At 45.1% G+C, this 57671-nt stretch carries 52 protein-coding genes, 1 tRNA gene, 1 riboswitch and 2 other annotated features (2 of these 56 cut by a window edge); of the genes, 47 read left to right on the top strand and 6 right to left on the bottom strand.

Annotation, left to right across the window (positions count from 1 at the left end):
- The 7 genes from AC4EG4_RS08275 to pheT form a co-directional block, all read left to right on the top strand.
- A protein-coding gene (locus AC4EG4_RS08275; protein ID WP_490987499.1) for a nuclease-related domain-containing protein crosses the window boundary here: on the top strand, positions 1 to 853 show its 3' portion. 107 nt of this gene lie to the left of the window's left edge; 853 of the gene's 960 nt are visible here — the last part of the coding sequence; the start codon falls outside the window, past its left edge; its stop codon occupies positions 851 to 853.
- Positions 854 to 1077: 224 nt separating this feature from the next.
- Positions 1078 to 1290, top strand: coding sequence for a helix-turn-helix transcriptional regulator (locus AC4EG4_RS08270; protein WP_490978790.1), 213 nt, complete (start codon positions 1078 to 1080; stop codon positions 1288 to 1290).
- Positions 1280 to 1780, top strand: coding sequence for a hypothetical protein (locus AC4EG4_RS08265; protein WP_490978789.1), 501 nt, complete (start codon positions 1280 to 1282; stop codon positions 1778 to 1780). The genes AC4EG4_RS08270 and AC4EG4_RS08265 overlap by 11 nt, the downstream gene beginning before the upstream one ends.
- Entirely contained in the window at positions 1777 to 2226 is a 450-nt protein-coding gene (locus tag AC4EG4_RS08260) for a small multi-drug export protein (RefSeq protein ID WP_490978788.1), read from the top strand. The genes AC4EG4_RS08265 and AC4EG4_RS08260 overlap by 4 nt, the downstream gene beginning before the upstream one ends.
- Before the next feature lie 126 nt (positions 2227 to 2352).
- Entirely contained in the window at positions 2353 to 3120 is a 768-nt protein-coding gene (locus AC4EG4_RS08255; RefSeq protein ID WP_490987498.1) for a TrmH family RNA methyltransferase, read from the top strand.
- A gap of 45 nt (positions 3121 to 3165) precedes the next feature.
- Positions 3166 to 3393, top strand: a binding site (T-box leader).
- A 38-nt stretch (positions 3394 to 3431) separates the two neighbouring features.
- A complete protein-coding gene (gene pheS / locus AC4EG4_RS08250; RefSeq protein WP_490978786.1) occupies positions 3432 to 4469 on the top strand; it encodes a phenylalanine--tRNA ligase subunit alpha in 1038 nt (345 codons plus the stop codon).
- Positions 4470 to 4483: 14 nt separating this feature from the next.
- A complete protein-coding gene (gene pheT / locus AC4EG4_RS08245; protein WP_490987497.1) occupies positions 4484 to 6883 on the top strand; it encodes a phenylalanine--tRNA ligase subunit beta in 2400 nt (799 codons plus the stop codon).
- A gap of 49 nt (positions 6884 to 6932) precedes the next feature.
- Here the strand turns inward: pheT and rnhC are convergent, their stop codons facing one another.
- Entirely contained in the window at positions 6933 to 7865 is a 933-nt protein-coding gene (gene rnhC, locus AC4EG4_RS08240; RefSeq protein ID WP_490987496.1) for a ribonuclease HIII, read from the bottom strand.
- A gap of 83 nt (positions 7866 to 7948) precedes the next feature.
- On the opposite strand from rnhC, the gene zapA reads away from it, so the two are divergent.
- The 36 genes from zapA to AC4EG4_RS08060 all read left to right on the top strand — a co-directional run bounded on the left by zapA (position 7949) and on the right by AC4EG4_RS08060 (position 48825).
- Complete coding sequence (zapA, locus tag AC4EG4_RS08235; RefSeq protein ID WP_065537053.1) at positions 7949 to 8209, top strand: cell division protein ZapA; 261 nt, start codon at positions 7949 to 7951, stop codon at positions 8207 to 8209.
- Positions 8210 to 8214: 5 nt separating this feature from the next.
- Positions 8215 to 8751: a CvpA family protein gene (locus AC4EG4_RS08230; protein WP_490978783.1), complete on the top strand. Its 537-nt coding sequence runs from the start codon at positions 8215 to 8217 to the stop codon at positions 8749 to 8751.
- A 56-nt stretch (positions 8752 to 8807) separates the two neighbouring features.
- Positions 8808 to 10517, top strand: coding sequence for a DNA polymerase/3'-5' exonuclease PolX (gene polX, locus AC4EG4_RS08225; protein ID WP_490987495.1), 1710 nt, complete (start codon positions 8808 to 8810; stop codon positions 10515 to 10517).
- Positions 10518 to 11024: 507 nt separating this feature from the next.
- Positions 11025 to 13385, top strand: coding sequence for an endonuclease MutS2 (locus AC4EG4_RS08220; protein WP_490987494.1), 2361 nt, complete (start codon positions 11025 to 11027; stop codon positions 13383 to 13385).
- A gap of 23 nt (positions 13386 to 13408) precedes the next feature.
- Complete coding sequence (locus AC4EG4_RS08215) at positions 13409 to 13822, top strand: DUF350 domain-containing protein (protein WP_490978780.1); 414 nt, start codon at positions 13409 to 13411, stop codon at positions 13820 to 13822.
- A gap of 256 nt (positions 13823 to 14078) precedes the next feature.
- On the top strand, positions 14079 to 15770 hold the full coding sequence (locus tag AC4EG4_RS08210) for an AMP-binding protein (RefSeq protein ID WP_490987493.1): 1692 nt from the start codon (positions 14079 to 14081) through the stop codon (positions 15768 to 15770).
- Between the two features lie 96 nt (positions 15771 to 15866).
- A complete protein-coding gene (fadR, locus tag AC4EG4_RS08205) occupies positions 15867 to 16451 on the top strand; it encodes a fatty acid metabolism transcriptional regulator FadR (RefSeq protein ID WP_490987492.1) in 585 nt (194 codons plus the stop codon).
- Positions 16452 to 16468: 17 nt separating this feature from the next.
- Positions 16469 to 17242, top strand: coding sequence for an enoyl-CoA hydratase (locus tag AC4EG4_RS08200; RefSeq protein ID WP_490987491.1), 774 nt, complete (start codon positions 16469 to 16471; stop codon positions 17240 to 17242).
- Between the two features lie 20 nt (positions 17243 to 17262).
- Positions 17263 to 18036 carry an electron transfer flavoprotein subunit beta/FixA family protein gene (locus AC4EG4_RS08195; RefSeq protein WP_490978776.1) on the top strand — a complete coding sequence of 258 codons (774 nt, stop codon included), beginning with the start codon at positions 17263 to 17265 and terminating at the stop codon, positions 18034 to 18036.
- A gap of 346 nt (positions 18037 to 18382) precedes the next feature.
- The gene (locus tag AC4EG4_RS08190; RefSeq protein ID WP_490987490.1) at positions 18383 to 19348 is read left to right on the top strand and encodes an electron transfer flavoprotein subunit alpha/FixB family protein; all 966 of its coding nucleotides are present in this window, start codon (positions 18383 to 18385) and stop codon (positions 19346 to 19348) included.
- A gap of 301 nt (positions 19349 to 19649) precedes the next feature.
- Positions 19650 to 19964, top strand: coding sequence for a thioredoxin (gene trxA, locus AC4EG4_RS08185; RefSeq protein ID WP_490978773.1), 315 nt, complete (start codon positions 19650 to 19652; stop codon positions 19962 to 19964).
- 56 nt (positions 19965 to 20020) lie between these two features.
- Positions 20021 to 21817 (top strand): excinuclease ABC subunit UvrC, encoded by a 1797-nt coding sequence (gene uvrC / locus AC4EG4_RS08180; protein ID WP_490978772.1) that lies wholly within the window; start codon positions 20021 to 20023, stop codon positions 21815 to 21817.
- Between the two features lie 37 nt (positions 21818 to 21854).
- Positions 21855 to 22029: riboswitch (Lysine riboswitch) on the top strand.
- Between the two features lie 140 nt (positions 22030 to 22169).
- Positions 22170 to 23396, top strand: coding sequence for an aspartate kinase (locus AC4EG4_RS08175; protein ID WP_490987489.1), 1227 nt, complete (start codon positions 22170 to 22172; stop codon positions 23394 to 23396).
- Positions 23397 to 23788: 392 nt separating this feature from the next.
- Entirely contained in the window at positions 23789 to 24400 is a 612-nt protein-coding gene (locus tag AC4EG4_RS08170; RefSeq protein ID WP_490978770.1) for a succinate dehydrogenase cytochrome b558 subunit, read from the top strand.
- Between the two features lie 45 nt (positions 24401 to 24445).
- Positions 24446 to 26194 carry a succinate dehydrogenase flavoprotein subunit gene (gene sdhA, locus AC4EG4_RS08165; RefSeq protein WP_490987488.1) on the top strand — a complete coding sequence of 583 codons (1749 nt, stop codon included), beginning with the start codon at positions 24446 to 24448 and terminating at the stop codon, positions 26192 to 26194.
- Positions 26195 to 26216: 22 nt separating this feature from the next.
- Complete coding sequence (gene sdhB, locus AC4EG4_RS08160) at positions 26217 to 26987, top strand: succinate dehydrogenase iron-sulfur subunit (RefSeq protein WP_490978768.1); 771 nt, start codon at positions 26217 to 26219, stop codon at positions 26985 to 26987.
- Positions 26988 to 27135: 148 nt separating this feature from the next.
- Positions 27136 to 27603 (top strand): acyl-CoA thioesterase, encoded by a 468-nt coding sequence (locus AC4EG4_RS08155; RefSeq protein ID WP_490978767.1) that lies wholly within the window; start codon positions 27136 to 27138, stop codon positions 27601 to 27603.
- 74 nt (positions 27604 to 27677) lie between these two features.
- Positions 27678 to 28130 (top strand): MarR family winged helix-turn-helix transcriptional regulator, encoded by a 453-nt coding sequence (locus tag AC4EG4_RS08150; protein WP_490978766.1) that lies wholly within the window; start codon positions 27678 to 27680, stop codon positions 28128 to 28130.
- Between the two features lie 16 nt (positions 28131 to 28146).
- On the top strand, positions 28147 to 28950 hold the full coding sequence (racE, locus tag AC4EG4_RS08145; protein WP_490978959.1) for a glutamate racemase: 804 nt from the start codon (positions 28147 to 28149) through the stop codon (positions 28948 to 28950).
- Positions 28951 to 29027: 77 nt separating this feature from the next.
- Positions 29028 to 29777 (top strand): ribonuclease PH, encoded by a 750-nt coding sequence (rph, locus tag AC4EG4_RS08140; protein ID WP_490978765.1) that lies wholly within the window; start codon positions 29028 to 29030, stop codon positions 29775 to 29777.
- Positions 29774 to 30379: an XTP/dITP diphosphatase gene (locus tag AC4EG4_RS08135; protein WP_490978764.1), complete on the top strand. Its 606-nt coding sequence runs from the start codon at positions 29774 to 29776 to the stop codon at positions 30377 to 30379. The genes rph and AC4EG4_RS08135 overlap by 4 nt, the downstream gene beginning before the upstream one ends.
- A gap of 143 nt (positions 30380 to 30522) precedes the next feature.
- Positions 30523 to 30596, top strand: a tRNA-Arg gene (locus tag AC4EG4_RS08130).
- Between the two features lie 137 nt (positions 30597 to 30733).
- Positions 30734 to 31033, top strand: a complete 300-nt coding sequence (locus tag AC4EG4_RS08125) for a TIGR04104 family putative zinc finger protein (protein WP_490978763.1) — start codon at positions 30734 to 30736, stop codon at positions 31031 to 31033.
- An 88-nt stretch (positions 31034 to 31121) separates the two neighbouring features.
- Positions 31122 to 32099 carry a tetratricopeptide repeat protein gene (locus AC4EG4_RS08120; RefSeq protein WP_490978762.1) on the top strand — a complete coding sequence of 326 codons (978 nt, stop codon included), beginning with the start codon at positions 31122 to 31124 and terminating at the stop codon, positions 32097 to 32099.
- A 102-nt stretch (positions 32100 to 32201) separates the two neighbouring features.
- Positions 32202 to 33488, top strand: coding sequence for a trigger factor (gene tig / locus AC4EG4_RS08115; RefSeq protein WP_490978761.1), 1287 nt, complete (start codon positions 32202 to 32204; stop codon positions 33486 to 33488).
- 176 nt (positions 33489 to 33664) lie between these two features.
- Positions 33665 to 34936 carry an ATP-dependent protease ATP-binding subunit ClpX gene (clpX, locus tag AC4EG4_RS08110; RefSeq protein WP_490978760.1) on the top strand — a complete coding sequence of 424 codons (1272 nt, stop codon included), beginning with the start codon at positions 33665 to 33667 and terminating at the stop codon, positions 34934 to 34936.
- A gap of 149 nt (positions 34937 to 35085) precedes the next feature.
- On the top strand, positions 35086 to 37413 hold the full coding sequence (gene lon / locus AC4EG4_RS08105) for an endopeptidase La (protein WP_490978759.1): 2328 nt from the start codon (positions 35086 to 35088) through the stop codon (positions 37411 to 37413).
- The gene (gene yihA / locus AC4EG4_RS08100; RefSeq protein WP_490978758.1) at positions 37410 to 37994 is read left to right on the top strand and encodes a ribosome biogenesis GTP-binding protein YihA/YsxC; all 585 of its coding nucleotides are present in this window, start codon (positions 37410 to 37412) and stop codon (positions 37992 to 37994) included. Before lon ends, yihA begins: the two co-directional genes overlap by 4 nt.
- Positions 37995 to 38497: 503 nt before the next feature.
- A complete protein-coding gene (hemA, locus tag AC4EG4_RS08095; RefSeq protein WP_490987487.1) occupies positions 38498 to 39871 on the top strand; it encodes a glutamyl-tRNA reductase in 1374 nt (457 codons plus the stop codon).
- A gap of 84 nt (positions 39872 to 39955) precedes the next feature.
- Positions 39956 to 40786 (top strand): cytochrome c biogenesis protein CcsA, encoded by an 831-nt coding sequence (gene ccsA, locus AC4EG4_RS08090; protein WP_490987486.1) that lies wholly within the window; start codon positions 39956 to 39958, stop codon positions 40784 to 40786.
- An 18-nt stretch (positions 40787 to 40804) separates the two neighbouring features.
- Positions 40805 to 41734, top strand: a complete 930-nt coding sequence (hemC, locus tag AC4EG4_RS08085) for a hydroxymethylbilane synthase (RefSeq protein ID WP_490987485.1) — start codon at positions 40805 to 40807, stop codon at positions 41732 to 41734.
- Complete coding sequence (locus tag AC4EG4_RS08080) at positions 41727 to 42428, top strand: uroporphyrinogen-III synthase (RefSeq protein ID WP_490987484.1); 702 nt, start codon at positions 41727 to 41729, stop codon at positions 42426 to 42428. Before hemC ends, AC4EG4_RS08080 begins: the two co-directional genes overlap by 8 nt.
- Positions 42425 to 43408, top strand: coding sequence for a porphobilinogen synthase (hemB, locus tag AC4EG4_RS08075; protein ID WP_490978753.1), 984 nt, complete (start codon positions 42425 to 42427; stop codon positions 43406 to 43408). The genes AC4EG4_RS08080 and hemB overlap by 4 nt, the downstream gene beginning before the upstream one ends.
- Positions 43405 to 44691, top strand: a complete 1287-nt coding sequence (gene hemL / locus AC4EG4_RS08070) for a glutamate-1-semialdehyde 2,1-aminomutase (RefSeq protein WP_490987483.1) — start codon at positions 43405 to 43407, stop codon at positions 44689 to 44691. The genes hemB and hemL overlap by 4 nt, the downstream gene beginning before the upstream one ends.
- 155 nt (positions 44692 to 44846) lie before the next feature.
- Positions 44847 to 45896 carry an AbrB family transcriptional regulator gene (locus AC4EG4_RS08065; protein WP_490987482.1) on the top strand — a complete coding sequence of 350 codons (1050 nt, stop codon included), beginning with the start codon at positions 44847 to 44849 and terminating at the stop codon, positions 45894 to 45896.
- 21 nt (positions 45897 to 45917) lie between these two features.
- Positions 45918 to 46140 (top strand) — a binding site (T-box leader).
- 51 nt (positions 46141 to 46191) lie between these two features.
- A complete protein-coding gene (locus AC4EG4_RS08060) occupies positions 46192 to 48825 on the top strand; it encodes a valine--tRNA ligase (protein ID WP_490987481.1) in 2634 nt (877 codons plus the stop codon).
- Positions 48826 to 49157: 332 nt separating this feature from the next.
- Here the strand turns inward: AC4EG4_RS08060 and AC4EG4_RS08055 are convergent, their stop codons facing one another.
- A complete protein-coding gene (locus tag AC4EG4_RS08055) occupies positions 49158 to 49955 on the bottom strand; it encodes an ATP-grasp domain-containing protein (protein ID WP_490987480.1) in 798 nt (265 codons plus the stop codon).
- Positions 49952 to 50815: an ATP-grasp domain-containing protein gene (locus tag AC4EG4_RS08050; protein ID WP_490987479.1), complete on the bottom strand. Its 864-nt coding sequence runs from the start codon at positions 50813 to 50815 to the stop codon at positions 49952 to 49954. Before AC4EG4_RS08050 ends, AC4EG4_RS08055 begins: the two co-directional genes overlap by 4 nt.
- Positions 50816 to 50886: 71 nt before the next feature.
- Between AC4EG4_RS08050 and AC4EG4_RS08045 the strand changes: the two genes are divergently transcribed.
- Positions 50887 to 52074, top strand: a complete 1188-nt coding sequence (locus AC4EG4_RS08045; protein WP_490987478.1) for a bifunctional folylpolyglutamate synthase/dihydrofolate synthase — start codon at positions 50887 to 50889, stop codon at positions 52072 to 52074.
- A 47-nt stretch (positions 52075 to 52121) separates the two neighbouring features.
- Positions 52122 to 53825 (top strand): diguanylate cyclase, encoded by a 1704-nt coding sequence (locus AC4EG4_RS08040; RefSeq protein WP_490987477.1) that lies wholly within the window; start codon positions 52122 to 52124, stop codon positions 53823 to 53825.
- 42 nt (positions 53826 to 53867) lie between these two features.
- On the opposite strand, the gene AC4EG4_RS08035 is transcribed toward AC4EG4_RS08040, so the two are convergent.
- Genes AC4EG4_RS08035 through AC4EG4_RS08025 form a run of 3 tightly spaced genes read right to left on the bottom strand, consistent with a single transcriptional unit; the run spans position 53868 to position 56678 of the window.
- Positions 53868 to 55667, bottom strand: a complete 1800-nt coding sequence (locus AC4EG4_RS08035; RefSeq protein ID WP_490987476.1) for a hypothetical protein — start codon at positions 55665 to 55667, stop codon at positions 53868 to 53870.
- A 56-nt stretch (positions 55668 to 55723) separates the two neighbouring features.
- Positions 55724 to 56254: a PulJ/GspJ family protein gene (locus AC4EG4_RS08030; RefSeq protein ID WP_490987475.1), complete on the bottom strand. Its 531-nt coding sequence runs from the start codon at positions 56252 to 56254 to the stop codon at positions 55724 to 55726.
- The gene (locus AC4EG4_RS08025; protein WP_490987474.1) at positions 56244 to 56678 is read right to left on the bottom strand and encodes a type IV pilus modification PilV family protein; all 435 of its coding nucleotides are present in this window, start codon (positions 56676 to 56678) and stop codon (positions 56244 to 56246) included. Before AC4EG4_RS08025 ends, AC4EG4_RS08030 begins: the two co-directional genes overlap by 11 nt.
- 315 nt (positions 56679 to 56993) lie before the next feature.
- On the opposite strand from AC4EG4_RS08025, the gene AC4EG4_RS08020 reads away from it, so the two are divergent.
- On the top strand, positions 56994 to 57392 hold the full coding sequence (locus AC4EG4_RS08020) for a hypothetical protein (RefSeq protein WP_490987473.1): 399 nt from the start codon (positions 56994 to 56996) through the stop codon (positions 57390 to 57392).
- Positions 57385 to 57671 carry the start of a VanW family protein gene (locus AC4EG4_RS08015; RefSeq protein WP_490987472.1) on the top strand. 1219 nt of this gene lie beyond the right edge of the window, so the window shows 287 of its 1506 coding nt (coding positions 1-287); the start codon lies at positions 57385 to 57387; its stop codon lies off the right edge, out of view. Before AC4EG4_RS08020 ends, AC4EG4_RS08015 begins: the two co-directional genes overlap by 8 nt.

Raw genomic sequence — 57671 nt, 5'->3', positions numbered from 1 at the left:
TTACAGAAAGGCTGCTGGGATACGCGGAGAAAATCGTCTTGCCCGGAAGTTGGTCGAATTTCATCCAGAAGAAAACTACCGGTATCTGCGCAATATTTGCTTGTCGTTTGGCGAGTGGAAAGTGCAAATGGATGGACTGTTGCTGACCCAACGCGGTGCCATTATCATTGAATCCAAAAACATCAGCGGCCAGCTCCATTTCGATAATCCAACAGGCGAATTCTGGAGAACCGATTCCGAAGGTGTACGAACGGTGATGGAAGATCCGACGAGCCAATTGAACAAACACATTCGTTTCCTGACAAAATTTTTCAAACAACATAAAATTGAATTGCCTATTGAAGGCATCGTTGTTTTTACGTCCAAGCAATGTGAGTTTATGAGCAAACCCGCAACCCATCATGTATGCAAAACATATCAACTGATTGATCATCTTGTTGCGCTACTCCAGAGCTTTCCTCCAAAAATCGCCAACCACAATTTAACAAAAATTGAGAAACTCCTTCAGAAGTTTCATACTCCGTATAAACGACAACCTTTATGTCAGCTGTACTTAATCAATCCCGATGAATTGCAACCAGGAATTCTTTGTATAAACTGTAAAATGCTTAGTATGATACGCAAACCTAAAATAGGTTGGAAGTGTGAAAAATGTGAAACGGTGGATTCGTTTGCTTTTCAACAAACCGTCCAAGAATACTTTTCGTTGATTCATCCTCAACTCAATAATCGGCAGCTTCGGCAATTGTGCAAGCTGGACTCTCCTTATTCCGCTTCCCGTTTACTAGCGACCCTCGATCTGGAAAGTACGGGTTCATTGCGTAACCGGACGTACCACCTTAAAAAATACTAGCTTTTCGCCTTCGGGTGAAAAGCTTTTTTATGTGTTCTGCAAACAAACTGGCGTATTGCGCAAATAAAGTCGCGGATGCTGCAAACAACTCCTCTAATACTGCAAATAAACACTTATATTCTGCAAACAAAACAAATTCATGTACACTATACTTGACCTAATGTTAAGTATAGTGTACATTATGTTATATAAACCGAACATCACAAAACGAAAGGGTGAAGCGGATGCTCAGGAATCGTGTAAAAGAATTGCGAGCTCGCTATGGCTTGACGCAAAGTGATCTGGGAAAGCAAGTTGACGTCACACGCCAGACAATCGCATTTATCGAAAAAGGGGAATTTTCCCCTTCGATTACCTTGTCGCTGAAGTTGGCAAAGGCGCTGCAGACAAACGTCAATGAACTATTTTGGCTGGAGGAGGATGGCAATGAAAAATGATTTCCGCACACAGTATCCGTTGTGGATGATGGGATTTATAGTCGTTTTGGGGATGTTTGCCTACGGCATTAGTTCACCGGCAACTGAAATAATCAACACAGATACCGAACAAAGCATTATGATTGAACTTGAACCAGTCGCCGGATTTTTTGTGATTGGTTCGGTTATCCTTTATATTGTGATGATGGTAACGTTTGTATCCCAATTGCTGCGCCACAACAAAAAAAATCCATCTCAAAAAGTTTCGCCTTTCTCCATTCGTCCGCTTGAATATTTGGAGCAGGATGAAGGGATGACCTATATCACCCGAAAAGCGTCTCAAAAAGTTTATACGTTTATGTCTTGGAGTTTGCCGCTGCTTGCAGTGCTTGCGATGATAACGCCTTTGCCGCGCTTGTTTATCGTGTGGGGAATATTGCTGGTCGCCTTAATCCAATACGTGATTTATTACTTGGAAATCCGAAAACACCTCAAGGAGGAAATTGAATGATTTATGAATATTTTTTAATCTTTTTAGGAGCTGCCATCCCGTGGTTCGAAATCGCATTGGTAATTCCACTGGGCATCATTTGGGGACTGTCGCCGGTATGGGTCATGGTGGTCGCTTTTGTCGGCAACATGCTCACGGTGCTGGCCTTGATTGTCGGTTTTGACCGCTTCCAACTTTGGTACAACAAACGCCAGGAGGCAAAAGGCAAAACGGTTTCGAAAAAAAGTGAACGTGCCAAACAGATTTGGAACAAATACGGGTTGCCGGGACTGGCGATGCTGGGCCCGATTTTGATCGGAACACATATCGCTGCATTTATTGGCATGACTTTGGGTGCCACAAAAAAGAACACGACCGTTTGGCTGACAATCAGCATTGCGGTTTGGTCTGTGGCATTTGGCGTCTTGACTGCACTTGGTTTTGATTTCTTCACGAAGGAAATCTAAGCTGTGTCCAGACTCCAGCCCCTCGAGTCGCTTCAGCCTTTCCAGCGCTTGTCGGGGCTAGATGGGCGCTTCCGCTTTTCTGTATGCTATACTGAAGCTATTCTGAAATAAAGGCGTGATCCTGCAATGAAAAGAATCGAATCAAACCAAAACTCACTCGTCAAGCATTGGAAAAAGCTTGGAACGACCCGGAAAGAGCGCGACAAATTTGCGGAATTTCTGGTGGAAGGCTTTCATTTGACGGAAGAGGCTTTAAAGAAAAAAGAACTTATTAAATCGTTGATCGTCCGTGAAGGGGTAGAGATTCCAGCAGACTGGGACGTTGACGGCGTTCCTCAATATTCGGTAACAGCTGGAGTTGCCAAGGAGATTTCGGAAACCGAGCACACGCAAGGAATTTTCGCGCATTGTGCACAGCCTGAGTTCACGGAAGACGAACAACAGACGTGGACCAAGCTGCTGATGATCGATGCAGTACAAGATCCGGGCAACATCGGTACGATGATCCGCACAGCATCAGCGAGCGGCATTGATGCCGTAATCCTGGGCAAAGGCTGCGCCGATCCGTTCAACCCGAAAACCGTCCGTTCGGCGCAAGGGTCGCATTTCCAGATTCCGGTTGTCAAAGGGGAACTGATTGATTGGACCGCACAAGCGAAAGCAAGCGGCATCCAAATCTTCGGAACGGCGCTGCAAAATTCGACGCCGGTGCACGAAGCTGAGACACACGAACAGTTTGCGCTGATTGTCGGGAACGAAGGCAGCGGCGTCGATCCGGTATTGCTGCAGCAAACAGACCAGAATTTGATGGTGCCGCTATACGGCAGCGCAGAATCGCTGAATGTGGCAGTGGCTACAGGTATTTTGCTATACAGCCTGGTGCCAAAAAACTAAGTTTGATAAAACCTTTGAACTTTCGTATAATAAGGAAGTAAATAAGTAAAAGCGAAGATCGGGAAAAGTACGTTGCGCCCTTACATCACAGAGATTCCGCACCTTGACTGGAAGTGTGGATATGTAAACGCCTCAGAAGTTCACCCCGCGAGCTGCCTGACGGGACCAGCAGAAATGCTGTAAAGACAGGCCGGTGAAGAGCCGTTATGTAAATGAGTGATTGCTGTAAGGCGATAACTAGGGTGGTACCGCGAATAATGCCTCGTCCCTTTTCTGGGACGGGGCTTTTTACTGTCTAAGGAGGAGAAAAAATGGAAGCACAATTGCAGGAATTGAAAACACAGGCACTGGATAAGATCTCCGCAGCATCAACAGTTAAAGAGTTGAATGACGTGCGAGTGGCTTATTTGGGCAAAAAAGGGCCGATTACGGATTTATTGAAAGGCATGGGCAAACTGCCGGCTGAAGAACGTCCAAAAATGGGTGCTTTGGTCAATGTGGTGCGCGAAGAAGTAACAACTGAGCTCGAAGGCCGCATGGTCATTCTGGAAGAAGAAGCAATCAACCTGAAGCTGCAAAGCGAAACGATTGATATCACCTTGCCAGGGCGTCCTGTCAAGACAGGCAACCCGCATCCGTTAACGCGTGTAGTGGAAGAAATCGAAGACTTGTTTATCTCGATGGGCTACCAAGTTGCGGAAGGTCCGGAAGTGGAAAAAGATTATTATAACTTTGAAGCATTGAACTTGCCGAAAGGCCATCCAGCTCGTGATATGCAGGATTCCTTCTATATAACAGAAGATATTTTGTTGCGTACGCATACATCACCGGTTCAAGCACGGACGATGGAAGCAAAAGGCGGAGAACCAATCAAAATCATCTGCCCGGGCAAAGTGTATCGCCGCGACAGCGATGATGCGACGCATTCGCATCAGTTCACGCAAATTGAAGGATTGGTCATCGGAGAAGATATCCGCATGAGCGACTTGAAAGGGACGCTGTCCGTATTCGCCAAGAAAATGTTCGGCGACGACCGCGAAATTCGTCTTCGCCCAAGCTTTTTCCCATTCACGGAGCCTTCTGTCGAAATGGATATTTCTTGCTTTAAATGTGGCGGCAGCGGCTGCAACGTTTGCAAGAAAACAGGCTGGATTGAAATTTTGGGTGCTGGAATGGTGCATCCGAATGTTCTTGAAATGGCCGGCTACGATTCGAAACGCCTGACTGGATTCGCTTTCGGCATGGGGCCGGAACGAATTGCTATGCTTAAATACGGCGTCGAAGATATCCGTCATTTCTATACGAACGATGTCCGCTTTTTATCCCAATTTCAACGTACAGAACTTTAAGGAGGAACTAACACATGCTCGTATCCATTAATTGGTTAAAAGACTATGTAAATACACAACAATTGCCACCCGCTGAACTGGGTGAAAAAATAACGCGTTCCGGCATCGAAGTGGACGCAGTCATTGACCGCTCACACGGCATGACAAATATCGTCGTCGGTTATGTTGAATCTTGCGTTAAACATCCGGAAGCGGATAAGTTGTCCATCTGCCAAGTCAACGTTGGCGAAGAAACTACGCAAATCATTTGCGGCGCTCCAAACATTGCAGCCGGCCAAAAAGTCATTGTGGCACGTCCCGGAGCAACGCTTCCTGGTGACATCAAAATCAAAAAAGCCAAGCTTCGCGGAGAAGAATCAAACGGCATGATCTGCTCGCTACAGGAATTGGGCATTGAAAGCAAACTTGTGCCAAAAGCTTATGCGGAAGGCATATATGTATTGCCGGAAGATGCGGAAACCGGTTCTGACGTTCTGACAAACTTTGATTTGGACGATACCGTTCTGGAACTGGGCCTAACGCCAAACCGTGCAGATGCGATGAGCATGATCGGAGTCGCTTATGAAGTCGGTGCGATTCTTTCTGAAGACGTCAAATTGCCTGAAATCAGCTACACAGAAGCAACTGATACAGCAGCATCGATGCTGACATTGAATATTGATGCACCTGAAGCCAACCCGTTGTATGTAGCAAAAGTTGTCCGCAACATCAAAGTGCAGGAGTCGCCAATGTGGCTGCAGCAGCGTTTGATGGCAGCAGGCGTCCGTCCACACAATAACGTGGTCGATGTAACCAACTACATTTTGATGGAATACGGCCAGCCGCTTCACGCCTTTGATTACGATTTGCTGGGAACGGGCAATATTACCGTTCGCCACGCCAAGGAAGGCGAAATGATTACGACTTTGGACGATGTTGAACGCAAACTGTCCGGCCGCCAGTTGGTCATTACCAACGGCGATAAACCAGTGGCGATTGCCGGCGTGATGGGCGGTGCCAATTCGGAAGTCAGTGAAGCGACAACGACTGTTGTGATTGAATCTGCTTATTTCGAATCCGGTTCTGTCCGCCAAACTTCGAAAGACCACGGGCTTCGCAGTGATGCAAGTTCACGCTATGAAAAAGGTGTGGATCCAAACCGGGTCATCCCGGCTGCAGAACGTGCAGCGCAATTGCTATCTGAGCTTGCTGGCGGGGAAGTATTGGCTGGATCTGTAATGTTCGATGAATTAAATAAAGAAGAAAAAATCGTCAAAGTTTCTCCAGACTTCATTAACAGCCGCTTAGGGATGAAAATTTCTTTTGAAGACATGTGGGATATTCTGAACCGCTTGAAATTCACTACTGAAGCAGCAAACGGGCAACTGGTCATTTCTGTGCCGACACGCCGACAGGACATTCAAATTCCTGAAGACGTTATCGAAGAAATTGCCCGCTTGTATGGCTATGATGAAATCCCTGCAACTTTGCCGGAAGCAGAAACGACTCCCGGTGGTTTGACGCCTTACCAGGCAAAACGCCGCATTGTCCGCTCGCTTTTGGAAGGTGCTGGATTGCTTCAAGCAACGACGTATTCACTGACTTCCGAGAAATCGGCGAAACAGTTTGCTTTGGAAGAAACAGAAACAACGCGTTTGCTGATGCCAATGAGCGAAGAGCGCAGCATCTTGCGCCAAAGCCTATTGCCCCATCTTTTGGAATCGGTCACCTACAACACAGCGAGAAGAATGGATTCGGTATCTTTGTATGAAACCGGTTCGGTCTTCTTAAAAGGCGATGACGAGCTATTGAACGAGCAGGAACATTTGGCGGTGGCAATGACCGGCTTGTGGCTCGACAACAGCTGGCAAGGCGAGAAAAAGCCCGTCGACTTTTTTGTACTGAAAGGTATTGTGGAAACACTTGGCACGAAACTTGGCGTCCAGTTGACGTTCGAGCGAGGCCAAATGGACGATTTGCATCCAGGCAGAACAGCTTTCATTATGCATGATGGCCAGCGTATCGGCGTCATGGGCCAGTTGCATCCAACGGAACAAAAGGCACGCGACTTGAAAACGACGGTCGTTATGGAATTAAACCTGGCGGCGCTGTTAGATCTGGAGACAGAAGCTCTCGTCTACAAGCCAGTACCGCGCTACCCATCGATGTCACGTGACGTAGCATTAGTGCTTTCCAAAAATGTTGAAGCAGGAACGATTGAAACGGTTATCCGCAATGCTGGCGGCAAACTGTTGAAAGATGTCCGCGTATTCGACTTGTACGAAGGCGATAAAATGGAAGAAGGCAAAAAATCAGTCGCCTTCTCCTTGACTTACTTTGATCCTGAAAAAACATTGACGGATGAAGAAGTCATCAATGTGCATGAAAAAGTATTGGCAGCTTTGACGGAAGTCGGCGCTGAGTTGAGAAGCTAAAACACGATATAGAAAACCCATGAGAATTTTTTCTCATGGGTTTTGTTTTTTATCGACGCCGCTTTTCTGCCAGCGCCTGCGCTTTTTTTGTATTGGCAAAATGGACTTTCGTTAATCCTTTTAAGTACTCTTCCCCATGTTTCAGCAAAATCTTTGCAGCCGCTTCATCGACGATCTTTCCAGCGCCTTTTGGCAAGGCGACGCCAGCTTCCGCACTCATGCGATCCATTTCATCCAGGAAAGCGACGCGAGCTATGATGGAGGCGCAGGCGACAGATACGTGGAGTCCTTCGGCTTTGGTCGAGAACAAGACATTCTCCCGGATGATTTCGGGTTCTTCTTTGATGTGCTTGTAATAGATGGCGCGTTCGGCAAACTGATCGATCAGGATGGCGTCTGGTTTTTCGGGAGCAATATCATTTAGAACATATTTAAGTGCCTGGTTATGCAGCAATGCTTTGATTTTTCCTTGCGACCAGCCTTGTCCTTGCACACGGTTGTATTTATCGTTTTTTAAGGTCAGTACCTTGTGCGCGAAAGCTTCTTTCAGGTCGGGAGCTACTTGGCGCATCCAGGTGTCGGTCAGCTGTTTCGAATCTTTGACGCCAAGTTCACGTGCGAGTTCGACTTTGTCCGCAGGTACGAAGCAGGCAGCCACAGTGATGGGGCCAAAAAAATCTCCTGTACCGGTTTCATCGGACCCCAGAACTGAAAGTTGGGCAAATCCAGGCGGCAATGTGTCGCCTTTTGTGGAGACGATCTTGTCAGCTGCTGAATCTGCAACTCCCCATTTTGCGGCTTCCCGAAGGGCTCCATTTCCTTGGAACATGACTTTTCCGGAAGTGTATACAGTGACCACAGTATCGGTCAATTTAGCAGTAAAGCGGGCATACGGGTTTTTGGACGAGGTCTTATTTTTATCGTAATGGGAAATCAATTGGAGCAAGCTTTCCTCCGGCAGTTTCAGAACAGTATTCGACATATGGGCGAGTCACCTTTCTTGATTCACAATGGGCTTGTGTTCATGGTATGATGGTTTATAGAATTCTAAAGGGGGATATTGCATTGTCAGAGCAACATAAAATTCACACGGTCGTTGACATCTATGGCAACACCTATAAAATGGTCGGTACCGAAACTTCCGGCCACATGAGATTGGTTGCATCGATTGTCGACAGCAAGATGCGCGAGATCAATGCGTTGAATCCGTCATTGGATCAGGCAAAGCTTGCCGTTTTGACTGCATCAAATGCGGTACATGACTATCTTAAACTGAAAGAGCAAGTTGAACAATTAGAAAATGAATTGAAAAAACTGAAGGGTTGACGTGAATGCTTGATATACTTTTAATCATCTTACTGATCGGTGGCATCATTGTGGGCGCCAAAAGAGGCTTTATTGTCCAGTTGATCCATATGGTCGGGTTTGTTATTGCTCTGGTCGTGGCCTATAAATACTATAAACCTTTATCCGAATACTTTGTGCTGTGGATTCCTTACCCAGCTATCAATGAAAATTCCCAATTTACGCTCGTGGTGGACCAACTGGACTTGGATCAGACTTTCTATCAATTGTTGGCATTTGCCCTTATTTTCTTTGTGGTGAAGTTTGCTTTGCAATTGATTGCATCGATGTTCGATTTCTTGAAGTTTTTGCCGGTGCTTGGCTTTTTCAGCAAAATTCTTGGTGCGATTTTAGGATTTGTTGAAGTTTACATACTGCTGTTTATTTTCATCTATGTGTTTGCATTGCTTCCTGTGGACGCTGTGCAGAACCAGTTGGAGAATTCCGGAATTGCTCAGTCTATGCTTGAGCATACGCCTTATTTCTCTGAGAAAGTAAAAGAATGGTGGTATATTTATATGTAGTAGGAACTTCTCTCTTACGAGGGAAGTTTTTTTAGTCGAAACGAGGAGGGCTTTTGGTGAATAAGAAGATTATCATCAGAACACTTGAAAAAATTGCATTGTATATGGAACTCAAAGGGGAAAACCCGTTTAAAGTATCGGCGTTCCGCAAAGCAGCTCAGGCATTGGAATTAGACCAGCGCAGCTTGGATGAAATTGAGGACGTCACCAAACTGAAAGGGATCGGCAAAGGCACAGGGGAAGTCATTCTTGAGCTGATCAATGATGGAAAGTCGACCGTTCTGGAAGAGCTGCAGGAAGAAGTGCCGAAAGGACTTTTTCCGATGATGAAGCTTCAGGGAATGGGCGGCAAAAAAATTGCCAAGCTGTATAAAGAACTGGGCATCGATTCGATGGAAGCGTTAAAAACAGCATGTCTGAATCAGGAGATTCAAAAGCTTCCAGGATTTGGACCGAAATCTGAAGAAAAGATCTTGAAAGAGCTGAATGATTTTGAGAGCAAGCCGGACCGTCAGCCAATCTGGAAAACAGAAGAAACAGTGGCGTTTATTGAAGATGTGTTAATTACGATTGCAGAAGTGACCGAGTTTTCAGTTGCGGGTAGCTTCCGGCGCACCAAAGAAACCAGCAAAGATTTGGACTTTATTATTGCAACTGCCCAGCCGGCACGCGTGAAAGAGCAGCTGCTTGCTGCATTGCCGGTGCAGGAAACCATTGCATCAGGAGACACCAAAGTGTCTGTCACCGTAGATGTGCTGGAGCCGATTGATGTTGATTTCCGTCTGGTGGCACCTGAAGAGTTCGTAACAGCGCTGCACCATTTTACCGGCTCCAAGGATCATAACGTCAAAATGCGCCAGCTCGCCAAATCCCAGAAAAAGAAAATAAGCGAGTATGGCGTTGAGCAAGAAGACGGCACTGTGACGACTTTCAAATCCGAAACCGAGTTTTTTGCGCATTTCGGCTTGCCTTTTATTCCGCCATCGGTGCGTGAAGACGGCCGTGAACTTGACCGGTTGGAAGAATTGCCTGAGCTGGTGACGCTTGAAGACATCAAAGGTGATTTGCATATGCATACGACCTGGTCGGATGGGGCCAATTCATTAAAGGAAATGATCGAAGCGTGCAGAGCGAAATCTTATGAATACATGATCATTACCGACCATTCGCAATATTTGAAGGTGGCAAACGGCTTAACGCCTGAGCGCTTAAGGGAACAGCATGCCTTGATTCGAGAAACGAATGAACAGTATCCGGAAATTAGCGTGCTTTCCGGAACCGAAATGGATATTTTGCCTGACGCATCGCTTGATTTTGATGACGAATTGTTGAAACAGCTGGACTTTGTTATTGCCAGCATCCATTCGAGCTTCCAGCAGCCGCAGGAGCAAATTATGGACCGGATTTTAACAGCAATGAAAAATCCATATGTCCACATGATTGCCCATCCGACTGGACGGATCGTCGGACAGCGCGACGGCTATGATCCGGATGTTGAGCAGATTTTGGACTGGGCAAAAGAATACGGCAAAATTGTCGAATTGAATGCCAGTCCGTACCGTTTGGATCTTGCTGTACCATACTTGGTAATGGCACAAGAAAAAGGAGTACCGGTCGCAATCAATACAGATGCCCACGCCATTGAAGGCCTGGAAGTCATGGAAACCGGCATTAAGCATGCCCAAAAAGCATGGCTGAAAAAAGATACAGTGGTCAACACATGGTCGTTTGAAAAACTGACCGCATATTTGAATAGAACAGAATAAAATATATGAGTTGAACTATTAATTTATAATAGAAACGATTCTATAATATACTCCACAAACTAGTTTCTGCTTTTAGGACCGAAGGATGAGGGTCATTCAGCTGATGCGATAGAATGTCGTGAAGCCAGCTGCTCTGGGCTTACATTGGGCTGCCCACCCGAGTGAATTTCTCAGATGTCGCTGCTCCCTTACTAGTATCCGCTGGTTTGCTCCATACCCTACTAATAAGTTGTTTGATGATGCTCAGAAGAAAGAGTGGAAGGCGGCGACTCCTGCGGAAGAACGGAGTGATGAGACCCCGCAGGAGCTTGCGACGAGGAGGCTCAGCGCTTCGTCCGCGGAAAGCGTCCGCCTGGAGCGCTTTCTTCGTTTCTTCACATTTGTAGAGTTTAAAAGGAAATTCTTTGATTCAACTTATATCGCTTGCATATGGCTTTAGCTCATTGACAATTATTTATTTTTAGAATACTCATGATTAATTTATCTGAAACGTTAGGAGGGTCTTGAATGATCGCAGAACGAGCATTAAGGACACTTGAATTTTATAAAATCCGCGATGAAGTTGCACGGTATTGTACATCGTCACTCGGAAAAGCCCATGTGGATAACTTGTTGCCATCTACGGATATCAATGAAGTCAATCGGCTCCTCGAGCAGATGGACGAAGGGGCGCAAGTTTTGCGTGTCAAAAACAATGTGCCAATGGGCGGCATTTTCGACATTCGCCTGCATGCACGACGCGCGCAAATTGGCGGCAGCTTGAGCCCGATGGAGTTAATGGAAGTGTCTTCCACGATTCGTGCGAGCCGTATCCTGCGCCAGTTTTTTGAAACCATTCAAGAAGAAGCGGTTATTCAAATTCCGCATTTTCTGGAGAAAAAACAATCTATGCCCATCTTGACGGCTCTTGAACACGCCATCAATATTTGCATCGATGACAATGGCGGCGTCTTGGACAGTGCAAGCTCGGAACTTCGTTCAATCCGCCAGCAGTTGCGTACGCAGGAAAGCCGTGTCCGTGAGCGTCTGGAAAGTTTAGTGCGCGGCAAAAATGCTTCGAAAATGCTGTCGGATTCGATTGTGACAATTCGCAATGACCGGTTTGTTATTCCCGTTAAACAAGAATACCGCAACCATTACGGTGGTATTGTCCATGATCAGTCTTCATCGGGGCAAACACTGTTCATCGAACCGGATGCGGTTGTCCAGGCAAACAACGAGGTTCGCCGTTTGAAAATGAAGGAAAAAGAAGAAATCGATCGGATTTTGCTGATGTTATCAGCGCAAGTGCAAGAAGTTGCTCATGAACTGTTTCTATTGGTTGAAGTGCTTGGGGAAATCGACTTGATCTTGGCTAAAGCAAAATACGGCGCTACCCATAGAGGTACAAAGCCTACTATGAATACAGAAGGCTACATCAACTTACGGAAAGCTCGCCATCCGTTGATTCCGAAAGACGAAGTAGTGCCGAACGATATTGAGTTTGGCGGCGATATTACCGCTATTGTCATCACGGGGCCCAATACTGGCGGGAAAACTGTCACGTTAAAAACCGTCGGATTAACGACTTTGATGGCTCAAGCAGGTTTGCCGGTTCCTGCACTCGATGGCTCGGAATTGTCCGTGTTCGATCAAATTTTTGCTGATATCGGCGACGAGCAGTCAATCGAACAAAGCTTGAGTACGTTTTCATCCCATATGGTCAATATTGTCGACATTCTCACCAAATTTGATGAGAACTCCCTTGTGATTTTCGATGAATTGGGCGCAGGGACCGATCCGCAGGAAGGCGCAGCTCTGGCTATTTCGTTATTGGATGAAGTTCATGGCAGAGGAGCGCGTGTCATTGCGACAACGCATTATCCTGAACTAAAAGCATACGGCTATAACCGTCCGGGCGTGGCGAATGCCAGCGTGGAGTTTGATGTAGAAACATTAAGTCCGACTTACCGCTTGCTGATTGGCGTTCCTGGCCGAAGCAACGCATTTGAAATTTCGAAGCGACTTGGCTTGCCGGACCACATCATCAATCATGCCAAGAGCTTTACGGGGACCGACAGCAAAGCCGTGGATTCGATGATTGCATCGCTCGAAAAAAGCCGGCGCGAAGCAGAACAAGATGCGGAACACACCAAAGAGGTTCTTTCCGAGTCAGAACAGTTGAAAAAAGAACTGGCAAAACAGTTGGAAGAATACGAGCAGCAAAAAGAACGCTTGGAAGAAAAAGCAAAAGAAAAAGCTCGGAAAATCGTCGACCAGGCGCGTACAGAAGCAGAGGCCGTCATTTCGGATCTTCGCAAAATGCAATTTAACCAAAGTTCGTCGGTAAAAGAGCATGAATTGATCGATGCGAAAAAGCGGTTGGAAGATGCCATGCCTCAAAATCGCATCCTGAAAAAAGCCGCCAAAGACAACGCCGCCAAACCGTTAAAAGCGAACGACGAAGTGAAAGTGATTTCCTTTGGCCAAAAAGGGACCTTGGTTGAAAAAGTTTCCAAGAACGAATGGATCGTCCAAATCGGTATTTTGAAGATGAAGCTGCCAGAATCCGATTTGTCTTACACAAAGCCCGAAAAGGAAAAACAAACGCGAACCATGGCAACATTGAAAGACCGTGACGGCCATGTGAAGATGGAGCTTGATTTGCGCGGAGAACGTTATGAAGATGCATTGGCACGTGTTGAAAAGTACTTGGACGATGCGTTATTATCAAATTACCACCAAGTATCCATTATTCATGGAAAAGGGACCGGTGCTTTGCGCCAAGGCGTCCAGCAATATTTGAAAAAGCATCCGCGAGTGAAAAACTACCGGTTTGGCGAAGCGGGCGAAGGCGGATCTGGCGTTACCGTCGCCGAACTCAAGTAAGTTTCCGTAAAGGGGTATAAGAAATGACTGAAACAGGATTTTGGACGCACCCGCTGGTCGAGTCAGCTGGCTATTTCAGTGTGGTGGTATTGTGTTTAATCGTCTCGATGGTAATTTTCGAAATGGTGACAAAATATAACAACTGGGAACAAATCAAAAAAGGGAATTTATCAGTAGCCATGGCAACAGGCGGAAAAATTTTCGGTGTCACCAATATTTTCCGCTTTTCCATCGAACAGCATAATACCTTGTTCGAAATGATTGGTTGGGGATTGTTCGGTTTTACTTTGCTGATTTTCGCTTATATTCTGTTTGAGTTCCTGACGCCCAAATTTAAAGTGGATGACGAAATCGAACAAGACAACCGTTCGGTCGGCCTGATTTCGATGGTCATTTCTGTTGGTTTGTCGTTTGTCATTGGAGCCAGTATTCAATAGGAGTTGGATAGAGTGGAAAATCTAATTAAAATTTTGTTTGTCTTTTGTGCGATCTTTTTGATTATAGGAGTTATCTTCTTGTTTATGTTTTAGAAAATCGGCCGGCCATTGTGCTGGCCTTTTTACTTGTTTAAATGCAGCCATTCTAACAATCTTTTAAACTTATACAAATAAAGTTTGAAAGCGGTATCATTATTCTTTATAATTAAAATAGGAATATTCGCACGATTCTAATAAAAAATAGGAGGTCAAAAGAATGACTGAAAAGCCGTGGCTCGCACATTATCCACCGGAGATTCCACATACGCTCACCTACCCGAGTATGCCGGTACAGGAATACTTAACGAAAGCTTATGAAAAGTATCCACAAAAAGTGGCCATTCATTTTATGGGGAAAGAGCTTTCGTACGAGGAACTGTATCAATCTTCTATGAAGTTTGCGAATTATCTTCAAAAATTGGGGATTAAAAAAGGCGACCGAGTGTCCATCATGTTGCCCAATTGTCCGCAGGCAGTTATTAGTTTTTATGGCATCCTTTACGCTGGCGGCGTTGTCGTCATGACCAATCCTCTTTATACAGAACGGGAAATTGCTTACCAAATGAAGGATTCAGGAGCCCGGGCCATTATCAGTTTGGATATTCTGTTCCCGAGAATATCCAAAGTAATGAAGGAAACGGAATTGGAAAATGTCATCATTACCGGCATTAAAGATTACTTGGCTTTCCCGAAAAATCTGGTATATCCATTTATCCAGAAAAAACAGTACGGCATGACCGTCAAAGTGGAGCACAGGGGAGTTAACCATCTATTTACTGAAATCATGAAAACGTCACAGCCGTTTGTCGTGGAAACCCCTTTCGATTTCGAGGAAGATTTAGCGCTGCTGCAATATACAGGAGGCACTACCGGTTCTCCGAAAGGGGTCATGCTAACGCACAAGAACATTATTTCCAATGCGACCATGTGCGACAGCTGGCTATATAAATGCAAAAAAGGCGAAGAGACAATCATGGGCATTATTCCGTTATTCCATGTATACGGCTTAACAACAGTACTTATTCTGTCCGTCATGCTCGGCAATAAAATGGTGCTGCTGCCGAAGTTCGATCCGGAAACGGCATTAAAAACCATCAACAAACAAAAACCAACGCTTTTCCCGGGAGCACCGACTTTGTATATCGGATTGATGAATCATCCGGACATCGCTAAATACGATTTGTCTTCAATTGAAGCATGCCTGAGCGGTTCTGCTCCGTTGCCTGCAGAAGTCCAGGAAAAGTTTGAAAAACTGACGGGCGGCAAGTTAGTTGAAGGCTATGGATTGACGGAAACTTCACCTGTAACTCATTCGAATTTGGTATGGGGCGAACGGACAAAAGGCTCGATCGGTTTTCCGTATCCGGATACCGATTGCAAAATTTTCCAAACAGGCACTACTGATCCGGTTCCAAATGGAGAGATTGGTGAAATCGCCATTCAAGGTCCTCAAGTTATGAAAGGCTATTGGAACAAGCCTGAAGAGACAGCGGCGACAATCGTTGATGGCTGGTTGTTGACCGGAGACCTAGGATATATGGATGAAGAAGGCAACTTCTTTATTGTCGATCGCAAAAAAGACATGATCATTGCTGGCGGTTTTAATATTTATCCACGTGAAATTGAAGAAGTGCTGTATGAACACGAAGCCATTCAGGAATGCGTAGTAGCAGGCATACCGGATCCGTACCGCGGCGAAACGGTAAAAGCATACATTGTGCTGAAAGAAGGCTATACTGTTACAGAAGAGGCACTGAATGCGCATTGCCGAGAACACTTGGCTTCATTCAAAGTTCCGCGCATCTATGAGTTCCGCAAAGAATTGCCGAAAACAGCAGTTGGGAAAATTTTGCGCCGCTCACTCGTGGACGAAGAGGTTTCCAAACAAAGCGAAGCCGTTCCATCTTAAAGCGATAAACACTTGACACCCCATACAATAAACGATAATATGAAAATATGAATGAATCGCCATTCATATTTTCATATTTTTTTGGGTGGTGACAGGATGGTAAAAAAAGATAAACCGAAATACAAGCAAATCATCGACGCGGCAGTAATTGTCATCGCTGAAAATGGCTATCACCAAGCACAAGTTTCAAAAATAGCCAAACAGGCGGGTGTGGCCGATGGAACGATTTACTTGTACTTCAAAAATAAAGAAGACATTTTGATTTCTGTGTTTCAAGAAAAAATGGGTGTGTTTGTCAGCAAACTGGAACAAATCATTTCCCGTGATTTGGATGCTTCAACCAAATTAGGGTTAATGATTGAAAGCCATTTCGAACTGTTGGCTGGAGATATCCATTTGGCGATTGTTACGCAACTGGAATTGCGGCAGTCAAATCACGAAATTCGCTTAAAGATCAACAACGTGCTCCGGGAATATTTAAAACTCATGGACAAAATCTTGGTCAAAGGCATGGAAGATGGAGAGTTTGATGCGGCAATGGATATTCGCTTAGCCCGTCAAATGGTTTTTGGCACAATGGACGAGACCATAACTACATGGGTCATGAATGACCATAAGTATGATTTGGTCGAACTGGCACCAAAAGTTCAGCGTCTGCTGCTGAAAGGCATGCGGGCTTAATGGGAGGAACTGATTGGATGGAATTTATTAGCTGGAAAAAAGAAGACGGGGTAGCGGTCGCGACGATCAATCGTCCACCGGCAAATGCGTTGTCCCGTTCACTTATTTTAGAAGTCGACGAATTGTTGAACCAGGTAGAAAACGATGAAGAGGTTCGCGTCATTGTGTTGCACGGAGAAGGCAGGTTCTTTTCTGCTGGTGCAGACATCAAGGAATTTACGCAAGTTTCTTCTGGTGAAGAATTTTCAAAACTTTCAGCAAGGGGCCAGGAAGTTTTTGAACGTGTCGAAACATTCCATAAGCCTGTCATCGCAGCAATCCACGGGGCGGCTTTAGGGGGCGGATTGGAATTGGCAATGAGTTGCCATATGCGATTTGTCACTGAAAATGCTAAACTGGGATTACCGGAGCTTCAATTGGGGTTGATCCCTGGATTTGCCGGAACGCAACGGCTGCCACGATACGTAGGCACAGCGAAAGCAGCAGAGATGCTGTTGACAAGTGATCCGATCTCCGGGACAGAAGCAGCGCAATACGGCTTGGCGAATCGTGCGTATGCAGAAGAAGACTTACTTTCGGAAACGCTTACAATCGCACGCAAAATAGCGAAGAAAAGTCCCGTTTCTGTTAAGGCGGCCATCGAAATGCTGCAATACACCAAGCCTGCCTCGTATCACGAAGGCGTAAATGCAGAGGCACAATCTTTTGGAACCGTTTTTGTTTCAGAAGATGCAAAAGAAGGAATCCAGGCATTTCTGGAGAAACGTGAAGCACATTTTAAAGGGAAATAATACTTGGGAGGTTTACGTTCATGAACATTTTTGTATTGGTAAAACGTACGTTTGACACAGAAGAGAAAATCGTTGTTTCAGGTGGGCAAATCCAGGAAGACGGTGCGGAATTCATCATCAATCCATACGATGAATACGCAATTGAAGAAGCAATTACAGTCCGCGACGCACATGGCGGCGAAGTGACAGTGGTCACAATTGGCAATGAAGAAGCAGAGAAACAGCTGCGCACAGCACTTGCAATGGGCGCTGACAAAGCTGTTTTGATCAATACAGAAGACGATGTGGAAGAAATGGATCAATTTACATCAGCTTACATATTGGCTGAGTACTTGAAAGACAAAGAAGCTGATTTGATTTTAGCAGGTAACGTTGCAATCGACGGCGGATCTGGACAAGTTGGACCGCGTGTTGCCGATTTGCTTGGCATTAACTATGTCACTACTATCACCAGCTTAAGCATTGAAGGCGAAACAGTGACCATCGTCCGCGATATCGAAGGGGATGCGGAAGAGTTGGAAACGTCGTTGCCGCTTCTTGTTACTGCTCAGCAAGGCTTGAACGAGCCGCGTTACCCATCACTTCCAGGAATCATGAAAGCGAAGAAAAAACCGCTTGAAGAATTGGAATTGGATGATTTGGACATCGAAGAAGACGATGTAGAAGCGAAAACTGAAACCATCGAAATCTACTTGCCACCGAAAAAAGCGGCTGGCCGTATTCTTGAAGGCGACATCTCAAACCAGGTAACAGAATTAGTAGGTTTGCTGCGCAACGAAGCGAAAGTTATATAATTCAGTAATAAGTTATAGTTAACTTAACTTTGAATGTTTTTCTGAATGAATTGGTGGAAGAACTCGCTCCAGGCGGACGCTTTCCGGGGGCGCGGCTTCAGCCGCTTCCCTCGCTGCGCTCAGTCTAGGGTCTTCAGCTCGTGCTGTTCCCCCAGGAGTTGCCGCCTTTCGCTCTTTCTTCTATGATGAATCGAGTGATAGAGAAAAAAGCTTTCGTTTTAAACTATGAGTTGTTATAAACAACAGTTCCTTATAAACTTGCACAAGTTTCTATAATTTTTTTGAAGTTAGACAACCCGTTAAGGCGGGAACATTTTTTCACATCTACTTAGGGGGTAAACAGACCATGGCGAAAAAAGTATTAGTTTTAGGCGAAACGCGTGAAGGCGCTTTGCGCAATGTCTCATTTGAAGCAATTGCGGCTGCCAAGAAAATTTCCGATGGCGGAGAAGTAGTAGGAGTGTTAATCGGTGACTCGGTTGCTGATTTCGGAGCTGAATTGGTAGCATACGGTGCAGACCGTGTGATTACGGTTGAACATCCACATTTGAAGTCCTACACGTCTGACGGATACGGCCAGGCATTTATGGCGGTAGTTGAACAAGAAAACCCTGAAGGCCTGGTCTTTGGCCATACAGCAGTCGGCAAAGACTTAGCACCTAAAATCGCTTCTAAACTGCAGTCCGGATTGATTTCGGATGTAACGGATATTGAAGGCGAAGGCGATGATGCCGTATTCATCCGCCCAATTTTCTCTGGTAAAGCGTTTGAAAAAGTGAAGTTAAAAGAGGGCATTGATTTTATAACGGTGCGTTCAAACAACATTGCGCCGCTTGAAAGACAGGAACGTTCGGGCGAAGTCAGCTCGTTGTCGGTCGATATCACAAACCTTCGGACCATCATTAAAAATGTTGTCCGCAAATCAAGTGAAGGTGTCGATCTTTCGGAAGCGAAAGTGATCGTAGCTGGAGGACGCGGCGTCAAGAGTGCTGAAGGATTTGATTCGCTGCAGGAACTAGCAAGCCTTTTAGGTGGAGCCGTTGGTGCATCGCGCGGAGCTTGCGACGCAGATTATTGCGACTACTCGCTGCAGATTGGCCAGACAGGCAAAGTAGTTACGCCTGACCTGTACATCGCAGCCGGTATTTCTGGAGCAATCCAGCACATGGCTGGCATGTCCAACTCGAAAGTAATTGTTGCGATCAACAAAGATCCAGAAGCCAATATCTTTAAAGTAGCAGATTACGGAATCGTTGGGGACTTGTTCGAAGTGATTCCGATGTTGACAGAAGAATTCAAGAAAGTGATGTAATCTGCTATTTGGCAGATTGCTGAAGTTTACAATTGGAACAGGTGAAGAAAAATGTTGTATTTTTCTTCACCTGTTTTTGATTTGTGGTTTTACGCATGCTTGCCTAATCCTGTATTTGCTTGTATTTTGTCATGGCCTCGTCCTGTATGGGTCCCAAAACGCCGAAATGCAAAGCGGAATAAATCTCGTTTAAACCTGCTAGTTGACGGGTATTGGAAGAGTAGGCAAAAAAATAGCTAGTGTTTTTCACGCGTGCTATACTCTGTATATAGTTTGGTTTAACCACAAGGAGGAATTATTCATGACAATCGTACACGGAACAGATCAGAATTTTTCACAAGAAGTATCAGAAGGACTCGTATTAGTAGATTTTTGGGCAACTTGGTGCGGACCATGTAAAATGATCGCTCCAGTCCTTGAAGAATTGGATGCTGAAATGAGCGACAAAGTTAAAATCGTAAAAGTTGATGTGGACCAAAACCAGGAAACAGCTGGAAATTACGGCATCATGTCCATCCCGACTTTGTTACTATTAAAAGACGGAGAGACTGTCGATAAAGTAGTAGGATTCAGACCAAAAGAAGCATTAGCTGAAATGGTTGAAAAACACGCATAATTAATTCTTAACCGGGTCCAGTGATGGCGCCCGGTTTTTTAATAGGGTGAGATAAAATGGCTAACGAATTGATTCAGCATAAATTGGCAATACTGCCTGATCAACCAGGTTGTTATTTGATGAAAGACCGCCAAAATACCGTCATTTATGTCGGGAAGGCAAAAGTTCTCAAAAACCGTGTACGCTCGTATTTTACCGGCAGCCACGATACCAAAACACAGCGCTTGGTTAATGAAATCGAGGATTTTGAGTACATCGTTACATCTTCTGACAAAGAAGCATTAATTCTTGAATTGAATTTGATCAAAAAATACGATCCCAAATACAATATCATGCTTAAAGATGATAAAAGCTACCCGTACCTTAAAATCACAGGGGAGCGCCATCCCAAGCTGATCACTACCCGTCAGGTTAAAAAGGACAAAGGGAAGTATTTTGGTCCTTATCCAAATGCCTATGCAGCAGCTGAAACAAAAAAACTGCTGGACCGTCTGTATCCCTTGCGGAAATGCCACACCATGCCGGACCGGGTTTGCCTGTATTACCATTTAGGGCAATGTCTGGCACCGTGTGTCAAGCCGATTGAGAAAGAGACTTACCAGGAATTGATCGATGGCATCAGCAAGTTTTTAAATGGCGGATTCCGTGAAGTCAAACACGAATTGGTGACAAAAATGTCGGAAGCTGCAGAAAATCTGGAATTTGAGCGGGCAAAAGAATACCGCGACCAAATCTCCATGATCGAAACCGTTATGGAAAAGCAGAAAATGGCAATGAACGATTTTACCAATCGCGATGTTTTTGGCTACGCTGTCGACAAAGGGTGGATGTGCGTTCAAGTCTTTTTTGTGCGCCAAGGCAAGTTGATTGAGCGCGACGTCTCGCTATTTCCGTTATACCGGGATCCTGAAGAAGAGTTTTTGACGTATCTCGGACAGTTTTATGAAAAGCCCAATCACGTCAAACCCAACGAAATCCTGCTTCCGGAAGCAGACGATCCAGAGATGCTGAAAGAATGGCTCGGAGTTCGGGTTCTCGTGCCTCAGCGTGGGAAGAAAAAAGATTTGGTGGCGCTGGCGAAGAAAAATGCTGAAATTGCCATCAAAGAAAAGTTCCAGCTGCTGGAGCGCCAAGAAGAACGAACAATTGGCGCCTGCCAGGAACTTGGCGATGCGATGAACATCCAGACGCCGCTGCGCATTGAGGCATTTGATAATTCACATATTCAGGGAGCAGATGCCGTGTCTGCGATGATTACGTTTATTGACGGCAAGCCTTCCAAAAAAGATTACCGCAAGTATAAAACGCGTTCTGGGTCAAAACCCGATGATTATGCGGCCATGCGAGAAGTTATTCGCCGCCGCTATTCGCGTGTATTGAAAGATGGATTGCCGCTGCCGGACCTTATCGTTATTGACGGAGGAAAAGGACAGATGTCATCGGCGCGGGAGATTTTAGAAGATGAACTTGGGCTATCCATTCCAATTGCCGGCCTTGCGAAAGATGACAAGCACCAAACTTCGCAATTATTGTATGGCAATCCGGTTGAAGTCGTGCCGCTCAAGCGGACAAGTGAAGCATTTTATCTGATGCAGCGCATTCAGGATGAAGTTCACCGATTTGTCATCACGTTCCACCGTCAATTGCGCGGCAAAAATTCGATTCAGTCGGCACTTGATGGACTTGAAGGGGTCGGGCCGAAGCGCAAACAGCAGCTGCTGAAGCATTTCGGCTCGGTTAAAAAGATCAAAGAAGCTTCTGTAGAAGAAATCAAACAGGCGGGCATGCCGGAAGCATTGGCGTTGTCCATCGAACAGCATTTTGCAGAGGATACGTTGCCAAGTGAGTCATAACGTGCTATCGTAAGAGAATATTTAGATCACTTGGAAAAGTGATGATAGAGGCGCGAACGTCAATAGTAAGCATTCGGAGATTTGCAGAATCTGAGATGGATGCTGAAAGGGGCGGTCGCCGAAGTGTGCGTGTTGCTGCTAAAACGCATGCTGGTTCTGCACTTAAGAGGTGCAGAGCTGTCAGAGTCAATCTCTGGAGGGCTATCTCACATGGACGTTTTTCGTGCATGATAAAAGAGGTAGTTTGCCGCGGTTGCGGTAAGCTGCCTCTTTTTGTGTCTGGTGGTGCTGCTTTAATGGCCTTACTGCCAGCCATTTTGAGGGCCACATATTAAATGTGGGAGTGAATAGAATGGAAACGATCGTTATGAAATTTGGAGGGACGTCCGTTGCGACTCCAGAAAAAATCATTGGAGTGGCTGAACGGGTCATCCGCGAAAAAGAAAAAGGCAAGCGTGTCGTGATTGTCGTTTCAGCAATGGGCAAAACAACTGATACTTTGCTTGGTCTGGCCGGAGAAATTTCTTCTGAGCCGCCTAAACGTGAAATGGATATGCTGCTCGCTACCGGTGAGCAAGTAACCATTTCCTTGTTGGCAATGGCTTTTAAAAAGTTAGGCCATGAAGCGCTGTCCTTTACCGGCTGGCAGGCAGGGATCGAAACCGAATCTGTGCCGCGCAATGCCCGAATTGAACATATTCATACAGAACGGCTTGAGCGCGTGTTGGAGAGCGGCTATTTTTGTGTGGTCGCCGGTTTTCAAGGAGTCGATAAAATTGGCAACATCACGACACTTGGTCGCGGAGGATCGGACACAACGGCAGTAGCACTGGCAGCAGCATTAAAGGCAGAGAAATGCGAAATTTATACCGACGTCGATGGAGTCTATACATCGGATCCGCGTTTTGTAACAGGCGCGCGCAAATTGGAACAAATTTCGTATGATGAAATGCTGGAGCTTGCCAATCTTGGAGCGGGTGTCCTGCACCCAAGGGCAGTTGAGTTTGCAAAAAACAATCACGTACCATTATCCGTCAGAGCAAGTTATTCCGATGAGCCTGGCACAATTATACAAGAGGTGATTACAGTGGAGAAAAACTTAATCGTCAGAGGCGTTGCATTTGAACCAGGTATTGCGCGTGTAACTGTGACTTATAAAAAACCGTTTAACGGATCGCTGGCTAATATTTTCACGAAACTGGCAGAAAATCAAATTGATGTGGATATCATCGTTCAAAGCATCAGCGATGAATTTCCACCATCTGTTTCTTTCTCCATTAGCCAGGAAAGCTTGGATGAAACACAGCGCGTCCTGACTGAAGCCCAAGAAGAAATTGGCTTTTTATCCGTAACCATTGAAGTGGGCTTGTCGAAAGTATCGATTGTCGGCTCTGGAATGGTTTCAAATCCAGGGGTTGCTGCACGGATGTTTGATATCTTGAGAAGAAAAGAAATCCCTGTAAAAATGGTCAGTACGTCCGAAATCAAAATTTCAGTGGTTGTGCCGGAAGTGGATATGAAAAAATCTGCGAATGCGTTGCACGAGGCATATGAATTGTCTGAGGTAGAAGTGAAATAAGTCAGAGGCGATTGCTCTTGAAATAACTGTTCGTGAAAATATTCACAAAACGTTCAAATTCTCAATGGCAATATTGCAATAATACCGACAGCAGTAGAATTGGCCAGAATAGAGTGAAAAAGCGATTCTCAATTAGAGAATCGCTTTTTTGTGCAATTCGATTAAAACGGTTACATTTCTCCGTGTTTTGTTGCGAAGAGACCATCTAATAGGCTTAAAATGCTTGGTAACTATCTGTTTGAATGAGTTTCGTTGCCTTGACGCTCCCAAAGGGGGGGAGTACAATAAATATGTCATATTATTGTATCATGATGGTGTGCGGCTTCAGGTGCTTTCGTAATATACTGTCTGCTCTGGACGCTGCCAATCAATGTTTTGAGGGGGGTAAAATTTTGAATAACAATCGTGAATTTTTAATGCGCAGGCTGCACTCATTGTTGGGGATCATTCCTATCGGTTTATTCTTAACGCAGCACTTAATCATCAACCATTTTGCTACGCAAGGGGTAGAGTCATTCAATACAGCCTCTCACTTTATGGCTAATCTTCCATTCGTTATTTTCTTGGAGATCTTTGTCATCTACTTGCCGCTTATGTATCACGCGTTTTACGGGCTATACATAGCGTTTACTTCGAAGAACAATCCTGGACACTACAGCTATTTGCGCAACATGCTATTTGTTGCACAGCGCTATACAGGGGTCTTCCTGGTAGTCTTCATCGCTTGGCACGTATTTGAAACAAGATTCCAGGTTGCAATCGGTGCAGATGAAGCCGATTTCAACATGATGGCAAACATTTTAGACAATCCATTTATGCTGGCATTCTACATCGTGGGTGTATTGGCCGCAGTTTTCCACTTTGCGAACGGAATTTGGTCATTCCTTGTAACATGGGGAATCACACAATCCCAAGCAGCACAGCGTAATGCAACTTATTTCACGCTTCTAGTATTTGTTGTACTATCGATTATTGGTATGAGAGCATTGTTTGCATTCGTTTAAGAATGATTCAATCATTGGTGAACTAAAAGAGGAGTGAATACTAACATGGCGAAGGGCAAAATTTCTATCGTCGGTGGTGGCCTTGCTGGCTTGATGGCCGCAATTAAAGTTGCAGAGGCAGGTTCTCCCGTCGATTTATTTTCAATCGTGCCCGTTAAACGATCCCACTCAGTTTGTGCACAAGGCGGGATTAACGGAGCAGTAAATACAAAAGGTGAAGGGGATTCCCCGGATATTCACTTTGACGATACTGTCTACGGAGGCGATTTCCTGGCAAACCAGCGTCCCGTAAAAGCAATGGCGGATGCAGCACCGGGAATTATCCGCATGTTCGATCGCATGGGTGTTATGTTTAACCGTACGCCGGAAGGCCTATTGGATTTCCGTCGCTTTGGCGGAACCATGTACCACAGAACAGCGTTTGCGGGTGCCACAACTGGCCAGCAATTGCTTTACGCTTTGGATGAGCAGGTTCGCCGCTATGAAGTAAGCGGACTGGTCACGAAATATGAAGGTTGGGAATTCCTTGGTCTTGTTCTTGATGAACAAGGTGTCGGTAAAGGAATCACAGCACAAAACATGACGACAATGGAAATCAAATCGTTCCGCGCTGATGCTGTTATCATGGCAACTGGCGGACCGGGGATTATTTTCGGGAAATCAACAAACTCTGTGATCAACACAGGTTCAGCGGCTTCTATCGTTTATCAGCAAGGGGCATACTACGCGAACGGCGAATTCATTCAAATTCACCCGACAGCAATTCCAGGAGACGACAAACTGCGCTTAATGTCAGAATCGGCTCGTGGAGAAGGCGGACGTATTTGGACTTACAAAGACGGCAAGCCTTGGTATTTCCTTGAAGAAAAATATCCGGCATACGGAAACTTGGTTCCTCGTGATATCGCAACACGCGAAATCTTTGATGTCTGCGTTAACCAGAAGCTCGGCATTAACGGCGAAAACATGGTTTACTTGGATCTTTCTCACAAAGATCCAAAAGAGCTGGACATTAAACTTGGCGGGATTATTGAGATTTACGAGAAATTCACAGGGGACGATCCTCGTAAAGTTCCGATGAAAATCTTCCCGGCTGTCCATTATTCAATGGGTGGATTGTGGGTCGATGACAACCAAATGACAAGCATCCCTGGTGTCTTGGCAGCAGGCGAATGTGATTATTCTCAGCATGGTGGTAACCGCCTCGGCGCGAACTCATTGCTGTCAGCAATTTACGGCGGGATGGTTGCAGGACCAAACGCACTTGACTACGTAAACGGCTTGGATGTATTGGCAGAAGATCTTCCTTCAGCAATTTACGAAGCGCATGAAGCGAAAGAACAACGCATCTGGGAAGAAATTTTGGCATTGGACGGAACAGAAAACGCTTATGTTCTTCACAAAGAATTGGGCGAATGGATGACGGACAATGTAACAGTTGTACGCTATAACGATCGTTTGCAGAAGACGGATGAAAAAATCCAAGAATTGCTCGAGCGTTTCAACCATATCAGCATCACGGATACACAGCTTTGGAGCAATCAAGGCGCAATGTTCACACGTCAATTGCGAAATATGCTACATTTAGCACGAGTGATCACAATCGGGGCACTCAACCGAAACGAAAGCCGCGGCGCTCATTACAAACCGGATTTCCCGGAACGTAACGATGAGGAGTACCTAAAAACAACGATGGCGAAATTCAATGGCTTTGATGCACCAATCTTCCATTACGAAGAAGTCGATACCTCGTTGATTCCGCCGCGTAAACGTGATTATTCTGCAAAAGCATGATATAGAAGGGAGCTAATTTACCATGGGTGAAGCAGCAAAAACGGTTATATTTGAAATCGAACGCAGAAACTCTACGGATGAAGATTCGTATTGGGAAAAGTTCGAATTGCCATATGTGATGAACATGAATGTCATTTCGGCATTGATGGAAATTCGTCGTAACCCTGTCAATATTGAAGGGAAAAAAACCACTCCTGTAACGTGGGACATGAACTGTCTGGAAGAGGTTTGTGGAGCATGTTCGATGATCATCAACGGCAAAGCGCGTCAATCGTGTACTGCTTTGGTGGATCAATTGGAACAGCCGATCCGTCTTCAGCCGATGAAGACATTCCCTGTTGTCCGTGACCTTGTCATTGACCGCAGCCGGATGTTCGATTCGTTGAAGAAAGTTAAAGCTTGGGTGCCAATCGATGGCACGCATGACCTTGGGGATGGACCGCGTATGCCTGAGCGCAAGCGCCAGTGGGCTTACGAGCTATCTAAATGTATGACGTGCGGCGTATGCCTTGAAGCATGCCCGAATGTTAACGATAAATCCGATTTCATCGGAGCTGCCCCACTTTCACAAGTTCGTTTGATGAACGCTCATCCAACGGGTGCCATGAACCGCGATGCTCGTTTGAACGCGATCATGGGTGAAGGCGGACTAGCAAGCTGCGGGAACTCACAAAACTGTGTTGAAGCTTGTCCAAAAGGAATTCCTTTGACAACGTCGATCGCAGCGTTGAACCGCGACACGACTGTTCAAATGTTCCGCAACTTCTTCGGAAGCGACAGAATGGTTGACTAGTATCTACACAAAACCCCGCTGCGGCGGGGTTTTTTATTTTGGCCAAGTATAAAAATGCCTGCTTATAGACAAAAATTTTGATATACTAAGAAAATGAAATAGATAACTTGAGTTTTCCATACCCAGTCAATAACTTAGGAGGCTACCTATGAAAGCAAATTACATTGAGGATTTTGAAGAGTGGAAACAGGATTTTTTCTTTTCGGCTCCGGTTCAAGTTCGTTTTTCCGAAACGGATATGTTTGGCCATGTGAACAATACTGTGCCGATAACTTACTTTGAATTTGCCCGGATCGAATTTTTAAAAGAGCTGGGATTAATGCAGCGCTGGTTGGAAGCTGGCAACGAGCTGTTTCCGGTCGTAGCCGATATGCAAGTGGATTTTGTCCAACAAGTTTTTTTCGATGAAAAACTAGCTGTTCAAGTCAAAATTGCGCGCATCGGCACATCCTCTGTTGATATTCATTACTGGACGGTCAATGAAAAAGGGGAAACCTGCTTTACCGGCAGAGGGGCGATGGTCCAAATTTCAAAGAAGACTGGAAAAGGGCATCCTTGGACAGAGCGGGACATTGAGCTGCTCGGATCAAACCAATTGGCAACTGCAAAAAATTAAGGGTTTTCTTGCTATATCAATAAAAAACCTTCACTATAGGAATAAGATAGGCTTTCAAGGAGTGATATCCAGTAATGAATGATGACAAACAAGGCATCAGCCATGATTTAGAACGAATCGCCTTTATGGAAAAGGAATTGCGCTATATTTCCGGGATCATTAAGCAAAAAGGCCGGGAAATTTTAAATTCCTATACGATTACGCCGCCTCAATTCATTGCGCTGCAATGGCTGTTTGAGCACGGAGACATGACCATCGGCGATTTGTCGAACAAAATGTTTTTGGCGTTCAGCACCACAACCGATTTGGTTGATCGCATGGAGAAAAATGAGCTGGTCGTACGCATCCGTGAAGAACAGGATCGGCGAGTTGTGCGAATTAAATTATTAAAAGAAGGCGAACGTGTTATTGAAGAAGTGATCCAAAAGCGCCAGGAATACTTAGAAACGGTATTAGCAGATTTTACCTTAGACGAGGCAGAACAATTTGCTGCTTTGCTTGAGAAATTGCACAAAAACATGAAATAGGATAGAGGCGATGACGTTGAATGCGCCAATCGGAGTAATTGATTCAGGAGTCGGTGGACTTACCGTCGCAAAAGAAATAATGAAACTATTGCCGAACGAGCAAATTTACTATATCGGTGATAATGCCAGATGCCCTTATGGCCCGCGCCCGCTTTCAGAAGTTCGGACCTACACATGGCAAATGGCCAATGCATTGATGAAAAAAAATATTAAAATGCTGGTCATCGCCTGCAATACCGCAACCGCCGCCGCACTGTACTCGCTGCAAAAAAACCTGCCAATCCCTGTGATTGGCGTTATTTTCCCAGGAGCGCGTGCTGCAATTAAATCTTCAACAACGAAAAAGATCGCTGTTTTAGGTACGTTAGGAACGGTAGAAAGCGGAGCATACGAAAAAGCAATCCTGTCACTGGTGTCATCGGCCAATGTGGTGCAGCTGGCATGCCCTCGATTTGTCCCTTTAGTAGAAAGTGATGAGTACGAAGGAGAGTTTGCCCATCGCATTGTTCAGGATACCTTGGCATCAATTGCTTACGAAGAGTTCGATACCGCAATTTTAGGCTGCACACATTATCCTCTGCTCCAAGACTTTATTGAAGAAGTGCTTGGGGATACGGTACATGTGCTGTCATCGGCAGAAGAAACGGCAAAAGATGTCGAGCGTTACTTAAGCTATAAAAAACAGTTTGCTAACTGGAAACAGCCACCGGTGCATCACTTCTATACAACGGGGTCTACGCAAATATTCGGCTCAATTATCCACAAGTGGCTCGGAATCAATGAGCCCATTATCCACTCGATACGTTTCCATAAAACCTGACGGCTGCCAGCCATCAGGTTTTTGTCGTTATCTGCGAAATATGGTAAGCTATTTGAGCATATACGAGGAGGATTTTTATGACACGCATAGATAATAGACAAACGAATGAACTGCGTCCGGTAACAGTGGACGTTGATTACTTGATTCATCCAGAAGGCTCGGTATTGATTACTGTGGGACAAACCAAAGTCATCTGCACCGCGACCATTGAAGACAAAGTTCCGGGATTCTTGCGCGGCCAGGGCAAAGGCTGGATTACGGCAGAATATTCCATGCTTCCGCGTGCTACCAACAGCCGAAACCGCCGCGAAGCGTCAGCCGGCAAAATCGGCGGGCGCACAATGGAAATCCAACGTCTGATTGGCCGTGCTTTGCGTGCTGTGGTGGACCTTGAGAAGCTTGGAGAACGTACGCTTTGGATCGATTGCGACGTTATTCAGGCAGATGGCGGCACTCGTACGGCATCGATCACAGGTGCCTTTATCGCCATGACAATGGCAATCGGCAAATTGGATCTTCCGGCATTTCCAGTAACAGATTTCCTGGCAGCAACAAGTGTTGGGGTTACCGCAGAAAACGGTTCGATTCTTGACTTGAACTACGTGGAAGATTCAAGTGCGGAAGTGGACATGAATCTCGTTATGACAGGCGCTGGCCATTTTGTCGAGCTGCAGGGAACGGGAGAAGAATCAACGTTCACTCGAGTTCAGCTTAACGAATTACTGGACCTTGGAGAAGCAGGCATCAGCCAATTAATCTCCATGCAGCGCGACGCACTGGGCGAACTGGCGGAACGCATTGGCGAAAAGGCGCCCGCAGAATTATGAGAAAGATTGTAATCGCGACTCAAAACAAAGGCAAAGCCAAAGATTTCGAAACCATGCTGTCTCCGCTTGGCTACCAAGTGTTGACTCTGCGTGATGTGGCACAGGACATGGACGTGGAAGAAACAGGTGTGACGTTTGAAGAGAACGCCATCCTGAAAGCCGAAGCAGTTTCACAAGCACTCGGCATCCCAGTTATCTCAGATGATAGCGGATTGGAAATTGATGCTTTGAACGGCGAACCCGGCGTCTACTCAGCACGCTATGCGGGGGGCGCTAAGAGCGATCAGGCGAATATCGACAAAGTGCTTGAGAAATTAGCCGGTGTACCGGAAAACGAACGCACAGCCCGTTTTAGATGCGTCTTGGCTGTCGCTGCTCCAGGGCAGCAGACCGAAACCTTCTCAGGCTCATGTGAAGGCATCATTTTGTCAGAACAGCGGGGCGATAATGGTTTCGGCTACGATCCAGTGTTCTTTGTGCCTGGTTTGGACAAAGCAATGGCTGAATTGCAGCCGCATGAAAAAGCCGAAATCTCTCACCGGGGCAACGCCTTGCGCAAGCTCAATGAGAATATGCCAACGTGGCTGAACGAAGAAAAATAAACGCCATTAATTAATTCTAATGTTTTTTTAAAATAGCATTGACTTTTCTTCAAATCATTTCTATAATTAAAATTGTCTTTCGTAAGAAAAGCGAAGTTGCCCGCAACAGCAGGTGCCACCGTCTGGACTCTAAGAAAGCTTTGGTCTCAGTAGCTCAGCTGGATAGAGCAACGCCCTTCTAAGGCGTCGGTCGGGGGTTCGAATCCCTCCTGGGACATTATAGGAATGTACATAATTTGCAAAGAAACCTCCTCTTCGTTCCTTGAACGGCAGGGAGGTTTCTTTGTGTTAATCACTAAACCCTGAAACCATTCCTCCCGCAGCACGTACTATATAACTAAGGAGGCGTTTTTTTTGCCGACATGCAAAACGTGTGGAGCCGAATGGACCTGGAAAGAATCAATCAAGGCATCTTGGAAGTTCAGTGGAGCGATGAACTGCCCGCATTGCCATAGTCATCAGTACGCAACCCCCAGATCACGGAAGCGTATGACGCTCATCAACTGGCTGGTATTATTGCCGTTGCCGTTTGCCGCAATCTTTGATTTATCTTTGGTTTATTCGATTAGCATGATACTAATGCTCTTTGCTGTAGCCTTGTCCCTAATACCTAAGATGATGGAGCTGAGCAACGACCAGAAACCTTTGTGGTAAATGCCGGTCATGCACTTCGCGATAAGGTTTTTATTTTTTGGCAAAAGGGAATATACTATGATTACGAGACACAAAATGAGGTGGTAGGATGCGGAAGAAATACCGGGAGTTAAAGCGTATGGGGAATGTGATCGTCTTTCCGACGACCGTGAACCGTCTGCTCTCCGAAGGCATGACTTTTTTAAAAGAAGAAAAGTACGAAGATGCCCGGGACAACCTGTACCAAGTACTGACATATGAACCTGAACATGCAGCCGCTTTAGGAGGCTATACCTATTGCCTTTACGAGCTCGGTGAATTTGAAGAGGCTCTGGAAGTGTGCAGAGAGTTGTTGAAGATTGGCCCGATTCATTACTTGGAGACGATGGAGTTATACATAAGCATTTTAATGCAAGTTCGTGAATTTGAAGAAGCGGAAAAAATGATTGAACTGTTGATAGAAGAAAAAGTTTTGCCGGAAGAGCGGCTTGAGCAGTTTCAACAATTGCGTGACCTCAACGAACGAATTGCCGCCAACGCTTCGGAGAAAGTAGATGCCTCGCTTTATGCCATCGATGTGTTTTTGGCGTTACATCCTTCAGAGCAAGAGCAGCTGATTTTGGATTTGCCGACAACTTCGTATCAAGCGCTCAAAAAAAAGTTGCTGGCGATTATCGAACATCCAGAAGCTGATCTACTAACAAAAACATACATACTGTTTATGCTCTATCAAGAAAAAATTGAAGCAGAAGTGTCTCTGCAAAAGTTTCACTACAAGGGTACATTCACCATCAATAACCTCCCAGATCCTATAAACAACAGCCGGATACGGAAGGTTACAGCCATAATGGAAGAAGAACTGGCAAAAGACCCAACCCGCCTGGAGCTGGTGAAAGAACTGTTTGAACGCCATATCTATCTATTGTATCCGTTCGCATGGGACGAGTACGAAGAAGTGGAAGTCGCGCAGGCCTACATGGATTACACAGAAGGCTTGTTCAGCGGAATGACGTCATTTGATGAAGATGAAAAGCTGCTGGAGCTGATTCAGCAGGCAGAACTGTGGTTTGAAATGCGGAATGGGTAGAAATAGTTGAACCTGACACTATCTGTGCTATAATATTGAAGTTGTCAAAATTCGTATAAAACGTAAAATGACTTTTTAGAAAATGTTTGGAGGGCTTATATAATGTCAGCAAAATGGGAAAAACAAGAAGGTAACACAGGAATTCTTACAATTGAAGTTCCTGCAGAAGAAGTAAACGCCGGTCTTGATAAAGCGTTTAAGAAAGTTGTTAAAGAAATCAACGTACCAGGATTCCGTAAAGGGAAAATGCCGCGTCAAATGTTCGAAAAACGTTTTGGTGTAGAATCACTTTACCAGGATGCTTTGGACTTTATCTTGCCAGACGCTTACGCGAATGCAGTTGAAGAAGCAGGAATCAACCCGGTTGACCGTCCTGAAATCGACATCGAAACAATCGAAAAAAACCAGCCGCTTGTGTTTACAGCGAAAGTGATTGTAAAGCCTGAAGTTGAGCTTGGCGAATACAAAGGCCTTGAAGCTGCAAAACCAGATACAGAAGTATCTGATGAAGACATCGAAAACCAGTTGAAAGAAAACCAAGAGCGTTTGGCTGAGTTGACTGTTAAAGAAGACGAAGCAATCGTTGAAGGCGATACAGCTGTTATCGATTTCGAAGGATTTGTAGATGGAGAAGCATTTGAAGGCGGACAAGGAAATGATTATTCCCTTGAAATCGGTTCAAACTCGTTCATTCCAGGATTCGAAGAGCAATTGGTAGGCGTAAAATCTGGAGAAGAAAAAGACGTTGAAGTCACTTTCCCAGAAGAATACCACGCTGCTGAACTTGCAGGTAAAGCTGCAACATTCAAAGTGAAAGTAAGCGAAGTGAAAGGCAAAGAACTTCCAGAACTAAATGACGAGTTGGCGAAAGAAATCGACCCTGAAGTTGAAAGCTTGGATGCTCTTCGCACAAAAATGAAAGACAGCCTGATTGCTGAAAAGAAATCTGCTGCTGATGCAACACTGCGTGACGAGTTAGTTCAAAAAGCTGCTGAAAACGCAACAATCGACATTCCTCATGCCATGATCCATACAGAAATGGACCGTATGATGAGCGATTTCGAGCAACGTTTGACTCAGCAAGGCATGAACCTTGAATTGTACTTCCAATTCTCTGGCCAGGACGAAGCTGCACTTCGCGAGCAAATGCACGGCGATGCTGAAACACGTGTACGCGTTTCATTGACGCTTGAAGCAATTGCTGAAGCTGAAAACATGCAAGTGACTTCAGAAGACATCGACAAAGAGCTTGAAAAAATGGCTGGTCAATTCAACATGGACATTGAACAGATCAAAACAGCTCTAGGTGGAACTGAAATGCTTGAAAACGATATTCGTATGCAGAACACAGTTGAGTTCCTAGTGGACAACGCTAAAATTTCTGAATAACACACATAAGCAATATATAAGTATTAGGCGAAACAAGGTGCGGAGACGCACCTTGTTTTCCACTACATAGAACACTGCAGGTACATGTCCACTGCTGAACAATTAGCAGTGAATCTAATTAGTTGCTAGAATTACGATAATCTTGTAAGATAATGGCTTGAATAGGGGTGAATACATTGTTCAAATTCAATGACGAAAAAGAGCATTTAAAATGCTCATTCTGTGGCAAACCACAAGAGCAGGTTCGTAAACTGGTCGCAGGGCCAGGTGTTTATATTTGTGACGAATGTATTGAGCTTTGTACAGAAATCGTAGAAGAAGAGCTTGGTACGGACGAAGAAGTAGAATTTAAAGAAGTGCCTAAGCCAAAAGAAATTCTGGACATCCTGAACGGCTACGTTATCGGTCAGGAAAAAGCGAAGAAATCTCTGGCTGTCGCGGTATACAATCACTATAAACGCGTCAACTCCAACAGCAAAATTGACGATGTGGAGTTGTCGAAATCAAATATTGTTTTGATCGGACCAACAGGAAGCGGGAAAACATTGCTCGCACAAACTTTGGCTCGCATTCTGAATGTGCCGTTTGCGATTGCAGATGCTACATCTTTAACAGAAGCCGGTTATGTCGGTGAAGACGTTGAAAACATCTTGTTGAAGCTGATCCAAGCTGCTGATTACGATGTAGAGCGCGCTGAAAAAGGCATTATCTATATTGATGAGATTGATAAAGTGGCCCGCAAATCCGAAAATCCATCAATTACACGTGATGTTTCCGGTGAAGGCGTACAGCAGGCCCTTCTGAAAATTTTAGAAGGCACAACTGCCAGCGTACCACCTCAGGGCGGACGCAAGCATCCTCATCAGGAATTTATCCAAATCGATACGACGAACGTATTGTTTATCGTAGGTGGTGCTTTTGACGGCGTCGACCAAATCATCAAACGCCGTCTCGGCAATAAAATCATCGGTTTTGGTGCAGATCCAAACAAAGAAGAGTTGGATGAGAAATCATTGCTTAGCCAATTGATTCCTGAAGATCTTTTGAAGTTTGGCTTGATTCCTGAGTTCATCGGCCGTTTGCCTGTATTGGCAAGCCTTGAGCAATTGGATGAAAAAGCCTTGGTTGAAATTTTAACCGAGCCGAAAAATGCTTTGATCAAGCAATACCAGAAAATGATGGAGCTTGATGGCGTTAAGTTAACATTCGAGCCTGGTGCCCTTGTTGAAATTGCGAAATTGGCAATTGAACGCAAAACCGGTGCCCGTGGACTTCGTTCAATTATCGAGAACATTATGCTCGAAGTTATGTTCGACTTGCCTTCACGTGAAGACATTGTCGAATGTGTGATCACAAAAGAAACCGTTGCCGATAGCGTACAGCCTAAACTAATGTTAGAAGACGGCTCAGTTTACGTTAAAGACAATAACGAAAAAACATCCGCATAATGAGTGGAACTTCACCTTGCGGAAACATCTCGCAGAGTGATGGATGAACCAATCAAAAAGGATGATACGGGCTGACTCTGATCGTGCGCATCCGCACGGTCTGAGTCAGTCCGTTTTTGTTGAAAATATTCCCGGAGGTGACTTTTCAAATGGCTAAGAAAAAAGTAACGAAAAGCGTACCATTATTGCCGTTGCGCGGATTGCTGGTATTCCCGACGATGGTGCTTCATATAGATGTCGGCCGTGAACGATCTGTGGCTGCGCTGGAACAAGCATTGCTGGAAGACAATATCGTCTTTTTGGCGACCCAAAAAGATATGAGCACCGAGCAGCCTGAGAAAGATGATCTTCACAAAATCGGTACCTTAGCATACGTCAAACAAATGCTGAAATTGCCAAATGGCACAATTCGTGTACTTGTTGAAGGTTTGGAACGCGGGCAAATGAAAAACTACGAAGAAGCGGACAACTACACGGTTGTGGAAGTGACATCTTTCCCGGATGAAACGGAAAGAGATGCCGAACAGGATGCATTGATGCGCTTGTTGCTGGAGCATTTTGAGAACTATGCCAAGAGCTCGAAAAAAGTCACAACTGAAACGTACAATACGGTAGCGGATATAGAAGAACCGGGCCGATTGGCGGATATGGTGGCTTCCCATCTGTCGATGAAAGTCGCTGCTAAGCAGGAAGTGCTGGAAACCTTTGATATCAGCAAGCGTTTAGAGTTGCTCATAACGCGTCTGCACAGCGAACAAGAAGTGGTGGATTTAGAAAAACGCATCAACCTTCGCGTCAAAAAAGCGATGGAGCAAACGCAAAAAGAGTTTTATTTGCGCGAGCAGATGAAAGCGATCCAAACCGAACTTGGCGACAAAGACGGCAAATCGGCTGAAGTAGTCGACTTGAAAAAACGGATTGAAGAAGCGAAAATGCCTGAATCCACTGAGAAAGTGGCGCTAAAAGAACTTGACCGCTATGAAAAACTGCCTTCTGCAGCTGCAGAAAGCGGCATCATCCGCAACTACATCGAGTGGCTCGTGACGATACCTTGGTCAGAAGCGACAGAAGACCGTCTGGACATCAAGTACGCTGAAGAAGTATTGGACCGCGACCACGATGGATTGGAAAGCGTCAAAGAACGCGTATTGGAATATTTGGCTGTGCAACAAATGACCAATTCTTTGCGTGGACCTATTTTATGCCTGGTTGGGCCTCCAGGTGTCGGTAAAACGTCTTTGGCAAAATCGATTGCAGAATCACTGGACCGTAATTTTGTCCGCGTCTCACTTGGCGGCGTTCGTGATGAATCGGAAATTCGCGGCCATCGCCGGACCTATGTCGGCGCAATGCCTGGCCGGATCATTCAAGGAATGAAAAAAGCGGCTACGGTGAACCCGGTGTTCCTATTGGATGAAATCGATAAGATGTCGAATGATTTCCGCGGCGATCCGTCTTCTGCCATGCTGGAAGTGTTGGACCCGGAACAGAACAATTCATTCAGTGACCATTACATTGAAGAAACTTACGACTTGTCAAACGTCCTTTTCATTGCCACAGCGAACGATTTGGGATCGATTCCTGGACCGCTTCGCGACCGTATGGAAGTGATTTCGATTGCTGGGTATACGGAAGTGGAAAAACAAATGATTGCCAAAAATCACTTGGCACCTAAGCAGTTAAAAGAGCACGGATTAACGGATGAGCAGCTGAAGTTTGAAGACGAAGCCTTGCTGAACATCGTCCGCTACTACACACGTGAAGCCGGAGTCCGTGGCTTGGAGCGTCAAATTGCTTCCATTTGCCGCAAAGTGACCAAGCAGATCATTTCAAAAGAAAAAGAACAAGTAACGGTTAACCCTGCAGAAGTTGAAGAGTACCTCGGCAAACGCAAATTCCGTTACGGTATGGCCGAAACCGAAAACCAAATTGGTGTTGCGACTGGTCTTGCTTACACAACCGTTGGGGGAGATACACTTCAAATCGAAGTGTCCTTGTCTGCTGGCAAAGGCAAATTGCAGTTAACGGGGAAACTTGGAGACGTCATGAAAGAATCCGCACAAACGGCGTTGTCGTTTGTCCGTGCGCGTGCCGAATCTCTTGGAATCGATCCAAATTTCCACGAGTCACACGATATCCACATTCACGTTCCAGAAGGCGCCGTTCCAAAAGACGGCCCTTCAGCGGGGATTACCATTGCTACGGCATTGGTATCCGCTTTGACCAAACGTCCGATTCGGCGTGAAGTGGGCATGACAGGTGAGATTACGCTTCGCGGACGCGTCTTGCCAATCGGCGGAATTAAAGAGAAAACCTTGAGTGCACACCGCGCAGGACTGAAGACCATCATCCTGCCGCTGGATAACGAACGTGACTTGGAAGATATTCCGGAAACAATTCGTGAAGAAATGACCTTTAAACTGGTCTCTCAAGCAGACGAGGCGTTGGAAATTGCCTTGGAAGGAGAAAATGAATGAAAGTAAATAACGTAGAGCTTGTAATTAGTGCCGTTCGTCCGGATCAATATCCGGAAGACGGCCTGCCGGAATTCGCTTTAGCTGGACGGTCAAACGTCGGCAAATCGTCTTTTATCAACAAAATGATCGGCCGCAAAAGCATGGCCCGCATTTCATCCAAACCCGGCAAAACACAGACCTTGAACTTCTATAAAATCGAGGAAAAGCTGTTTTATGTCGATGTTCCTGGATACGGCTATGCCAAAGTATCAAAAAGTGAACGAGAAGCATGGGGCAAGATGATTGAACGCTACATCACGGACCGTGAACCGTTGCGCGCAGTTATTCAAATTGTTGATTTGCGCCACCCGCCAAGCAAAGACGATGTCGCGATGTATGATTTCATGAAGCATTTTGAAATTCCATGCATCATCATTGCCACTAAGGCGGATAAGATTCCAAAAGGCAAATGGGACAAGCACAAGAAAATTGTCCGCACCACGTTGGATATGGACAAATCCGATCCATTGATCGTCTTCTCATCTGAAACTGGATTGGGCAAAGACGAAGCATGGCAAGAAATCGAAAGCAGAATGGAATAAACTAAAGCGCAGCCTTCGGGTTGCGCTTTTTTGTATCCAAAAGAAATGTCTGTTGTCTATTCCGAAGGATTTGCCAAGAGAGGCAAAAGGCAAGGAGTTCGAAACGGTTGGTGGGCGCTCAGGCTCTTTTGGGAAGACAACGAAAAAACTAGGCTTGCTTTGATTCCACCCCCTTGTTTAGCGCTGGCGCGTCCAGGGACAAGGCGAAGCGATGGATAAAAATTAGCTTCTTTGGTTCAACCTATAATGCTCCATTAACTCGATATCACAAAAGCATCCATCTAGAGCAACTTCACAATCTATTTAACCGTTGAGTTAACAGGCAATTCCGACTAAGAGCGTTATACTTGTAGACACGAAACTCCTTTGCTAGTATTAGTTTATAATAATTATAATTAAGCGCTATATTCATGTCTTGTTCACAATTTCAAAGGCATATGAAAGCTGATAAGTGGTATACTAATATTATATGAAATATTGAACGTGAAAGGTGTTTTGTACCCATGCATACCTTAGTAGTTGGGGTGAATTATCGCTCTGCACCCGTGGAGATCCGTGAAAAGCTGTCATTTATTGAAAATGAGCTGCCACAGGCGATGCAGGCGTTAAAAGAACAAAAAAGCATATTGGAAAACGTAATCGTGTCTACTTGCAACCGGACAGAAATTTATGCAGTCGTAGATCAGCTTCACACAGGAAAGTATTATGTGAAGCAGTTCTTGGCTGATTATTTTGGCCTGCCGCAAGAAGCGATTTCGCAGTACTTATTTGTCTATGAGCAAGATCAGGCAATCGAGCATTTATTCCGTGTAACGGCTGGCATCGATTCGATGGTTTTGGGCGAGACGCAAATTTTGGGACAAGTAAAAAGCAGCTTTCTTGCAGGCCAGGAACATGGGACAACAGGAACCGTGTTTAATCAACTGTTCAAGCAAGCTGTTACCTTGGCAAAAAGAGCGCATTCTGAAACAGCGATAGGCGAAAATGCGGTATCGGTATCGTATGCAGCTGTTGAACTCGGCAAAAAGATCTTTGGCACGCTAAAAAACAAAAGCGTGGTCATTTTAGGTGCCGGAAAAATGGGCGAATTGGCCATTAAAAACCTTCAAGGCAGCGGGGCGGACCGTATCACGGTCATCAACCGGACATTCGAAAAAGCTGAATTGCTGGCAGATAAATTCGGCGGCAAAGCCAAACCTTTAAACCAGTTGCAATGCGCATTACTGGAAGCGGATATTCTGATTTCATCTACAGGTTCAGCTGACTTTGTCATTGACCTTGAACTGATGCAGTATGTGGAGAAACTTCGCAAAGGCAAGCCGTTGTTCATGGTGGATATTGCGGTACCGCGTGATATGGATCCACGAATTGGCGACTTGCAAAACGTGTTCTTATATGACATTGACGATATGCAAGGAATTGTGGAAGCGAACTTGGCAGAGCGTGAACGTGCAGCTGGCCAAATCATGAACATGATTGACCAGGAAGCGATCCAGTTTAACGATTGGCTAACGACTCTGGGTGTAGTTCCTGTCATATCGGCGCTTCGCCAAAAAGCACTTGGCATACAGGCTGAGACGATGGCGAGCATTGAAAACAAAATGCCGGATTTAACTGACCGTGAGAAGAAAATCTTGAACAAACACACAAAATCAATCATCAATCAATTGTTGAAAGATCCAATTTTGCAGGCGAAAGAAATGGGCGGTGCGCCTAAATCCCGCGAGCAGTTGGAGTTGTTCATGCAAATCTTCGGAATCGAAGATGAAGTGGAACAGGAAATTGAGAAGCAATCAACAGCATTACAGCAGAAAACGGATAAAGCCGTTCTTCCAACCCAGCAAGCAACAACTAAAGCTCCCGGATATTCATTTTAAGCTTTCTTAAAGAGGCGTTTTCGAATCTATATGTTAAAATGTAGAGACGGAACGCCTTTAACTATGGAAACGAAGGGGAATGGGATGGCTGATATAACAATGGCAAGGCTGCACGAAGCTATGGTTATTCTATATGCTGTCAGCCTTGTTTTTTATTTTATAGATTACTTATATAAAGAGAAAAAAGCCAGTCGAATTGCCATGTCGCTGCTTGGCATTGTGTGGGTATTGCAAACAATATTTCTAGGTTTGTACATTTTTGAAACACAGCGGTTCCCGATATTGACCTTGTTTGAAGGCATTTATTTTTATGCCTGGCTGCTGGTGACCTTATCGCTGGTCCTGCGTATTTTTTACAGTTTTGATTTTGCCGTATTTTTTATTAACATCATCGGATTTATCTTTATGACGATCCATACATTTGCGCCAGTCCAAATCGAACGGTCTCCTGTTGGGGAAGCATTGGTGTCGGAACTCTTGTTTATCCACATCAGCTTTGCAATCCTGTCTTATGTGGCATTCTCCTTGTCATTCGTTTTTTCGGTGCTTCACATGATTCTTTACAGAATGCTGAAGCAGAAAAAGTGGACCAAGCAATGGAGCAGTTTGCCATCGCTTGGCCAAACCCAGCAATTTATGACGATTTCAATTCTGGTCGGCATTTCGCTGCTGTTTGTGTCGCTTGTACTCGGTTTGCAATGGGCGTATATCTCGCTCGCTGAATTTTCATTGCTCGACATGAAGATTATTGGGTCGTTTATCCTGCTGGTCGTTTACAGCTTTATCCTATGGTGGCATCGCAAAGGCTCATTAAACGGCATGAATTATGCACTGGCCCATGCGTATGCGTTTTTATTGCTGCTGATTAATTTCTTTTTGGGCAGCCGGTTATCTGAATTTCATTTTTGGTATTAAAGAAAGGTAGGATTTATTTTGAGAAAAATTATTGTAGGTTCAAGAAGAAGCAAGCTGGCGTTGACACAAACCAACCAGTTTATCGATAAATTAAAAGCAGCTGGAGCTCCATTTGAGTTTGAAATCAAGGAAATCGTTACAAAAGGCGACCGCATCGTAGACGTCACGCTGTCAAAAGTCGGAGGCAAAGGTTTATTTGTCAAAGAAATTGAACAAGCACTTTTTGACCGGGAAATCGATTTTGCAGTTCACAGCATGAAAGACATGCCTTCTGTATTGCCTGAAGGCCTTGCGATCGGCTGTATTCCAGACCGTGAAGATCCGCGTGACGCTTATATTGCGAACGACCATGTGAAATTGATGGAACTTCCAGTTGGAGCAGTTGTTGGAACGAGCAGCCTTCGCCGCAGTTCTCAGCTCTTGTTGCTGCGTCCGGATCTTGACATTCAATGGATTCGCGGAAACATCGATACGCGTCTTGCAAAACTAAGAGCGGGCGATTTTGATGCTATTATTCTAGCGGCAGCCGGTTTGAAACGGATGGGTTGGAAAGACGATTTGGTTACAGAATTCATGGAAGTTAATGAATGCCTGCCCGCTATTGGACAAGGTGCATTAGCCATTGAATGCCGCGAAGAAGACGCTGAATTGATGGCGGAACTTGCTAAAATCAATGATGAAAATACAGCATTGGCCGTTAACGCTGAACGTAAATTCCTTCGGGATATGGACGGCAGCTGCCAAGTGCCGATTGCTGGATATGCCACGGTCAATGATGGTGAAATTACTTTTACTGGACTTATTTCTTCACCAGAAGCTGATCAAGTGTTCAAGGAAGTGTCCGTCAGCCGCGACCCGATCGAAGCTGGCCGGATTGTTGCAGAGAAAATCAGCGCACAGGGCGGTTATGATTTGATTCAACGCGTTAAAGCTGAGAGCAATGTCTAAGGAAAGACCTCTGCTCGAAGGCGAAACCATTGTTTTTACCGGTTCCAGAGAACCTGAGGAAGCGGTTCGCCATGCACGGTCACTTGGGGCAAAGACGCTTTATTTGCCGCTTGTCACCACTTCCATCCGTGAGTCGGAAAAGCCTGATTTTAACAGCTACGACTGGCTTATTTTTACGAGCCGCACCAGTGCACAGGCATTTTGCCAGCTTCATGAAACGGTTAGAGCCAAAATCGCAGCGGTTGGGGATCAGACAGCGGCGATTCTGCGAAAGCACGGCTACGCACCAGATTTTATTCCGCAGATTTTTAGCGCCGATCATTTTGTCCAGGAGTTTCCGGCTATTGCGGGTCATGCCAAATGCTTGTTTATCAAAGGGTCTTTGGCGAAAAACACCATTGCCTCGATGCCAATGCAAGTGGACGAGTGGACAGTCTATGACACCGTGTTGAACATGGAAAACGCTGAAATGCTGGTGTTGTTGGAAGACATCATAATTCTTTTTGCCAGTCCTTCTGCAGTGTCGGCTTACCGACAGGCAGGGGGAGACTGGTCGAATATCCGTACCGCTGCTATTGGCCACGTAACGCAAGAGGCTATCCAAGCAAACGGCGGAACAGTTGATTTTACTCCAAAGAAATACACGTATATAGAAGTCATCAACGAAATAGCGAAGGGAAGTTTGTCGAAATGAAAGAATTGAATTTTAACCGTCACCGCCGTTTACGCGGTTCAGCCAATATCCGGTCAATGGTCCGTGAAACGAGCTTACATAAAGAGGATTTCATTTATCCGATTTTTGTTGTCGAGGGTGAAAACATTAAACACGAGATTTCATCTATGCCAGGTGTTTTCCATTATTCATTGGATAAATTGGGGGAAGAACTGGATGAAGTTGTTGATCTTGGAATTCCTTCTGTCATTCTTTTCGGCGTACCCAATGAAAAAGACGCAGTTGGTTCACAAGCTTACCACGACCATGGCATTACGCAGGAAGCAATCCGCTTTGCAAAAGAGCGCCATCCTGAGCTAGTGGTTATTGCAGACACGTGCCTGTGCCAGTATACCGATCATGGCCATTGCGGCGTGATCGAAAATGGCGTCATCTTAAACGATAAATCACTTGATTTGTTGGCGCGCACGGCTGTTTCACAGGCAAAAGCAGGAGCTGACATCATTGCACCATCGAACATGATGGACGGTTTTGTGGCAGCGATCCGTTACGGCTTGGACCAGGCAGGATTTGAAAATACGCCAATTATGTCGTATGGCGTCAAGTATTCATCTGCTTATTACGGACCGTTCCGTGAAGCGGCTCACTCAACGCCTCAATTTGGTGACCGCAAAACCTATCAGATGGATCCGGCTAACCGTATGGAAGCATTGCGGGAAGCGACTTCTGATATTCAAGAGGGCGCGGATTTCATGATTGTAAAACCGGCCTTGTCTTATTTGGACATTATCCGCGAAGTTCGTGATAACTTTGATATTCCAATCGTTGCTTACAACGTTTCAGGTGAGTACGCGATGGTCAAAGCGGCGGCGGCAAATGGCTGGATCGATGAAGAGAAAATTGTTCTTGAAACATTACTTAGCATGAAGCGCGCAGGAGCAGATATCGTCATGACGTATCACGCGAAAGATGCCGCTCGCTGGTTGGAGGGAAATAAATGACCTACGAAAAATCACAAGCAGCATTCACAGAAGCAAAAAAATTAATGCCGGGCGGGGTTAACAGCCCAGTCCGTGCCTTTAAATCGGTCAACATGGATCCGATTTTCATGCAATCGGGAAGTGGCGCAACCATTACGGATATCGACGGCAATACGTACATCGATTACGTCTTGTCTTGGGGCCCGCTGATTTTGGGCCACGCTCATCCAGAAGTGGTAGCAGCGATTCAGGAAACTGCTGCGCTTGGCACGTCATTCGGTGCACCAACCGAACTTGAAAACACGATGGCGAAACTGGTTATGGAACGTGTTCCATCGATCGAAATGGTCCGCATGGTGTCATCTGGTACGGAAGCAACGATGAGTGCATTGCGCGTAGCACGCGGTTATACCGGACGTGATAAGATCCTTAAATTCGAGGGCTGCTACCACGGCCATGGAGACAGCCTCTTGATCAAAGCGGGTTCAGGCGTTGCAACCTTAGGTTTGCCGGATTCACCAGGCGTTCCTGCATCGATTGCGAAAAACACCATTACGGTCCCTTACAATGACTTGGAAAGCCTAAGATTGGCGTTCCAGGAATTCGGCGACGATTTGGCTGCCGTTATTGTAGAACCGGTTGCCGGCAATATGGGTGTCGTGCCGCCAAATGAAGGCTTCTTGCAGGAATTGCGCAATTTGACCACAGAAAACGGCACAGTACTTATTTTTGACGAAGTCATGACTGGTTTCCGTGTTGGCTTTAATTGTGCACAAGGTTACTTTGGTGTTACTCCAGACATGACGTGCCTTGGCAAAGTGATCGGCGGCGGATTGCCGGTTGGCGCATTCGGCGGCAAGCGTGAAATCATGCAGCAAGTAGCTCCAAGTGGTTCGATTTACCAGGCAGGCACTTTGTCCGGCAATCCGCTTGCGATGCGCGCAGGTTTCGAAACCTTGTCCCGTTTGACAGAGGAAAGCTACGATGTGTTTGTTGAACGCGGCGACCAGCTTGAAAAAGGATTCCGGGAAGCAGCAACGAAATACAACATCCCGCATACCGTTAACCGTGCCGGTTCGATGATCGGTTTCTTCTTCACCAACGAAGACGTGGTTGATTTTGAAACAGCGAAAACATCTGACACCGATTTGTTTGCGGATTACTACCGTTTGATGGCAGAAGAAGGCATCTTCTTGCCGCCGTCCCAGTTTGAAGGCATGTTCTTATCGACTGCCCACACGGAAGAGCATATTGCAAAAACCGTGGAAGCATTCCATACCGTATTTGCTAAACTGGCACGCTAATATAAAATGGAGACATCTGGACTTTTTCAGGTGTCTCTTTTTTGTTGGCTTCATTTAACGGAGCAGAAATCATGGAATTCTGTTCATCGCCCACACACGTTGAAATTTCGTGTAACATAGATAACAGCAACAACACGCGGAAAAGAGGAGAGACAATGAGGCCATTTATACTTACTGCCATCATTGCAGTAGCAGCAGGAGCGGTTTTTGAAGCGGTCGGGATGTTTTTGCCCTGGCTATTAGGACCGATGTTTGCCTTGTTGTTGGTCAATCAGTTCACGAAACTGCCCCTTTACTGGCCAAAGTTTTTGCGGACAGCGGGACTGGTGATGCTGGGCATTCAAATCGGTTCATCCTTTACACGGGATGCAGTGCTGTTGATGGCCGTGGATTTGCCATATATGGCATTTATGACGGTATCGGTCGTCGCGCTGTCGATTGGACTGGGCCTCTTGTTTAAGAGAATGGTCGATGAAAGCTTGGCGACCAGTCTGCTTGGGTCGATTCCAGGAGGCTTGGCACAGATGGTCGTTCTTGCTGAGGAGATTCCGTCCGCAAATATCACCGTCGTGACAATGATGCAGACCATTCGGATTTTCATGGTGGTAACGATTGTGCCATTCCTGACCGTTTTTTTGAATGGCAGAGGCGCGGGAGAAACGCAACAGCAGCTATTTACATTTTCGCCGATGCTATTTCTAATGGCTTTCGTAGTTGGGATTTTGCTTTTCACCGGAATGAAACGGATCGGTTTTCCAGCTGCTGAATTGCTGGCGCCCATTTTGGCGATGGCTGTTGTTCAGTCCTTTTCGGGTGATGTCCTAATTGACATGCCTTACTGGCTCATTGCCATCGCGCAGGTGTTTATTGGGGCAAACCTCGGTTTGCAGATGGAAGGCATTGGTGAAAAGCTAACATTCCGGCTGGGTGCCGCGATTGTGTTGAACAACGTCTTGCTGATCGGGTTTACGGTGTTAATTGCGATGATTCTTGCCCACTGGCTGCCCGAATACATATTTCTCGACTTTTTCTTGAGTGCGGCACCTGGCGGCATTGCTGAGATGGCCATCACGGCGCTTGCAGCTGGAGGCGATGTAGCACTGATCACGGGCTTCCAATTGTTCCGTCTGTTCTTTATTTTGCTAATTGCGGCTCCGATTGTGGCATTCATTGTAAAAAAACTTGACGCTAAAACCGGATATTGAGTACAATGGGAGTAATCAGATAATCATGCGTTGAAGAGGATAGTAGGATGTGGGTGCATTTCAGAGAGAAGACCGAGTGGTGAGAGGTTTTCATGAGCACACATTTGAATGTCACCTCGGAGCAGTTGCCGTGAAACACAGTAGCGGGAACCGGACTGAACATCCGTTATGAAACTTGAGAGCCAGGTGTGCAAGTGGACCTGTGTATAAAGGTGGTACCGCGAAAAACTCCTTCGTCCTTTACAGACGATAGGAGTTTTTTGCGTTCTGCCAGAAATTTAGAGGAGGAATTCCAATGACTGAACAAATGTCGACCAAGTACGATCCGCAATCGATTGAAAAAGGGCGTTACGATTGGTGGGTCAACAACAAATTCTTCGAAGCCAAACCAGAAAGCGGCAAAACGCCGTATACCATTGTGATTCCCCCGCCAAACGTGACCGGCAAGCTGCATTTAGGGCATGCCTGGGACACAACGCTGCAGGACATCATGACGCGCATGAAGCGCATGCAAGGCTTTGATGCGCTGTGGCTTCCAGGAATGGATCACGCCGGCATCGCAACGCAGGCAAAGGTAGAAGGCAAGCTGAAAGAAGAAGGGCGTTCACGTTACGATTTGGGCCGTGAAGCGTTTCTTGAAGAATCATGGAAATGGAAAGACCAATACGCGGGCCATATCCGTGAGCAATGGTCGAAACTGGGCCTTGGCCTTGATTATTCCCGTGAGCGTTTCACATTGGATGATGGCTTATCAAAAGCGGTACGCGAAGTTTTCGTAAAATTGTACGAGAAAAAATTAATCTACCGCGGCAAATATATCATCAACTGGGACCCAGCAACACAAACCGCCATTTCCGATATTGAAGTGATCTACAAAGATGTACAAGGTGCGTTTTACCATATGCGTTACCCGCTTGCAGATGGCAGCGGCCACATCGAAATCGCGACAACGCGCCCGGAAACAATGCTTGGCGATACAGCCGTTGCGGTTCACCCGAAAGACGAGCGCTACCAGCATTTGATCGGCAAAAAAGTTATCTTGCCAATCATCGGCCGCGAAATGGAAATTGTGGCGGACGATTACGTGGACATGGAATTCGGAAGCGGCGCTGTGAAAATTACGCCTGCACACGACCCGAATGACTTTGAAATCGGCAATCGCCACAACCTGGAACGCGTGCTGATTATGCACGAAGACGGTTCAATGAACGAGAATGCCGGCAAATACGAAGGGCTTGACCGTTTCGAGTGCCGCAAACAGATCGTTAAAGATCTACAAGACATGGATGTGTTGTTCAAAATCGAAGAACACTTGCATTCGGTTGGCCATTCAGAGCGCAGTGGGGCAGTGGTAGAACCTTACCTGTCCACACAGTGGTTCGTAGACATGAAGCCTTTGGCTGCTGCTTCTGTGAAAGCACAGAAAACAGATGCGGGCGTTAACTTCGTACCGGACCGTTTCGAGAAAACCTACCTGCACTGGATGGAAAACATCCGCGACTGGTGCATCTCGCGCCAGCTTTGGTGGGGGCATCAAATTCCGGCCTGGTACCATAACGAAACAGGTGAAATTTACGTAGGCCACGAAGCACCGGCTGACCCGGAAAACTGGACACAGGACGAAGACGTACTGGATACATGGTTCTCTTCTGCCCTATGGCCGTTCTCAACGCTTGGCTGGCCGGAAGAAAACGATGATTTGAGCCGCTACTACCCGACCGATGCATTGGTTACAGGCTATGACATCATCAATTTCTGGGTATCGCGCATGATTTTCCAGGCACTTGAATTTACCGGCGAAAAACCGTTCAAGGATGTCTTGATCCATGGACTTGTGCGCGATGCGGAAGGACGCAAAATGTCCAAATCGCTAGGCAACGGCGTTGATCCAATGGATGTGATTTCTGAATACGGAGCGGATTCTTTGCGCTACTTCTTGGCAACGGCTTCGTCACCTGGACAAGATCTGCGCTACTCGAACGACAAAGTGGAGTCTGTTTGGAACTTTGCCAATAAAATCTGGAATGCTTCCCGTTTCGCATTGATGAACATGGAAGGCATGACGTATGACCAAATCGACCTTTCCGGCAAGAAATCCGTAGCGGATTCATGGATCTTGACCCGGTTGAATGAAACCATCGAACAAGTAACAGAACTTGCAGAACGCTATGAGTTTGGTGAAGTGGGACGTTCGCTGTATAACTTTATTTGGGACGATTTCTGTGATTGGTACATCGAAATGTCGAAGTTGCCATTATACGGGGAAGACGAGGAAGCGAAGAAAATGACGCGTTCGGTTCTTGCCTATGTACTGGATAACACGATGCGTTTGCTGCATCCGTTCATGCCATTCATCACGGAAGAAATCTGGCAGAACTTGCCGCACCAAGGCGAATCGATTACGATTGCGGCTTGGCCGACGGTGGATGATTCGTTGACCGACCAAAGCCAGTCTTCCAGCATGAAGCTATTGATGGACGTCATCCGTTCAGTGCGGACCATTCGTTCAGAAGTGCAGTCGCCGATGAGCAAAAAAGTGCCATTGACGATTTCCGCAAAAGACGCCAATACGCATGCCGTGCTTGAAGCGAATGCAGCGTACATCGAACGTTTCTGTAACCCGGAAACTTTGACGATTGGCCAAAACATCGAAGCGCCAGAAAAATCGATGTCAGCTGTTGTATCGGGTGCCGAGTTGTTCATGCCGCTTGAAGGCTTGATCGACATTGATGCAGAACTTGCACGCCTGAATAAGGAACTGGAGAAATGGGCCAAAGAAGTGAAGCTCGTCAGCGGCAAGTTGTCGAACGAACGCTTTGTTTCCAAAGCACCTGAAGCCGTAGTTGCAGAAGAACGTGCGAAACAAGCCGATTACGTGGAAAAACACGCTACGGTTGAAAAACGCATCGTAGAATTGCAGAACCTGTAAGATATAAAAACCGCTTTCCCTAATGGGAGAGCGGTTTTTCGTTTTAAAAAGGTAGATCAAGCTAGTAATCTGAGATTAAGGGTTTCGATATGTTGCACATCGCTTCGGCCGCTTTGGGCATAGCTCCCGCAAGAAGCCAGGCAAAGAACGCCAGTCTTCTTGCTTCGCTTAGCCCTTGGACGCGCCTGCGCTAAAAAAATGTAATGTGACATGTGAACTTTTTTTATGTGTATCTTCAAAAGATACAGGTCTATACAGTAGAAACTCCCATAGGAATACGGGGCTATGTTGCATACTATTTACAGTTGAAAAATCAAGGAATTATTTATGTGTTACTGAGACCGATCTTCCCGTCGAAATGGTGCGTGCTTTTCCAATTGGTGTATATGCTCCACCAATAATTCGGCAATGTTTTCATCATGTGTTTCGTAAAACGAGCGGGCGCCGACAGGGTCTTCGATTTCATTGAATAAATGGCTTCCGTCCTCCAGCAATAAAAAGTCGATGCCGACATAGTCGCTCTTTAAAGCACGCGCAATCCGCAGCACATCTTTTTCCTGAACCATAGTAAGCGTGTATTTTTCGATAGTTCCACCTAGTGAATAATTGGCTTTAAATGAGTTGCCGGAGCTGCGCTTTACGGCCCCAACAACTTTTGTGCCAATAACATAAGCACGGACGTCTGCTTGATGCTGAATCACGGGCTGAAAAATTAGCGGGGAAGAGACGGCTGGTATTTCCTCTGCAGCATTCAGCAGCCAAACTTCCGAGCCGCCGTGGCCGTCTAGAGTTTTGGCAATGCACGGGAATGTTGCAGCGTCTCGAAAGCTGGGAATCGACGGAACCCCCAGCAGCAAGAACAATTGATGGCTTTGCCATTTGTCGTTGGCAATGCGGTTGACTTCGGCCCGGTTCACTATGCGAATGCCTCGGTCTTCTAAAAAACGTGCTGCTTCCGGCCGACGTGCACGGAACACGACCGTATCGCCATGCAGCTCATTCGCCAGCAACTGCAGACCATCTTCACTCCAGTTATCCCAGGTAAGCAATGAAGTGTCACCTAAGCGCACCAGCTCATCAATAAAGCCGTGATTGCGGTTGGCATCCTTTGTTTCATAGAGAAGTTTCATTCCAAGTCCTCCAATATATAAGCAATCATGGCGTCTGCAACATTGATGCCTGTAACATTCAGGATATTTCGGATGTGGGCGGCTGCATTGACTTCACACACCAAAGGCTGTTCATTTTCCCCAAACAACAAATCCACTCCAGCAAATGTCGCATTGACTGCATGCGCTGCGGCCAATGCCAGTTCTTTTTGAGCAGCGGTCAGCTCAATGGGAGAAGCCACACCGCCATTGGTAATGTTGGCGCGAAAATCAGTTTCCGAGTGGCGGTACATGGCCGCCACAATCCGTTCGCCCACAATATTCACGCGGATATCGCGTCCGTGGCTTGATGCAACAAATTCCTGAAAGACAAAATCGATGCCTCTCAAGCTGTCGACTTTTTCATAAAACTGTTCTTCGGTTTCGATCAAATACACTTTCATGCCAAAAGAACCGTGTCCTTCTTTAATCACCATGGGAAGCCCTATACGGTCGATCACTTTTTCAAAATATCCGGAATCCGCGATTGAAAAATTTGGATAGACTTTTGGTGCAACGATGGTCCGTGGCAGCGGCAAGCCTGTGGCCGCGAGCTGGACATATTGTGTGGCTTTGTTGTCGCATAAATCAATGACGGCAGGATCGTTGTAAACCGGTACACCGCGGCTTTTCAAAAAATATCCAAGCAATATATCTTTATCCAATAAAACTGCAAAATCAGGTATACTTAAGTTGACTGATAAATCCATGATCGTTTCATAGTTTTTCATAATCTTTGCAGCGATGCCGGCTCTCTCAGCTGCTTCGGCCACAAGCCTGGCTTGGTCTTCAAACTTATCGGAAACTAGGCTTCCGTTGTAAATCACCCAACAACTCGTCATATCCATTCCACCTTCGTGCTATAATCATACACAAAAAGTGTATCATGTTTACCGCAGAAAAGAGGCTTCTTATGATCATCGGACTCGATCAATACAAAAACAAATGGAATATACATACAGACTCAACCATCCAGCCAGGACTGGAAGCCATTACTGCTGCTTTAGATGAGCTTGGAAACCCGCATCAACAAGGACGATTCATCCATTTGGCCGGAACCAACGGCAAGGGATCCACTGCTGCTTTTCTGTCGGCCATTCTTCGGGTGCACGGATACAGTGTCGGCAATTTTTATTCGCCGTGCATTGAGGATCTTCATGACCAAATCCAACTCAACGGCAAGCCGGTTGATCCAGAAGAGCTGGGATGGGCGATGGAAAAACTGAGTCATGTAACAACACCATTAACTGATTTCGAACTGTTGACTGCAGCAGCGTTTATCATTTTCAACAAACAGGCTCCCGATTTTATTATTATTGAGGCCGGCATGGGAGGGGCTTTTGACAGCACGAATGTCATCAATCCGGATATTTCCATCATTCCATCCATCTCAATCGATCATACTAATTTTCTGGGGGATACAATAGAAAAAATTGCATGGCATAAAGCCGGAATCATAAAAAAATGGAAACCGGTTGCCGTCGGAAAACTTCCGCAAGAAGCATTGGAGATTGTCCAGGAAACAGCAGACCGGCTTCATGCTGAAGTGATCCAGCCTAAGGATCTGACAGATGCACCGTTAAAATTAAAAGGACAGCATCAGCAGCGAAATGCCAGCTTGGCACTGGAAGCTGCAAAAGAACTGCTGGATTTTAGTTTTAATGAAGAAAAAGCTCGAAAAGGGCTTTCTTCCGCAACTCTCGCATACCGTTTCGAAAGCGTATTGCCAGGAGTCATTTTTGATGGGGCTCATAACAAAGCGAGCATCGATGCACTGGTTGCAACGATCAAGGAGACAATGCCAGATCGCTCCATCCACATTGTTATGGGAATATTTAAAGACAAAGACTATGTTTATGCTTTGCGCCAGCTTGAGAAGGTCAGCGACCATTTCACCTTTGTTGATTTTGACAATGAACGTGCGTTGCCTGCGAAAACTTTATTTGATGAAAGTTTAAGTAAAAGAAAGACAATTGCAAATTTATGTGATATATTACCTGTAAATAGGATGGAAAAAGAGACTATAGTCACAGGATCGCTTTTTCTTCTCACAATTCTTCGAAATTACGAAAAAACATTTTTTCAACATTACCAAACCTAAACTCCGTTGTTCACTACGGGGTTAGTTGTACAGAAGGGGAAGATGTTATGGGAAAGAAATTAACACGCAAAATGATTCTTTGGAGCTTGTGGGCATTTATTGTGCCTGCAGGCTTGGTAGTTGTTTATAATTTTTTCCCGCCATCAGTAAGTGATCCCTGGAATTTAGCCGCCTATGTGTTGTTTTTTGTGTTAATGAGTTTCATGCCGATGAATATTAATGGAGCTTCAACGTTCCTGGTCCAGTGGATGATGGTTGCTCTATTTTTAAAATACGGAATTTTTATTGAAATACTGGTTTCGCAATTAGCGATGTTGATTGTGTTGTATCGAAGCCGCACCAGCGAAGCACAGTCGAAAAGAATTCCGTTTAATTCACTCATGTTTTTTTTGATGTCCTTATTTGCCGGCCTGGCATTTGTAGTTGCAGGTGGTCAATTCGGTTCTTTGGACCTGACGGATGTGATTATGTATGGATTGATTTTTCAAGTAGTATCGGTCTTGAGCAATCAAATCATTTTTCAGGTTTATGATCGACTGATCGGCAGTCCCACTAACTTTTTCTCAATCGATGCTTTATGGGATTTCGGTTTAATGTTGCTAATTTTCCCATATGCCATTGCACTTTACATTTTTGAGTCCTATATCGGGATTGCCGCACTTGTTCTGCTGGGCGTTCCATTTTTCACCATGACTGCTGTACTGAAAATGTACAACAACTCCGCTCAGGTGAATACCGACTTGAAAAAAGCAGGAGCTATTGGGCATCAGCTTTCCGTTCACTTAGAAGTGGGGGAAGTACTGGATCAGTTTGTTGTGGAAGTCGCCAAAATGTTTGATGTGGAATATGCCTATGTGATCGATTACCGGGATGGCCAGCAACAAATGCTGCGAATTTACGAAAACGGCAAGTTGCAGCCTCGCCAAATTGCCCCCATCCCTTACAAGTACGGAATTGCTGGAAACGTTATCATCACCAATGATTCCTATATTTACGATGAAAGAAGCCAGTGGCAAAATCTGGTGACCGGCAACCTTCCAAAAGATACGGAGAGTTTGATGGCTACACCCATTAACCGCAACAACAAAACCGAAGGGGTATTGGTGTTGGCATCGAAAAAAAGATATGCATTTACCAAACACCAGCTGCAAATTTTGGAAATCCTCAGCACTTATTTTGCGGTCTCGTTGGAAAAAGCCGGCTATATGCAAAAGCTCATTGCCAAAAGCGAACGCTGCGGTTTAACCAAGTTGTACAATTATCGCTATTTGGACGAAACCCTGGAGAACTCCATTAAAGAAATGAAAGAGGGCCATTTGGCACAACTGTCACTGATCATGATGGACATTGACCATTTCAAGAGCATCAATGACCGTTACGGCCACCAAAGCGGCAACGACATCCTCATTCAGCTGGCGGATATCCTAAGAGAAGAGATAGGGAATGAAGGGACAATAGCCCGCTATGGCGGTGAAGAATTTGTTGTGCTGTTGACCGATTACAGCAAAGAACTGGCCATGCTGCTCGCTGAAAACTTGCGCAAGCGCATCGAAAAGCATGAATTTCTAATCGAAAGCGACCTCGCTGCCGAACGCCAGCAGCAAATTGTCCACATCACCTTAAGCATTGGCGTCTCCACTGCACCGGATGACAGCGACGAAGGCATGTCGCTAATCCGCAATGCCGATCGTGCTTTGTACATTGGAGCGAAGCAAGCTGGGCGGAATAAGGTTGCGGCTTATATGAAATAGAAAAAGCTAGCAGAAGAGTCAATACCTCTTCTGCTAGCTTTTTTAATAATCCCGCTCTATTTCAGTAGGTGGATCTACACTGTAAATTACTGGCTCTTGCTGTTTTAAATCGGAATAGGTGGAGATGATTTCTAAGTCGTAAACGACTTGAAGCCGGGAATTGCGTTTATTCTGTTCTTCTACACCTTCAAAGTAATCATTTCTACCATAAATTTTATGAGCTCCAGTAAATGGATCATTTCTAGCACGTCCACGTATAGCATTCAACACAATTTTTCTTGCTGAAATTCCACCGTCAATTTTCATATTTGAACCAACTCCATACATTTCAAAATCTCTTTCTGAATAGAAAAAGCCTTTAATATAACTCGGATCGTCATAGTTGACGGAGTTGTTGGAAATCTTAATATTTCCTCTTGAAAGAACAATTAGTGATCCTTGTTTTTTGTTGGCTAACGTTTTACCGTTAACTCGTGAATGAGATATATTTACTTCGCCATTTACATAAATTAAAGCATTACTTCGAAGGTCTGCTCCTTGAATGTTGAGATCTCCATTCACATAGATTGGGCCATCAAGAGTTACTGAAGAGTATTGGTCGACATTATAAGACGTGCTACTATTTCCTATAGAAAGGTCTCCATTAACATAAAGACCATTTGTGAACTTTATATCTGTATTAGTCATATTAATATTGCCTTTTGTAGAAAATTGCTTGAATGTGTTTGTACCCGTAAATATATAGGTTCCGTTTTCAATATAATAGTATCGTTCTTCTTGCTCTCTACATCTATTACCAGTATATCTTACACATACATACTCGCTATATACTTGAACTGGAAAAACCTTTTCATTCAGATATGACTGACTATTTATTACTCTACTTGAATTTGTAACTAGAGTAGTTACACCACTACTAGATCTTTCATATTCAAAATTTGGTCTTTGCTCATTAATAGCTATCGGACTTTGAACTGGTTCTCTCGATACTAAAGTAGGAGCATAACCAGATCTAAATAGATCTGAAATATTTGATCTCAAGCTGTAAGGTGAGGTAGCGAAATTCGATCTTTCGATATGGCTTGCATAACTGGAAGCTGTATTAAAAGTATAAGAACTTTTGCCCAAAAATAATCTCGCTGTCTTTGCTCCCTCGAGTGGAAGGGCAGAAGGAGCCAAACTTGGAATCCAACGGTCACCGCCTAAAAGCGCATATCCATTCGTGCTGGTTACAATATTGCCGTCAACTTTTAAATCTCCTTTAATTTCAACACCGCCGTGCATTAAAAGGTTGCCTTCTCCGTTCTGAAGTCCGTCTGTAGTGTCTATATTTGTTCCAATAGCGTAGCGCAAAGCTTCTGGAGCCGTGGCAGCACCGATTTCAATTTTACTGAACATCTCTCTGTTGGCATCTCCAGCGGTCCCTATGCTTTTAAAGGTTACCAGTTTTTTTAATGGGTTCGATTGATTTTCATCGTCTACAGTATCAACATAGGATTCGATGCAAGCTTGGTAAGTTCCTGTTTCTCCTTGAATTGCAATGCTGGTACTCTCTGTACACAAATATTTATTTAAAATACGTTCCAATTGAAAAATAAATTCAGTTCTGGGTCGTCCATTGTCACCTAAAAACGTAACAAGTTCAGCATTTACTTGAGTGGTAACGAGGTCGATCCCTTTTTGGGATAAATCGGAAGAACGTGTAATATCTTGGCGCACTTCATTTTTAGCTGCTCCATTGCTTGTCAGCATAAGGAGACTTGCACCAAGAATAGCAAAAATAACGATTAGCCCAAGGGTTAATAGAAGTGCATAACCATGTTGGTTTTTTAACGGTTTCAAATGGATTCCCTCCAATTCCCCAAAATAAAACTAATGAAATAAGACAAAAAAACGAGTCAACTATCGATGACTACGATCGTATTGATAAATTCTTTTTGGAATTTGGTCTGCCGTTTCGTGGTTTCCAAAGTGAAAGAGACCGTGTATGCAACCCCATCTGTTGAAGTGATGTTCGACTTTAATACTTCAGAAGCACTTCCTGTGCATGTTGGACCAATTAACTTAACACTTTCATTGTAAAATTGAACAGGCTGATTTTTAACGATGGTTTGTCTGTTTTTGAAACCAGTTTCGTATGCTGGTTCATTTTCTTTTGTAACTCTCACATAAGATTCAACAAAGCCATTTTTACATGCTTCAACTAGTTGAAGTTCAGATCGTTTAGCAACAAACAAATCAGAAATTAAGCTGGCCATGATTAAATCGGCTTCGTCCCTCAGTTCAGTTTCTACTTTAATGCGTTGGTAGTTGGAATAGCCTTGGAAAAGCACGGTGTAAGAAAGCGCAGCAACAATGCTGACTAATACGATAGTTGCCAACAGTTCTACCAACGTAACCCCTTTTTCAGTAAAAAGCTTACTTTTCATAAGAAACATATCCTTCCACAGAGCTTGAAACTTTTGTATCGGGTGATCTTACCGTCACAACCGTATTTAATAATAAAAGACTTTTTTCATTTGTATCTTGTTTTAACTGGATAGTAACGGAGTAAGACTTTCCATTAATCGGAGGAGGTGCTGGATTTACTGTAATAGTTGTGCATTTTTTTGTCGTTTCGGGTGAAGGGCAATTTACCATCACAGGAGGGGTATTTCCTAAGAATTCTGTAGGATTAATCTTTATGCGCTCTAAGTAAGCATCGGCCAAGTTTATAACAACTAGTTTCTCACTATTATTAATAGCTATCTTATTCGTATTCGCAAAAACTGCTGTAAAACTCATCAATACAATGGAGAGAATTACTAATGCAGCAAGCACCTCTACGAGTGTAAAACCTCTCTCGTTTTTCATAAAACACCTCTTCATTTATCCTGTCTTCGTGTGTAAAAAGTAACAAGAAAGCTTATTCGAAGTTAAACATACTGTTATATATACCATTTTCTTTTTATCTTGACTAGCTGATTTTATCAGATATTCTCATTTAAATAGGGAATAAGTAATAATAATTATTTTCAGTATACGCTATTATTTATACCACTTATCTTGTATTATAGCTATATCAGATGGGTTACTTTGACCGATTCTATTACTTTAATTTCCATATTAGAGGGAATAGCAAATTGAAAAGTTTATTAGTGAGTATTGCATCACACAGGAGGAGTTTAGATGGTCCGCGTTTTTATATTCATTATTGCCGCAACGGCAGTATTATCTATTGCCTATCTTTTAGGAAAAGGTGAAGACAAGAAGAAACGAATGATTTTACTTGGAGTAGGTGTATTTGCTGCGGCAGTCGCTCTTTTCATGCAGGGAAGCTTTTCTTTATACCTTTCGCTGGCAGCAATAGTAGCGATTTCACTTATTGGAGCATTGGGCTATGCGAAATATCTTGAAAAAGAACAAGAAAAGGATCAACAGCTTGTCCAAGAGCGCAAGAGCAGAACCAGCAGAATTCAACCCCAACCGGAAGAATCACCTAAAAAACCAGTTCATGAGCCAATAGCCGACAAACCGTTCGGCATGCAGACCATTGCGGTAATCAGGGAGGAAAAGAAAGTTGAATAATCAAGTATTTGGAACGACATTTGTGACGATACTTGCATCTAGCCTGCTCCTTTTTGGAGTAGCCAATGCAGGTTCGGCAGCTGTTGATAAATGGCTTTTCCCGTCAGAAGAATTTGGAAATAATACGTATATCGGAACAACAAATGTTTCCAATATGGAAGTGGCGAGTGCCATGGCACAGTTTTCTGGTGCTACCGAAACGTGGAAACAGTCTTCCGAACTATTGGTGACCTATCAAGATGCAATGGCCAATTATCCGCTTGATGATGCCGAGATTTT

Source organism: Planococcus sp. TJ-201, from assembly GCF_058268495.1.
Note: the sequence above shows the minus strand (reverse complement) of the source record. Positions and strands in the feature narration are given on the sequence as shown.

Coding starts and splice junctions, on each gene's coding strand:
- AC4EG4_RS08270 (WP_490978790.1), top strand. CDS start 1,078: ATGCTCAGGAATCGTGTAAAAGAATTGCGAGCTCGCTATGGCTTGACG.
- AC4EG4_RS08265 (WP_490978789.1), top strand. CDS start 1,280: ATGAAAAATGATTTCCGCACACAGTATCCGTTGTGGATGATGGGATTT.
- AC4EG4_RS08260 (WP_490978788.1), top strand. CDS start 1,777: ATGATTTATGAATATTTTTTAATCTTTTTAGGAGCTGCCATCCCGTGG.
- AC4EG4_RS08255 (WP_490987498.1), top strand. CDS start 2,353: ATGAAAAGAATCGAATCAAACCAAAACTCACTCGTCAAGCATTGGAAA.
- pheS (WP_490978786.1), top strand. CDS start 3,432: ATGGAAGCACAATTGCAGGAATTGAAAACACAGGCACTGGATAAGATC.
- pheT (WP_490987497.1), top strand. CDS start 4,484: ATGCTCGTATCCATTAATTGGTTAAAAGACTATGTAAATACACAACAA.
- rnhC (WP_490987496.1), bottom strand. CDS start 7,865: ATGTCGAATACTGTTCTGAAACTGCCGGAGGAAAGCTTGCTCCAATTG.
- AC4EG4_RS08230 (WP_490978783.1), top strand. CDS start 8,215: ATGCTTGATATACTTTTAATCATCTTACTGATCGGTGGCATCATTGTG.
- AC4EG4_RS08220 (WP_490987494.1), top strand. CDS start 11,025: ATGATCGCAGAACGAGCATTAAGGACACTTGAATTTTATAAAATCCGC.
- AC4EG4_RS08215 (WP_490978780.1), top strand. CDS start 13,409: ATGACTGAAACAGGATTTTGGACGCACCCGCTGGTCGAGTCAGCTGGC.
- AC4EG4_RS08210 (WP_490987493.1), top strand. CDS start 14,079: ATGACTGAAAAGCCGTGGCTCGCACATTATCCACCGGAGATTCCACAT.
- fadR (WP_490987492.1), top strand. CDS start 15,867: ATGGTAAAAAAAGATAAACCGAAATACAAGCAAATCATCGACGCGGCA.
- AC4EG4_RS08200 (WP_490987491.1), top strand. CDS start 16,469: ATGGAATTTATTAGCTGGAAAAAAGAAGACGGGGTAGCGGTCGCGACG.
- AC4EG4_RS08195 (WP_490978776.1), top strand. CDS start 17,263: ATGAACATTTTTGTATTGGTAAAACGTACGTTTGACACAGAAGAGAAA.
- AC4EG4_RS08190 (WP_490987490.1), top strand. CDS start 18,383: ATGGCGAAAAAAGTATTAGTTTTAGGCGAAACGCGTGAAGGCGCTTTG.
- trxA (WP_490978773.1), top strand. CDS start 19,650: ATGACAATCGTACACGGAACAGATCAGAATTTTTCACAAGAAGTATCA.
- uvrC (WP_490978772.1), top strand. CDS start 20,021: ATGGCTAACGAATTGATTCAGCATAAATTGGCAATACTGCCTGATCAA.
- AC4EG4_RS08175 (WP_490987489.1), top strand. CDS start 22,170: ATGGAAACGATCGTTATGAAATTTGGAGGGACGTCCGTTGCGACTCCA.
- sdhA (WP_490987488.1), top strand. CDS start 24,446: ATGGCGAAGGGCAAAATTTCTATCGTCGGTGGTGGCCTTGCTGGCTTG.
- sdhB (WP_490978768.1), top strand. CDS start 26,217: ATGGGTGAAGCAGCAAAAACGGTTATATTTGAAATCGAACGCAGAAAC.
- AC4EG4_RS08155 (WP_490978767.1), top strand. CDS start 27,136: ATGAAAGCAAATTACATTGAGGATTTTGAAGAGTGGAAACAGGATTTT.
- AC4EG4_RS08150 (WP_490978766.1), top strand. CDS start 27,678: ATGAATGATGACAAACAAGGCATCAGCCATGATTTAGAACGAATCGCC.
- rph (WP_490978765.1), top strand. CDS start 29,028: ATGACACGCATAGATAATAGACAAACGAATGAACTGCGTCCGGTAACA.
- AC4EG4_RS08135 (WP_490978764.1), top strand. CDS start 29,774: ATGAGAAAGATTGTAATCGCGACTCAAAACAAAGGCAAAGCCAAAGAT.
- AC4EG4_RS08120 (WP_490978762.1), top strand. CDS start 31,122: ATGCGGAAGAAATACCGGGAGTTAAAGCGTATGGGGAATGTGATCGTC.
- tig (WP_490978761.1), top strand. CDS start 32,202: ATGTCAGCAAAATGGGAAAAACAAGAAGGTAACACAGGAATTCTTACA.
- lon (WP_490978759.1), top strand. CDS start 35,086: ATGGCTAAGAAAAAAGTAACGAAAAGCGTACCATTATTGCCGTTGCGC.
- yihA (WP_490978758.1), top strand. CDS start 37,410: ATGAAAGTAAATAACGTAGAGCTTGTAATTAGTGCCGTTCGTCCGGAT.
- hemA (WP_490987487.1), top strand. CDS start 38,498: ATGCATACCTTAGTAGTTGGGGTGAATTATCGCTCTGCACCCGTGGAG.
- ccsA (WP_490987486.1), top strand. CDS start 39,956: ATGGCTGATATAACAATGGCAAGGCTGCACGAAGCTATGGTTATTCTA.
- AC4EG4_RS08080 (WP_490987484.1), top strand. CDS start 41,727: ATGTCTAAGGAAAGACCTCTGCTCGAAGGCGAAACCATTGTTTTTACC.
- hemB (WP_490978753.1), top strand. CDS start 42,425: ATGAAAGAATTGAATTTTAACCGTCACCGCCGTTTACGCGGTTCAGCC.
- hemL (WP_490987483.1), top strand. CDS start 43,405: ATGACCTACGAAAAATCACAAGCAGCATTCACAGAAGCAAAAAAATTA.
- AC4EG4_RS08065 (WP_490987482.1), top strand. CDS start 44,847: ATGAGGCCATTTATACTTACTGCCATCATTGCAGTAGCAGCAGGAGCG.
- AC4EG4_RS08060 (WP_490987481.1), top strand. CDS start 46,192: ATGACTGAACAAATGTCGACCAAGTACGATCCGCAATCGATTGAAAAA.
- AC4EG4_RS08055 (WP_490987480.1), bottom strand. CDS start 49,955: ATGAAACTTCTCTATGAAACAAAGGATGCCAACCGCAATCACGGCTTT.
- AC4EG4_RS08050 (WP_490987479.1), bottom strand. CDS start 50,815: ATGACGAGTTGTTGGGTGATTTACAACGGAAGCCTAGTTTCCGATAAG.
- AC4EG4_RS08045 (WP_490987478.1), top strand. CDS start 50,887: ATGATCATCGGACTCGATCAATACAAAAACAAATGGAATATACATACA.
- AC4EG4_RS08040 (WP_490987477.1), top strand. CDS start 52,122: ATGGGAAAGAAATTAACACGCAAAATGATTCTTTGGAGCTTGTGGGCA.
- AC4EG4_RS08030 (WP_490987475.1), bottom strand. CDS start 56,254: ATGAAAAGTAAGCTTTTTACTGAAAAAGGGGTTACGTTGGTAGAACTG.
- AC4EG4_RS08025 (WP_490987474.1), bottom strand. CDS start 56,678: ATGAAAAACGAGAGAGGTTTTACACTCGTAGAGGTGCTTGCTGCATTA.
- AC4EG4_RS08020 (WP_490987473.1), top strand. CDS start 56,994: ATGGTCCGCGTTTTTATATTCATTATTGCCGCAACGGCAGTATTATCT.